At 41.1% G+C, this 46,229-nt stretch carries 46 protein-coding genes (1 of these 46 running past the window's edge); 22 read left to right on the top strand and 24 right to left on the bottom strand.

The window, feature by feature from the left end:
- Window positions 1–497 precede the first annotated feature (497 nt).
- From gmk to trmH, 5 genes are all read left to right on the top strand, one after another.
- A complete protein-coding gene (gmk, locus tag HR060_RS03630) occupies window positions 498–1,121 on the top strand; it encodes a guanylate kinase (protein WP_174198911.1) in 624 nt (207 codons plus the stop codon).
- An 87-nt stretch (window positions 1,122–1,208) separates the two neighbouring features.
- Window positions 1,209–1,487 (top strand): DNA-directed RNA polymerase subunit omega, encoded by a 279-nt coding sequence (gene rpoZ / locus HR060_RS03625; RefSeq protein WP_174198910.1) that lies wholly within the window; start codon window positions 1,209–1,211, stop codon window positions 1,485–1,487.
- Between the two features lie 146 nt (window positions 1,488–1,633).
- Complete coding sequence (gene spoT, locus HR060_RS03620) at window positions 1,634–3,736, top strand: bifunctional GTP diphosphokinase/guanosine-3',5'-bis pyrophosphate 3'-pyrophosphohydrolase (RefSeq protein WP_174198909.1); 2,103 nt, start codon at window positions 1,634–1,636, stop codon at window positions 3,734–3,736.
- A 24-nt stretch (window positions 3,737–3,760) separates the two neighbouring features.
- A complete protein-coding gene (locus tag HR060_RS03615; RefSeq protein WP_174198908.1) occupies window positions 3,761–4,153 on the top strand; it encodes a RidA family protein in 393 nt (130 codons plus the stop codon).
- Window positions 4,154–4,228: 75 nt separating this feature from the next.
- Window positions 4,229–4,912 carry a tRNA (guanosine(18)-2'-O)-methyltransferase TrmH gene (gene trmH / locus HR060_RS03610; protein WP_174198907.1) on the top strand — a complete coding sequence of 228 codons (684 nt, stop codon included), beginning with the start codon at window positions 4,229–4,231 and terminating at the stop codon, window positions 4,910–4,912.
- A 51-nt stretch (window positions 4,913–4,963) separates the two neighbouring features.
- On the opposite strand, the gene HR060_RS03605 is transcribed toward trmH, so the two are convergent.
- Window positions 4,964–5,116, bottom strand: coding sequence for a hypothetical protein (locus HR060_RS03605; RefSeq protein ID WP_174198906.1), 153 nt, complete (start codon window positions 5,114–5,116; stop codon window positions 4,964–4,966).
- Between the two features lie 247 nt (window positions 5,117–5,363).
- On the opposite strand from HR060_RS03605, the gene HR060_RS03600 reads away from it, so the two are divergent.
- The gene (locus HR060_RS03600) at window positions 5,364–7,091 is read left to right on the top strand and encodes a glycosyltransferase family 39 protein (RefSeq protein WP_174198905.1); all 1,728 of its coding nucleotides are present in this window, start codon (window positions 5,364–5,366) and stop codon (window positions 7,089–7,091) included.
- Between the two features lie 68 nt (window positions 7,092–7,159).
- On the opposite strand, the gene HR060_RS03595 is transcribed toward HR060_RS03600, so the two are convergent.
- The 3 genes from HR060_RS03595 to HR060_RS03585 are packed head-to-tail and all read right to left on the bottom strand — an operon-like array spanning window position 7,160 to window position 9,473.
- Window positions 7,160–8,119: a lysylphosphatidylglycerol synthase transmembrane domain-containing protein gene (locus tag HR060_RS03595; RefSeq protein WP_174198904.1), complete on the bottom strand. Its 960-nt coding sequence runs from the start codon at window positions 8,117–8,119 to the stop codon at window positions 7,160–7,162.
- 33 nt (window positions 8,120–8,152) lie between these two features.
- Complete coding sequence (locus HR060_RS03590) at window positions 8,153–8,572, bottom strand: divergent PAP2 family protein (protein ID WP_174198903.1); 420 nt, start codon at window positions 8,570–8,572, stop codon at window positions 8,153–8,155.
- Between the two features lie 22 nt (window positions 8,573–8,594).
- Window positions 8,595–9,473, bottom strand: coding sequence for a decaprenyl-phosphate phosphoribosyltransferase (locus HR060_RS03585; protein ID WP_174198902.1), 879 nt, complete (start codon window positions 9,471–9,473; stop codon window positions 8,595–8,597).
- A gap of 36 nt (window positions 9,474–9,509) precedes the next feature.
- Between HR060_RS03585 and HR060_RS03580 the strand changes: the two genes are divergently transcribed.
- The 5 genes from HR060_RS03580 to HR060_RS03560 all read left to right on the top strand — a co-directional run bounded on the left by HR060_RS03580 (window position 9,510) and on the right by HR060_RS03560 (window position 16,415).
- Window positions 9,510–9,911: a GtrA family protein gene (locus HR060_RS03580; RefSeq protein WP_174198901.1), complete on the top strand. Its 402-nt coding sequence runs from the start codon at window positions 9,510–9,512 to the stop codon at window positions 9,909–9,911.
- Window positions 9,912–11,216 (top strand): FAD-binding oxidoreductase, encoded by a 1,305-nt coding sequence (locus HR060_RS03575; protein WP_174198900.1) that lies wholly within the window; start codon window positions 9,912–9,914, stop codon window positions 11,214–11,216.
- 42 nt (window positions 11,217–11,258) lie between these two features.
- Window positions 11,259–11,999 (top strand): SDR family oxidoreductase, encoded by a 741-nt coding sequence (locus HR060_RS03570; protein WP_174198899.1) that lies wholly within the window; start codon window positions 11,259–11,261, stop codon window positions 11,997–11,999.
- Between the two features lie 142 nt (window positions 12,000–12,141).
- Window positions 12,142–14,160 carry a DNA helicase Rep gene (gene rep / locus HR060_RS03565; protein ID WP_174198898.1) on the top strand — a complete coding sequence of 673 codons (2,019 nt, stop codon included), beginning with the start codon at window positions 12,142–12,144 and terminating at the stop codon, window positions 14,158–14,160.
- 179 nt (window positions 14,161–14,339) lie between these two features.
- A complete protein-coding gene (locus tag HR060_RS03560) occupies window positions 14,340–16,415 on the top strand; it encodes a M13 family metallopeptidase (RefSeq protein ID WP_174198897.1) in 2,076 nt (691 codons plus the stop codon).
- 116 nt (window positions 16,416–16,531) lie between these two features.
- Here the strand turns inward: HR060_RS03560 and HR060_RS03555 are convergent, their stop codons facing one another.
- The 7 genes from HR060_RS03555 to HR060_RS03525 all read right to left on the bottom strand — a co-directional run bounded on the left by HR060_RS03555 (window position 16,532) and on the right by HR060_RS03525 (window position 21,506).
- Window positions 16,532–16,927, bottom strand: a complete 396-nt coding sequence (locus HR060_RS03555; protein WP_343044148.1) for a c-type cytochrome — start codon at window positions 16,925–16,927, stop codon at window positions 16,532–16,534.
- A gap of 81 nt (window positions 16,928–17,008) precedes the next feature.
- Window positions 17,009–18,289 carry a lipid IV(A) 3-deoxy-D-manno-octulosonic acid transferase gene (gene waaA, locus HR060_RS03550; protein ID WP_281362566.1) on the bottom strand — a complete coding sequence of 427 codons (1,281 nt, stop codon included), beginning with the start codon at window positions 18,287–18,289 and terminating at the stop codon, window positions 17,009–17,011.
- Between the two features lie 55 nt (window positions 18,290–18,344).
- Complete coding sequence (locus tag HR060_RS03545; protein ID WP_174198895.1) at window positions 18,345–19,169, bottom strand: hypothetical protein; 825 nt, start codon at window positions 19,167–19,169, stop codon at window positions 18,345–18,347.
- Between the two features lie 16 nt (window positions 19,170–19,185).
- On the bottom strand, window positions 19,186–19,527 hold the full coding sequence (locus HR060_RS03540; protein WP_174198894.1) for a hypothetical protein: 342 nt from the start codon (window positions 19,525–19,527) through the stop codon (window positions 19,186–19,188).
- Between the two features lie 11 nt (window positions 19,528–19,538).
- Entirely contained in the window at window positions 19,539–20,177 is a 639-nt protein-coding gene (locus tag HR060_RS03535; RefSeq protein WP_174198893.1) for a hypothetical protein, read from the bottom strand.
- A gap of 216 nt (window positions 20,178–20,393) precedes the next feature.
- Entirely contained in the window at window positions 20,394–21,077 is a 684-nt protein-coding gene (locus HR060_RS03530) for a PspA/IM30 family protein (RefSeq protein WP_174198892.1), read from the bottom strand.
- A 15-nt stretch (window positions 21,078–21,092) separates the two neighbouring features.
- Window positions 21,093–21,506, bottom strand: a complete 414-nt coding sequence (locus tag HR060_RS03525; RefSeq protein ID WP_174198891.1) for a YjfI family protein — start codon at window positions 21,504–21,506, stop codon at window positions 21,093–21,095.
- Between the two features lie 288 nt (window positions 21,507–21,794).
- Between HR060_RS03525 and HR060_RS03520 the strand changes: the two genes are divergently transcribed.
- The 5 genes from HR060_RS03520 (at window position 21,795) to HR060_RS03500 (ending at window position 25,983) form a co-directional block, all read left to right on the top strand.
- The gene (locus HR060_RS03520; protein WP_174198890.1) at window positions 21,795–23,198 is read left to right on the top strand and encodes a di-heme oxidoredictase family protein; all 1,404 of its coding nucleotides are present in this window, start codon (window positions 21,795–21,797) and stop codon (window positions 23,196–23,198) included.
- Between the two features lie 111 nt (window positions 23,199–23,309).
- Window positions 23,310–23,726: a hypothetical protein gene (locus HR060_RS03515; RefSeq protein WP_174198889.1), complete on the top strand. Its 417-nt coding sequence runs from the start codon at window positions 23,310–23,312 to the stop codon at window positions 23,724–23,726.
- 60 nt (window positions 23,727–23,786) lie between these two features.
- Window positions 23,787–24,980 carry a cytochrome-c peroxidase gene (locus tag HR060_RS03510; RefSeq protein WP_174198888.1) on the top strand — a complete coding sequence of 398 codons (1,194 nt, stop codon included), beginning with the start codon at window positions 23,787–23,789 and terminating at the stop codon, window positions 24,978–24,980.
- A 10-nt stretch (window positions 24,981–24,990) separates the two neighbouring features.
- Window positions 24,991–25,545: a hypothetical protein gene (locus HR060_RS03505; RefSeq protein WP_174198887.1), complete on the top strand. Its 555-nt coding sequence runs from the start codon at window positions 24,991–24,993 to the stop codon at window positions 25,543–25,545.
- Between the two features lie 6 nt (window positions 25,546–25,551).
- Window positions 25,552–25,983, top strand: a complete 432-nt coding sequence (locus tag HR060_RS03500) for a DoxX family membrane protein (protein ID WP_174198886.1) — start codon at window positions 25,552–25,554, stop codon at window positions 25,981–25,983.
- Here the strand turns inward: HR060_RS03500 and HR060_RS03495 are convergent.
- The 3 genes from HR060_RS03495 to HR060_RS03485 all read right to left on the bottom strand — a co-directional run bounded on the left by HR060_RS03495 (window position 25,980) and on the right by HR060_RS03485 (window position 29,656).
- Window positions 25,980–27,671, bottom strand: coding sequence for a polyamine aminopropyltransferase (locus HR060_RS03495; RefSeq protein WP_174198885.1), 1,692 nt, complete (start codon window positions 27,669–27,671; stop codon window positions 25,980–25,982). The genes HR060_RS03500 and HR060_RS03495 overlap by 4 nt on opposite strands.
- Before the next feature lie 77 nt (window positions 27,672–27,748).
- Window positions 27,749–28,651, bottom strand: a complete 903-nt coding sequence (locus tag HR060_RS03490; protein ID WP_174198884.1) for a DUF350 domain-containing protein — start codon at window positions 28,649–28,651, stop codon at window positions 27,749–27,751.
- A gap of 24 nt (window positions 28,652–28,675) precedes the next feature.
- Complete coding sequence (locus HR060_RS03485) at window positions 28,676–29,656, bottom strand: hypothetical protein (RefSeq protein WP_343044147.1); 981 nt, start codon at window positions 29,654–29,656, stop codon at window positions 28,676–28,678.
- A 49-nt stretch (window positions 29,657–29,705) separates the two neighbouring features.
- Between HR060_RS03485 and glnE the strand changes: the two genes are divergently transcribed.
- From glnE to chrA, 3 genes are all read left to right on the top strand, one after another.
- Complete coding sequence (gene glnE / locus HR060_RS03480) at window positions 29,706–32,639, top strand: bifunctional [glutamate--ammonia ligase]-adenylyl-L-tyrosine phosphorylase/[glutamate--ammonia-ligase] adenylyltransferase (RefSeq protein ID WP_174198883.1); 2,934 nt, start codon at window positions 29,706–29,708, stop codon at window positions 32,637–32,639.
- A 98-nt stretch (window positions 32,640–32,737) separates the two neighbouring features.
- Entirely contained in the window at window positions 32,738–34,810 is a 2,073-nt protein-coding gene (locus HR060_RS03475) for an alpha-amylase family glycosyl hydrolase (RefSeq protein ID WP_174198882.1), read from the top strand.
- Between the two features lie 82 nt (window positions 34,811–34,892).
- Window positions 34,893–36,062, top strand: a complete 1,170-nt coding sequence (chrA, locus tag HR060_RS03470; protein WP_174198881.1) for a chromate efflux transporter — start codon at window positions 34,893–34,895, stop codon at window positions 36,060–36,062.
- A gap of 5 nt (window positions 36,063–36,067) precedes the next feature.
- Here the strand turns inward: chrA and HR060_RS03465 are convergent, their stop codons facing one another.
- Both HR060_RS03465 and gorA read right to left on the bottom strand, forming a co-directional pair.
- Window positions 36,068–36,589 (bottom strand): fasciclin domain-containing protein, encoded by a 522-nt coding sequence (locus HR060_RS03465; RefSeq protein ID WP_174198880.1) that lies wholly within the window; start codon window positions 36,587–36,589, stop codon window positions 36,068–36,070.
- Window positions 36,590–36,773: 184 nt separating this feature from the next.
- Window positions 36,774–38,126, bottom strand: coding sequence for a glutathione-disulfide reductase (gene gorA / locus HR060_RS03460; protein WP_174198879.1), 1,353 nt, complete (start codon window positions 38,124–38,126; stop codon window positions 36,774–36,776).
- 147 nt (window positions 38,127–38,273) lie between these two features.
- Here gorA and HR060_RS03455 point away from each other — a divergent pair, with 147 nt between their 5' ends.
- On the top strand, window positions 38,274–38,636 hold the full coding sequence (locus tag HR060_RS03455; protein ID WP_174198878.1) for a histidine triad nucleotide-binding protein: 363 nt from the start codon (window positions 38,274–38,276) through the stop codon (window positions 38,634–38,636).
- 46 nt (window positions 38,637–38,682) lie between these two features.
- On the opposite strand, the gene HR060_RS03450 is transcribed toward HR060_RS03455, so the two are convergent.
- The 8 genes from HR060_RS03450 to zapE form a co-directional block, all read right to left on the bottom strand.
- Window positions 38,683–39,183 carry a ClpXP protease specificity-enhancing factor gene (locus HR060_RS03450; protein WP_246283066.1) on the bottom strand — a complete coding sequence of 167 codons (501 nt, stop codon included), beginning with the start codon at window positions 39,181–39,183 and terminating at the stop codon, window positions 38,683–38,685.
- Between the two features lie 5 nt (window positions 39,184–39,188).
- Window positions 39,189–39,815, bottom strand: coding sequence for a stringent starvation protein SspA (gene sspA, locus HR060_RS03445; RefSeq protein ID WP_174198877.1), 627 nt, complete (start codon window positions 39,813–39,815; stop codon window positions 39,189–39,191).
- A gap of 118 nt (window positions 39,816–39,933) precedes the next feature.
- On the bottom strand, window positions 39,934–40,671 hold the full coding sequence (locus HR060_RS03440; RefSeq protein WP_174198876.1) for a cytochrome c1: 738 nt from the start codon (window positions 40,669–40,671) through the stop codon (window positions 39,934–39,936).
- A complete protein-coding gene (locus tag HR060_RS03435) occupies window positions 40,668–41,933 on the bottom strand; it encodes a cytochrome b (protein ID WP_174198875.1) in 1,266 nt (421 codons plus the stop codon). The genes HR060_RS03440 and HR060_RS03435 overlap by 4 nt, the downstream gene beginning before the upstream one ends.
- 1 nt (window position 41,934) lies before the next feature.
- Window positions 41,935–42,531 (bottom strand): ubiquinol-cytochrome c reductase iron-sulfur subunit, encoded by a 597-nt coding sequence (gene petA, locus HR060_RS03430; RefSeq protein ID WP_174198874.1) that lies wholly within the window; start codon window positions 42,529–42,531, stop codon window positions 41,935–41,937.
- Window positions 42,532–42,846: 315 nt separating this feature from the next.
- Entirely contained in the window at window positions 42,847–43,239 is a 393-nt protein-coding gene (gene rpsI / locus HR060_RS03425; protein ID WP_174198873.1) for a 30S ribosomal protein S9, read from the bottom strand.
- Window positions 43,240–43,254: 15 nt separating this feature from the next.
- On the bottom strand, window positions 43,255–43,683 hold the full coding sequence (rplM, locus tag HR060_RS03420) for a 50S ribosomal protein L13 (protein WP_174198872.1): 429 nt from the start codon (window positions 43,681–43,683) through the stop codon (window positions 43,255–43,257).
- A 226-nt stretch (window positions 43,684–43,909) separates the two neighbouring features.
- Window positions 43,910–45,004, bottom strand: a complete 1,095-nt coding sequence (gene zapE / locus HR060_RS03415) for a cell division protein ZapE (RefSeq protein ID WP_174198871.1) — start codon at window positions 45,002–45,004, stop codon at window positions 43,910–43,912.
- 84 nt (window positions 45,005–45,088) lie between these two features.
- Here zapE and HR060_RS03410 point away from each other — a divergent pair, with 84 nt between their 5' ends.
- Together HR060_RS03410 and HR060_RS03405 are read left to right on the top strand one after the other, a co-directional pair.
- Window positions 45,089–45,526: a ZapG family protein gene (locus HR060_RS03410; protein WP_174198870.1), complete on the top strand. Its 438-nt coding sequence runs from the start codon at window positions 45,089–45,091 to the stop codon at window positions 45,524–45,526.
- Between the two features lie 239 nt (window positions 45,527–45,765).
- Window positions 45,766–46,229, top strand: the 5' end (the start) of a protein-coding gene (locus tag HR060_RS03405; RefSeq protein ID WP_425487445.1) for a DegQ family serine endoprotease. The gene runs 901 nt beyond the window's last position; 464 of the gene's 1,365 nt are visible here — the first part of the coding sequence; its start codon is at window positions 45,766–45,768; its stop codon lies off the right edge, out of view.

The raw sequence follows: 46,229 nt of genomic DNA, 5'->3' as shown, positions 1-46,229 counted from the left end.
TACCAAATTGTTAAAGAACGTTGCTTTTGATTCAGCGCTAGGCCGTGTCTCAAGCGGGATGCGAATAATACGCCTCCCAGTTTTGAAGTCAACGTTTAATTTCAATTTTTTCAAATTAATTTCAACTTATTTTAACTTCATACTCAGCGTTACTTTGAAAGTTGGAAACTTGATAAAAACATTATCTCGTTGCCTCGCTGCGTTGTGGGGGCGCATTATAGAGATCTAACTTCACCCGTCAACGCTTTTTTTGAAGTTTTTTAATAAAAATATGATCTTTTTTGTTTTTGTTCAAAAAACACTCAACCCCTTGTGCTAATTGGTTATTATTGAATCAATCTTAACTACACATACTATATTTTCAGCGTCTAGGTACACTTTGAGGCTATAAAGCACGGATAAACTAACTTATATATGTGTATATAAGCCTTAATAGCTCATACAGTACATTTATGACACAATAGTACCCAGTTAACATTATTAATTGGATTTACACCATGTCAGCATTAGGTACTTTATATGTTGTGTCCGCTCCGAGTGGAGCCGGAAAATCTAGCTTGATTAAAGCTTACCTTGACCAAGAACAAAACGATCTGGCGCAAGTTTCTGTTTCTCATACCACTCGCGCTCCTCGTCCAGGTGAAGAAAATACTATTCATTACCACTTTGTATCTGAAGATGATTTCAAGGCAATGATCAAACAGGGTGACTTTTTTGAATGGGCAGAGGTATTCGGCAACTATTATGGGACGTCAAAAAAAGCCATCGAAGATACTTTAGCCCAAGGTAAAGATGTATTTTTAGATATCGATTGGCAGGGTGCTAGACAGGTTGTTGAATTGATGCCAACGGCCAAACGCATCTTTATATTGCCGCCATCAAAGCAAGAACTCGAATCACGTCTTAATAATAGAGGACAAGACTCAGCAGAAGTTATCGCTGATCGAATGGCACAAGCACAAAGCGAAATGTCACACTACAATGAATACGACTACATCGTTATCAACGACGACTTCGATACTGCGTTAGCAGACTTTACTGCGATATTAAGAGCACAAAGAACGAGTCAAAGTATTCAAACAAAAAAACACCAGAACTTGCTCTCTGATCTATTGGCGTAATGCTTTTGATCATATAGAATGTCACGTTCGATTAAAAATTAACTTGCTGTCTGTTTAATTACAGACTCATACATAGCGGAGATATAAATGGCTCGCGTAACAGTTGAAGGTGCTGTAGAACAATCAGGCAACCGTTTCGATTTAATTTTAACAGCTGCACGTCGTGCTCGTCAGATTGCTACTGAAGGTAAAGATCCTTTAGTTGAAGCAGGTAATGACAAGCCAACAGTCGTTGCATTACGTGAGATCGAAGAAGGTCTTATCAGCAATGAAATCATGGATGCTCAAGAGCGCCAAGAAACAGCTCAGCAAGAAGCAGCAGAATTAGCGGCAGTAGCAGCAATTGCAGGTTCAAGCCAAGAGTAATTGACTTCCCTATTTATTCTTTAAAAATCGAGCTTTTATAACTGTACTTAACAGTTATTGGCTCGATTTTTTATTTCTATACTGCCAAACTTACATAAAGGCGCCAGCCTACTTACCTGTTAACCAGAAATTCTTACGGAGTGGATGTGGAGCTGTTTGAGGATCTACAAGACCAAGTTGCTAGTTTTTTAAATGCTGATCATGTAGCGATGATCCGCGATGCCTATATCGTTGCGCGAGACGCACACGAGGGGCAATATCGATCGAGTGGTGAGCCTTATATTACCCACCCTGTTGCAGTAACGCGTATCTTGGCCAATATGCATTTAGATCACGAAACTTTATGTGCAGCCCTACTCCATGACACGATAGAAGACACAGATGTAACTAAAGACGATTTGGCTGAACGATTTGGCCATACTGTTGCGGATTTAGTTGAAGGTGTAAGTAAGCTCGATAAAATTCACTTTCGTTCAAAGCAAGAAGCACAAGCGGAAAACTTCCGAAAAATGATGATGGCAATGGTGCAAGACATCCGTGTTATCTTAATTAAACTTGCAGACAGAACTCACAATATGCGCACGCTAGGCTCGTTAAGACCAGATAAACGTCGCAGAATTGCATTAGAAACACTCGAGATTTACAGCCCTATCGCACACCGTTTAGGTATTCATGACATCAAAAATGAGTTAGAGAACTTAGGTTTTGCTGCCATGCACCCAATGCGTCATCGCGCACTGTCTGCTGCTGTCAAACAAGCACGTGGCAACCGCAAAGAAGTCATTGAAAAAATCAAAAATGAAATCACAGAGCGCATTCGCGAAGTAGGTATTGAATGCCAGATTTTAGGCCGAGAGAAACATCTTTATAGTCTTTATCGCAAGATGAAAAATAAAGAGCTGATGTTCAATGATGTAATGGATATCTATGCCTTTCGGGTGATCGTTAAAGATGTCGATACCTGCTATCGCACATTAGGCGTGGTACATAATTTATTTAAACCTATTAACCAAAGGTTTAAAGATTACATCGCTATCCCTCGTATCAACGGCTATCAATCATTACACACAAGTTTAATTGGCCCACACGGTATCCCGCTTGAAATTCAAATTCGCACGCACGATATGGAAATGATGGCCGATAAAGGTGTTGCGGCTCACTGGTTATATAAAGGTACAGACAGCTCAGGAACAACAGCGCAGGTTCGTGCTCGCCGTTGGATGCAAAGCCTGGTAGAGCTACAGCAAAGTGTAGGTAGCTCTTATGAATTTATCGACAATGTTAAATCTGATTTATTCCCAGAAGAAATTTATCTATTCACCCCAGATGGCAATATTATCGAATTACCGCAAGGCGCGACTCCAGTTGATTTTGCTTATGCCGTGCATACCGATGTCGGTCAAACTTGTATTGGTGCAAAGGTCAACCGTAGGCCTCATCCACTAAATCAGCCGCTAGCAACTGGCCAGACAGTAGAAATCATTACTTCGCCAGGTGCACGACCAAACGCTAACTGGCTAAACTTTGTCATTACAGCAAAAGCTCGATTAAGTATTCGTAACTATCTGAAAAAACTGAAAAGTGAAGAGTCGGTAGAGCTTGGTAAACGCTTGTTAAAAGTCGCATTGCACGGGGTAGAAATTAATGACATCCCAGAAGATACATTGCAAAGAGTATTAGATGAAGCCAAGTTACAAACACTACATCAGCTTCTCGCTGAGATAGGCCTAGGTAACTTAATGGCGGTAGTCATTGCTCAAAAATTACTAGGTGACCTTGATGACAACGCGAATTTAACACCTCAGCAAAAAGTATCAATAAAAGGTGCAGGTGGTATGTTGGTCAGTTTTGGTAAGTGTTGTCGACCGATTCCGGGCGATCACATCATTGCTCATGTAAGCCCAGGTAAAGGTTTAGTTGTTCACCAAGCATCGTGTAAAAATGTTCGTTCAGCAAAAGAAGAGCCGTCTAAATACACTGAAGTTAGCTGGGATAATGCACCTGACGAAGAGTTTTCATGCTATTTGCGCATTGAAATGCACAATATCCAAGGTTCATTAGCAAAACTTACGACGGCGATTGCTCGATGTGATTCAAATATCCAAAGTATGAACTCTGAGGATAAAGATAATTACTTATATACGGTCGATCTAGTCACAACAGTTAAAGATCGAGTACATTTAGCGCAAATCATTAAAAAAGTTCGTCATTTAGACGAAGTAAGAAAAATTGTTCGCCATAAAAAATAAGCGAATTAAAAGAAGGAATTCATTATGTCAAAGCAAATTATTTCTACTGAAAATGCGCCAGCGGCAATCGGTACTTATAGCCAAGCAGTAAAGGTAGGTACAACAGTCTACTTATCAGGTCAGATCCCACTTGTACCAGAAACAATGGAATTAAATAGCGAAGACTTTGCTGAACAAGCTGACCAAGTTTTCAAAAACTTAAGTGCAGTGTGTGAAGCGGCTGGTGGTTCTTTAAATGACATGGTTAAAGTGAATATCTTCTTATTAGATTTAGCTAACTTTGCCACTGTAAACGAGATCATGGCGAAGTACTTTGAACAGCCGTACCCTGCTCGTGCTGCAATTGGTATTGGTCAATTACCACGTGGTGCCCAAATTGAAATTGATGGTGTTTTAGAGTTACCTAGCACTAACTAATTGGCACTATTGGCTTATTAGGAAAGTCGAGCTTGTCTCGGCTTTTTTGTTTGTAGAAAAAGAAGTAGTTTGATTATGAGTCCAGAACGTTTTGCTAAAATGCAAAAGATTTTGAGTCAGCGACAACCTGATTTAACCGTTTGCATGGAGCAAGTTCACAAAAGGCATAATTTTTCAGCCATAGCTAGAACAGCTGATGCAGTAGGTTGCCATGATGTCCATGCGGTTTGGCCAGAGGACAGACGTTCACTTGGTGGAGGAACTGCTGGTGGAAGTCAAAACTGGTTAAATATTCATATGTACGATCATATTGATCAAGCATTTGATCAGTTCAAATCTCAAGGCATGCAGGTGCTTGCAACTCACCTTGCTGCTGACTCCGTTGATTTTAGAGAGATTGATTACACTAAACCAACATGTGTGCTTATGGGTACGGAGCGTGATGGTATTACTGAATATGCATTATCAAAAGCAGATCACAACATAGTTGTTCCTATGATGGGCATGGTGCAATCGCTTAATGTATCTGTTGCTTGCTCACTCATTTTATATGAAGCGCAAAGACAAAGACAAAATGCCAATATGTATGGCCCAAGGAAAATTTCAGATGAAGAATACCATCGAATTATCTTTGAAAATGGCCATCCAGTATATGCTAAGCATTGTAAGAGAAAAGGTTTAGCCTATCCCGAGTTAGATGAACAAGGGCAGATTGTTGCACCAGACGACTGGTGGGATGCACTCAGAAAAGCTGACTAAGCTTGGTATTAATACGAGTAAAGAAAAGGCAGCCAATTGGCTGCCTTTTCTTTATGGTTGGATGTGAAACTTCTTCTCAGACAATAAACCGATTATTTCTTTACTGCCTCTAGGATATTTAAGCACGCGTTTGCACAAAGCATATAAACCGGCTGATGTGAATAGGTAAACGGCCAATACGCTTAAAATAAAAATAGTTAACATGAAAATCCTTCCTCATAACCTCCTGATTTTATGGACAAATTATGATTGAAGGGCAAACCAAATAACAGAACCTAATCAAAGTGATATATAACAATTTCTGCCATTTTTTAAGCAATAAATTTAACTTAACAATTATTTAACACTTATATTTTTAGCGGTTTTGTGGCTTAATACGTGGGAATAGCGAGCACACTCGCCAAAAAAAATAACAGGCACATTATCTATTGAAGTGCTGATGGAGCAATTAATGGCTAATCATTTTTCTTTTATAAATAACAAACCCATTATTCAACATGCTTTAGCTGGTTTGTTTGCCGTACTTATCTTTGCTTGGTTAGGTTGGACTTTACTTGATGAAGCCGTCCTCAGAACCAGCTTTGTTCACGGCAGTTACCTAATTATCTTAACGCTTTTGGCAACTTGGGCATTTACATTTAGCTACTACCTCAAACGCAGTGATTTTCAAATCAAAGAATACTGGCAAGAGCACAAAGTCGGAATCCTCTTTGTTCTAGCTCTAGTCGCATTTGTTTTCTTATCGGTTACCGCCAAACTCAGGGTCTTCAGTGATGAATCCAACTTGGCTTCTATCGCTATGTCGATGGCCTTTGAAAACACCGTCTATAACTCGACAATGGGCCTTTGGTACTACGACGCTTATCACGCGGTGACCAATCTGATACCTAAACGACCACTCGTATTCCCCACACTGGTTTCTGTTGTCCATACCTTGACGGGTTATCGCGTTGAAAACGCCTTTATTGTCAATGGCATTGCGCTAACTGCACTACTTTGGTTAGTTTATTTGGTAACAGCGCGTCGCCTAGGAAAAATTGCAGGTTACTGTGCTTGCTTGTTTGTACTGACACAACCGGTTGTTTCGATTACTGCAACATCTGGCGGCTTTGATATTCTATCGACGTGTTTTGCTCTTATTACGGCTATTGCTTTTGCCCGCTACGTTGATAAGCCAAGCGCATTAACGCTTGCCCTCTTGTGGATTACCTTTTTAGTATTTGCCAACATCCGCTACGAATCTTTGGTCTACGCTGGTGTGATGGCTGTAGCCTTACTGATATTTCGCAAAATTCGCTGGCAAGATGTTAAAGCCAATTTAGTGTTAATTGGTCCAAGTTTACTTTGGCTTTTACCCACTATTTGGCAGCGAATTCTTTCACAAGGCAAATATGAAAACCCTGATGATCGCGGCGTTTTGAGCTTAGAGGCAATGGGTGAGCATTTCGAGGAATTAATCGAAGCGCAAACGATGTGGGATTTTGTTTTACCTTACGCACCTGTCTTGACCTATTTTGCCATTGCCGTCGCTATATTTTGGCTTGGTTACTGGGCAATGAACAAACCCAGTTTTAAAGGTAATGATTTAGCTAAATTCTCAACATTATTTGTTTGTTTAGCCATTAATTTATCCATCTTCTTAGCGCACCATAATGGCTATTTCCACGGTCCAACGTCCGTTAGATTCTATTTAATATTCTCAATTGCATTGGCCTGGTTGCCTGTTACTTTATTTACGTTGCCATCAGAGAGATTGAAAAAAGGTTTATTAGGTTTAGCGGGGGTATTGTTCCTGACTTATCACAGTGCCGCTATGACAGACAAAACAACTAAAAAATTACTCTCTGGTCGTAATGTCGCTTTAGTTAATCAAGTCATTGCTGAACAACCAACTAAGAACTTTTTGTTGATTACGTCTCACCCTGGTCGCCATACTATTCAAAATATTGGTGCGGTTAATTTCTCTCATGCCAGAAGAAAAGAACGAACCGTATTACGTGACTTTAAAAACTACCTACACGAAGACATTATCGTGGCCCAGCGTATTGATCAGGCAACAGGAAAACCAATAGACAGCGACAAGCTACCTGAGAGCTTCAAGCTTGAGCCTTATCGTGGAATGAAGTTTAGATCCAATCAATACTTACTCATTTCAAAAGTAGTAAGAGAGACTGAATAAACACAGGTTTTATTGCAGATAAATAAAAAGCCAGTACTTATTTGTACTGGCTTTTTTAATTTCAAAACTTAATTGTTGGTTTCGGTTTTAGTGAATAATAACCAATGAAAAAGTGCAATTAAGCCAATTCCTATAGCTAACCATAAAGTACATAATCTGAATATCAAGCTGACTGCTACCGCTATTTCCGCATCAACACCTTGACTGATTAATAACAAAGAAAGGCTCGCTTCTGTTGCACCTAACCCAGCAGGCACAAAAGAAAGTGCACCGAGTAAAGTACTTAATCCATATATTCCCACCACAATATACCAAGGCCAATCAGTACCGACATCAAAAGCACTCAGTACAAAGTGCAGCACAGCTACCTGCGATAACCAACCGAATAAAGTCAAAGGCACGGTTTTAGGTAGGTAAGACAGGGATAAGAATGATTTTAAGCAGACAAAAAAGTCATCTAAATCGAATAAAAAATGTTGCTTACTCATTTTAATACGCAGCTTTTTGCTGAGCCATGCCATCAAGCTCAATAGCAACTGATGTGGCGTATTAGATGATAGCAGCAGAAAGACGAATAAAATGAGTGAAGCTGCCATGATAAAAAACAACGAATACTCTGGCATCAAACTCAGCGCCACAGCAGCAAGTAGTAGCACAACCAATAAATCCTGCAGGCGCTCGGCAAAAAAAGCAGCCAAACTAGGTGCGTAATCGATACCTATTCGCTTTAAAAAAACTGAACGCAAGGTTTCCCCAATTTTGGCTGGCGTCGCACTCAGTACAAACCCCAATAAGTATATTTGGTGCAAATGGATAACTTTAGCTCTGAGCGGCAGATAATCTCGCATTAGAACATGCCAGCGCGCTAAACGAGCTAAATAACTTAGACATGCAAAACAGACAAAGACAGCATAGTCATGTACTTCTAGCCGCTTTATTTGCTGCCACACCAAAGTAAGATCAACAAAACTAAAAAGCCCAATAAAAAAAGCGGCGACCAGTAAAACACTGAGCACCGCTGTCATCATTTTTTTTGTTGGCTTAAACCCTGCCATATAGCGTTAAAGTGTTGGGTTAACAAGAAAAACTAAGTAAGCCGTTATTACACCAACAATTGCGCCAGCGAAGATTTCGACTTTAGTATGCCCCATTCGCTCTCGAAGAGGCTTATGCTCGCTGCCTTTAGTCAACTCATTGATGCGTTGTGCCTGCAAACCCACTTTGATGCGTAAGCTGTTAGCATCCAACATCACGATATAACAAAGTGCCACAGCAACACCAAAAGCAGGATGGCCGATACCTTCGCGTAAAGCGACTAACGCAGCAGCACTAGTAACAATCGCAGAGTGATTACTCGGCAAGCCGCCATAGCCAATTAAATCAAAGGCCAACCGCTTTTCTCTTATGCAATTGATGGCAAATTTACTGCAACCGGCAATAAGCCAAGCGATAAAAGGGGTAATTAAGTAAGCTAAATCCATATTATTATATTCTTTTCAGTACTTATACTGGCCAAATAGACCACGCACAAGCAGCCCCCCACAACACAACAGTTACCAGTAACTGCCAATCAGAAAGTAATGCATCAGTTGGCGATTCACCGCCATCAAGCTTTTCAACAACATACCAATATCTGAATAAGCCAAACAATACAAACGGAATGGTTATCACCAAGTCGGTACGAGCTGTCATCACAAACAAGCTATAGAAAAGTAACGCACCCGTTGCCGACATTTCAGCATAACGGTCAACCAGAGAAACACTGTAATGTTGTAATACGCTTCGGCCTGACTTACCACTTTGGGTCAATTCTTGACGGCGTTTAACCGCAGCGAGATAAAGCGCTAAACATAATGTTGTAACAAACATCCAAGAAGAAACGGGTACATCAAGTGCCATAGCACCGGCAAATACCCTGATCACAAACCCAATAGCAATCGTAAATATGTCTACTACCGGTTGGTGTTTTAACCACAAGGTATAAGCGACATTGATAATTAAATATACCGAAATCACCATGATGACTTTAGGCATAACAAAAAACGCAGCGATTAATAGTCCGTATAAAACGACTAGTAAGCCAATAGCATGAGGGATTTTAACTTGTCCGGAAGCTAGCGGGCGCTTTTTAGATTTAGTTGGGTGTAACCTATCTTTTTCAATGTCTTTCATGTCATTGATAATGTAGGTTGCAGATGAAGCGATACAGAAAAGTACCACAGCCATTAACACTTGGTTAACAGCATTTATATCGAGAAATTGACCGGAAAATATCAGTGGCGCAACCACGAATGCGTTCTTGACCCATTGCTTAGGGCGCATTAATTTAAGCAATCCGAGAAAAACTGAGTTATTATGGGCGCTTTCAGTAATAGCTGTCATAAAGTGCAGTTCCTTTTTAATTGTTAATATTTTGTTATGAACAAACCACTAATTTACACTATGTTTGCTGTCATAGCTACTATAGCTAACATCGCAAGCCAAGACTTAACCACACGTGTTTATACAGGACCGTACGATCTCTTTGTAGCTATTATTGTCGGTACAGGTGTCGGTTTAGTGATCAAATACTACCTAGATAAAAAATATATCTTTGATTTTCAGACTAAAAATATCAAGGACGACGGTAAAACATTTGGTTTATACAGTCTAATGGGTCTGGTGACCACATTCATCTTTTGGGGTATGGAGTTTACCTTTGATGCTATTTTCCAAACTAAAGCAATGCGCTATACAGGTGGTGTAATTGGCTTAGCCATTGGCTACTACATTAAATACCAATTAGATAAGCGTTATGTTTTTGTCACTAAAGAGGCATAAATGGAATTAACAAGTTGGGGGCAATACCCTCGTGCGAACAGTGAGCTTTTCTCACCGAGTAATCAACTGAGCTTAACTAACGCACTAATAGAACAAACAGAAGCAAGTAGCATAGCAAGAGGCTTAGGACGAAGTTACGGTGATAGTGCATTAGCCAACAAAGTTATTCGCTCAAATCAGTTTACCCACTTTATAGATTTTGATGTTGAAAAAGGTATCTTAACCTGTGGATCAGGCGTTTCACTGGCCGATATTTTAGCGACGTTTGTGCCTAAAGGTTGGTTTGTACAAGTGACGCCAGGTACAAAATTTGTCACTGTTGGCGGCGCAATTGCAAGTGATGTTCACGGCAAAAACCATCACCTAGATGGCTGCTTTAGTCAACACGTTTTGGGTTTCAAAATGGCATTGGCATCAGGAGAAGTGGTTCACTGCTCTCGTCAGTCGCATCCTGAACTATTTTTTGCGACTTGTGGCGGAATGGGTTTAACGGGTGTAATTGTTGAAGTTGAGCTGCAATTGCTACCTATTAGCTCTAGCTATATCAATCAAACAACTATCAAAGCGGAAAACTTAGAACAAGCACTGACGCTGTTTGAACAGCACTACGATACGACTTACTCTGTTGCTTGGATTGATTGTTTGGCAACTGGCGACAGCCTAGGCCGTTCGTTATTGATGTTTGGTGAGCACGATAGCGATGGCGCATTAGAAGCAGGAAGCGAAGGTAAGCTCGCTGTGCCATTTAATATGCCGAGCTTTTTACTGAACAAATACTCAATTCAAGCGTTTAATAGCTTATATTACGCCCGCGTTCGAGAAAGTGAATCGCAGCAATATATCCACTACGAACCTTTCTTCTATCCATTAGATGGTATCCACAATTGGAATCGCATGTACGGTAAAAACGGTTTTACCCAGTACCAATTTGCGATCCCAAAAGAAAATGGTTTAGCAGGTATGACTGAGATCTTAACCCGTATCAGTGATTCAAAAAGGGGCTCATTCTTAGCAGTATTAAAAGCTTTTGGACAAGCCAATGACAATTACCTGTCATTTCCTATTGAAGGTTACACCTTAGCACTCGACTTTAAACTTGAGCCGGGTTTATTTGAGCTACTTGAAGAGTTGGACCAAATTGTTTTAGCCTATGGCGGTCGTTTATATCTGACCAAAGATGCGCGTATGTCTGAACAGACATTCAAACAGAGCTATCCACTTTGGACTGAATTTGATCGAGTGCGAAAAGAGTACGGTGCTGATAAACTGTTTAATTCGCACCAATCTAAAAGATTAGGCTTATAAAAAACCGTAAGGTATAACCTTGTGTAAAGGTTAATAAAAACTATGAAGAATATTTTAATAATTGGCGCTAATTCTGCAATGGCACAAGCAGTAGCAAAACAATATGCTAATCGTGCTTGTTCGTTTTTTCTTGTTGCTAGAGATGGTGAAAAACTCGATACCTTAGCCAAAGATTTAACCATTAGAGGCGCTCATTCGGTGACTACTGCTGAGCTCGATGTGACGAACTTTATGGCTCACGCCCCTATCATTGAAGATGTCTTTGACCAGTTTGATCAACTTGACTTAGCTTTAATTGCTCACGGAACGTTACCCGACCAAACGGCTTGTCAAACAGATGTCGAACTGGCACTTAAAGAAATTCGCATCAATGCAACAAGCTCTATCGCATTGATGACGGATATCGCTAACCGTATGGAGCAACAAAAATCAGGCACAATCGCTTGTATTACATCAGTTGCAGGTGATCGCGGTCGACAGTCGAACTACCTCTATGGCAGTGCAAAAGCTATGGTTTCTACTTTCTTGCAAGGATTGCGAAACCGCTTAGATAAATCTGGCGTAAAGGTGATTGATATCAAACCAGGCTTTGTCGATACCCCAATGACAGCTGACTTTAAAAAAGGCGCGCTTTGGGCGACACCAGAAAAAGTAGCTAAAGACATCAGTAATGCCGTTGATAAAGGTAAAAGTAAAACACTATACACCCCAGGTTTTTGGGCGTTGATTATGTTAATCATCCGCAACATTCCTGAATTTATTTTCAAGAAGCTATCACTGTAGTCTCTATTTTCTGGCCATAACCTCGTTATGGCCTACTCTCCTAAAAGTAAACTTCTAAAAAATAGCGTCCCTGCACTATTAGTTTTTTACATCGGTTTTGTTAAAATGCGCGCCCTTTATTTATTTAGCTCAGGTTGCCCCAATGAAACTCAATCCAGCCCAACAAGAAGCGGTCGAATATGTCACTGGCCCATGTCTGGTATTAGCTGGAGCAGGTTCAGGTAAAACGAGAGTAATCACAAATAAAATCGCCCATATGATTTTGAACTGTGGTTACGATGCTAAAAATATTGCAGCTGTAACCTTTACCAACAAAGCAGCAAAAGAGATGAAAGAAAGGGTTGCACAAACCCTACCTAAAGGGAAAGGTCGCGGCTTAATTGTCTCAACATTCCACACCTTAGGTTTGGAAATCATCAAAAAAGAATTTAAAACCTTGGGCATTAAATCAGGCTTTTCTCTGTTTGATGATCAAGACAGTATGTCTTTGCTCAAAGAACTAACAGAAAAAGTGTTAGAGGGTGATAAAGATAAACTGAGATTATTGCAAAGTACCATTTCAAACTGGAAAAACGACCTCGTTTTACCCAAGCAAGCTCAAGCTAGAGCCCAAACACCAGATGAAGTCTACTTTTCGCAATGCTATGAGCAATACAACAAACTGCTGCAAGCTTATAACGCATTTGACTTTGATGACTTGATCTTAGTGCCCACGATGCTCTTTAAAAACAATGAAGAAGCTCAACAGAGATGGCAACGCCGTATTCGCTATTTGCTAGTAGATGAATATCAAGACACCAACTCAAGCCAGTATGAGTTAGTTAAGTTACTAGTGGGGCGTCGTGGCTTATTTACCGTAGTAGGAGATGATGACCAATCCATCTACAGTTGGCGTGGCGCAAAACCACAAAACTTGGTGTTGCTAAAAGAAGATTTCCCGCGCTTAAGGCTAATTAAACTAGAAGATAACTACCGTTCATACGGACGCATCTTACACGCAGCCAATATTTTAATTGCCAATAACCCCCACGTTTACGACAAAAAGCTAAAAGCCAACTTACAATATGGTGAGCCGCTAAGAGTACTGACAGCTAAAAACGAAGAGAATGAAGCAGAGCGCGTGATTGCCGAGATTATTTCTCAGCGCTTTATGAAAAAAACCAGCTATAAAGACTACGCTATTCTATACCGCGGTAATCATCAATCTCGAGTATTTGAAAAGGCTTTGATGACCAACCGTATTCCCTACAAAATTAGTGGTGGTCAGTCGTTTTTCTCCCGTGCTGAAATCAAAGATATCATGGCTTACTTAAAAGTCTTGGTCAATCCAGATGACGATAACTCTTTTATTCGTATTGTTAATACACCGCGACGCGAGATTGGACCAGCCACCCTAGAGAAACTAGGCGAGCTGGCTAATCAAAAGCACATCAGTATGTTTGCAGCAAGCTTTGAACCAGAAATAGCTAATGTGCTTTCTGGTAAACGCTTAGAAACATTACAAGCCTTTACTCGCTGGCTAGTCGAGCTGGATGATCAAGCAGAGCGCGGCGAGCCCATTCACGCAGTACGCGATATGATCAAAGGCGCACGTTATGAAGAGTGGTTATACGAAACCTCTCCAAGTGCAAAAGCAGCGGAAATGCGAATGAAAAATGTCAGCCAATTGTTTGGTTGGATCACTCAAATGCTAGAAGGTGATGCCAACAACGATGCGATGACATTAAAAGAAGTCGTGACGCGTTTAACCCTTAGAGACATGATGGAACGCGGTGAAGATGAAGACGAAGCCGATCAAGTACAGCTGATGACACTGCACGCATCTAAAGGTCTAGAGTTTCCTTATGTCTTTATGGTTGGTATGGAAGAGGGTTTATTACCTCACCAAGTGAGTATTGATGAAGACAACGAAGAAGAAGAGCGTCGTTTAGCCTATGTGGGTATTACACGGGCCCAACAAGAATTAACCTTTACCTTAGTTAAAGAGCGTCGCCAATTTGGTGAGCTGGTTCGCCCAGAACCGAGCCGTTTTTTACACGAGCTTCCGCAAAATGATTTAGAGTGGCAACTGGGTAAACGCAAGCAAACTGAAGAACAGCGAAAAGAAAAAGGTGCAACCGCCATCGCAAACTTAAGAGATATCTTAAAGCAGAATAGTTAACCCCTATTCTGCTTTTAAAAGTGGCGAATTATTTACGAAATGTCGATAAATCGCTAACAAAAACTTCCCTTCAAAAACCTCGTCAACAAACCATTGACGTAAAATCAGCATAAAAACGTGTTACGGCGGATATATTGTCCTGCTTGCTACATCAAAAAAATTTCAGCTAAGAGTCGTTTATGAACAAAATCAGTTACTTATCAGCCAGCATTGTACTGGCGCTAGGGTTAACCGCTTGTAATGCCAACAACAGTACAACATCCACTCAAACCAATGCTAACCAAATAACGCCTGTCGCAAACTATGTATCAGGTATAGAACTGGCAAATATGGACTTATCCGTTAAGCCACAAGATGACTTCTATCGCTTTGTAAATGGTCAATGGCTAGCAAATACAAAAATTCCTGCGGATAAATCTAACTATGGTTCATTTACAGGCCTTTATGAAGATTCTCAACAAGCGATGAAAGCTATCATCGAAAAAGCAGCAGCAGAGCCTGCAGCAAAAGGTTCAGATAGCCAAAAACTCGGTGACTTTTACCGTGCTTATATGAACCAAGCATTAGCCGAAGAATTAGGCATTAGCCCTATTGCGGATGATCTAGCGCAAATTGCACAAATTTCTTCTAAGCCAGAACTCATTGCAACTATGGCTAAATTTGATACCAAAGGCGTGCATACACCGCTGGGCTGGTTTGTAAATAACGATGCTAAACAATCTGAAATCAACGCCCTTTATTTCACTCAGTCAGGCTTGGGTTTACCCGATCGCGACTACTACCTCAAAACAGAAGAGAAATTTGTTAATTTCCGCAACGAATACACGGCCTACATAGCAGATATGCTAAAAGCGGTGGGGCATAAAAACCCAACACAAGCAGCAAAAAACGTATTAGCGCTAGAGACGCAACTTGCAGAGTCGCAATGGACTCGAACAGAAAGCCGTGATGCCAACAAAGTTTATAACAAGATGAGTACGGCTGAGTTCGATGCTTTGTTAGGTAAAGATATCCACTGGGCCGAGATCTCACGAGGCATTGGCTTTGATAAAGCACAAGACGTGATCGTTAGACAACCTTCATTTTTTGAAGGACTAGGTAAAGCGGTATCAAACAATGATGTGCAGGTATGGAAAGACTATTTAAGCTTTCACTATGTTGATGGTAAAGCTTCATTGTTGAATAAGGCTTTAGTTGATCGCCGATTTGCTTTTCGCTCAACAACTCTCAGCGGTATTACTGAGCAGAAACCCCGCTGGAAAAAAGCCGTTGATAATGCCAATGGTATCATAGGTGAGATTTTAGGTCGCTTATACGTCAAAGAACATTTCAAGCCAGAAGCCAAAGCGAGAATGAAACAGCTTGTCGATAACTTAATCCAAGCTTACAGCCAAGCAATTGATGAGCTTGAGTGGATGTCTGATGAAACGAAAAAAGCAGCGCAAGCTAAGCTAGCCGCATTTACCCCTAAAATAGGTTATCCAGATAAATGGAAAGACTATTCAGCACTTGAGATTAAAGCGGATGATTTAGTGGGTAACTACAAACGTTACTATGCTTGGTTAACACAAGAATACACATCGCGAATTGGCCAACCCGTTGATCGCAGTGAGTGGTACATGACTCCACAAACCGTCAATGCTTACTACAACCCTGTAAATAATGAAATTGTATTCCCTGCAGCTATTTTACAACCACCATTTTTCAATATGGAAGCTGAAGATGCGGTTAACTACGGTGGGATTGGCGCAGTTATCGGCCATGAGCTGGGCCACGGTTTTGACGACCAAGGTGCAAAATATGATGGCAACGGTAATTTAAACAACTGGTGGCAAGAATCAGATTTAGTTGAATTTAAAAAACGCGGTGACCAGTTAGCCGCTCAATTCGATGCCTACCAACCATTTGAAGATGCGAATGTGAATGGTCAATTCACCCTAGGTGAAAATATAGGTGATTTAGGTGGTCTTTCGGTTGCTTATCGCGCCTACCAAATTTCACTTCAAGGCCAACCGTCACCTGTTATGGATGGCTATACTGGCGAACAGCGCTTCTTTATGGGCTGGGCACAGATATGGCGTCGTTTATATCGCGATGAAGAGCTACGTCGTCGTTTAATGACAGATCCACACTCACCAAGTGAATATCGTGTAATTGGCATCATTGGTAATATGCCTGCGTTCTACCAAGCATTTGATGTGCAAGAAGGCGATAATATGTATATCGCACCAGAGGAGCGTGTAAAAATCTGGTAGACATAGATGAAAAAAGCTAGCACTCGCTAGCTTTTGCTGCATTTTAGCAACAAAAAAGCCGTGTGAAGATAATTCACACGGCTTTTTTAATCAGGTCATTGAGTAAGTAAAAACGATTACTTACCTAACATGTGTTCGATTGCAGCTTTGATTTCATCGTCTGAACAATCCATACAACCACCCTTCGCAGGCATCATACCAATACCTGAGATAGCGCTTTTAAGGATAGTATCTAAACCTTTTTCTACACGTGGAGCCCATGCTGCTTCATCAAAAGCTTTAGGCGCATTCATCACGCCAGAACCGTGACAAGCCATACAATAAGTGTTGTAAACATCTGAACCTGAACGCGCTGCTGCGTTAGCAGGTGCAGCACCCGCTACGTGTACAGAGCCAATTGGCATAGTACGTTCTTTAACGGCTTTTTGGCTTAAATCATTATCAGAAGCCATAACACTGGCACTGAATAAGGCAGCTAATGCTGCAGATAATACGAATTTAGACTGACTCACTGCATTCTCCGTGGATCTTATTTTTTAAGGCACTAAACGCCTTTCAATTTTTAAAAATTTTAAAATTGCTGTGATTATAACCTAATTTGATTCAGGTTCTAAGTATTTACTTAATAATGACAAGGTTTTATCTGTCGCTCCACCTAATTGGGCTAAAAGCAGATGACTAGCACGACCTAAATCATCTCGTTGGTTCTGGTTTTGGTTAAGTTGAATCACTTTTTCGGCTAAATCTTCGCTGCTTTTACACATTAACGCCCCGTTAACCGCCACTAACTGCTCAAAGATATGTTCAAAATTAAACACGTGGGGGCCAGACAATATGGGCTTTTTCAGTGCAGCTGGCTCTAATGGGTTATGACCGCCGTGTTCTACTAGGCTACCACCGACAAATGCTAAATCAGCAACCTGATAATAAGCCATCATCTCCCCCATAGAATCACCAATAATCACTTGGCAATCTTGAACAGTCTGTTCTGTTGAACGCTTGATCGTTGCAAAACGTTTAGCTGAGAGCTGAAAAACAGACTCAAAACGCTCAGGGTGGCGTGGAACTAAAATCAAAACAGCATTGGGATCAACTTTTAATAAAGCTTGATGGGCAGCTAAAATTTTCTCATCTTCTCCTTTATGAGTGCTGGCTGCTAACCAAATAAAGCGCTCAGCTGTTTGCCAAACTTGATTCAAGGTTCGCGCTTTGTGCAGCCATTCATCTTTCACTTTGATATCGAACTTTAAGCTACCTGCGATTTGCAGCTTAGCTTTATCTAAACCTAACTCGATAAAACGATTGCCATCAGCTTCGTATTGGGCTGAAACGAAACTAATTTGTGCCATCATTTTTGCGCTTAATGTGACGAGTTTTTGATAGCCCTTTAACGAGCGTTCAGACAGCCTTGCATTCATCAGCACAGTTGGAATTTGGTACTTATCGGCATAATGCAGCGTATTCGGCCAAAGTTCAGTTTCCATTAAGACAATTAAATCTGGCGCTAACTGTTTTAACAAACGTCTTTGTGCAAACGCATAATCAAAAGGCAAATAGTAATTTTGCACCTTATCACCAAATGCAGCCTTGACTCTATCTGAGCCCGTTGGCGTGGTAGAGGTAATAATAATTTCATAATCAGGGTACTTTTTGATAAAAGCCTGAACGATATCAATAGCAGCTAAAGTTTCTCCGACAGAAACGAGGTGAAACAATGCGCGGGGTTGATTGGTTTTTACAGGGTAATTGACGAATGCAAAACGCTCAGCAATACGTTGTCTGTAAGCTGGGTTTTTGCGCGATCTTAAGAAAAGTTTTAACAGCAAAAATGGCGTTAACAAAAACCATAAAAGGCTATAAAGCAAGCGATGCATAGATAGTTGAGCAATCTGATAAATTTAAAGGCGAAATAATAACACTAAGGCAAAGTTAAATCTGAGGATTTTTCCAAACCAAAAAACCATGGCGCAAATACCAAGGGTGGCAATCAATATGATATCCCTGTGCTTTCAAAGCTTTGGCAATCCCTACAAACCACTGCCTATGGCCCCAAGTTTTTAAATGCGCATTGAGCTGAGCTTGGTTTTTCCACTCGGAAAAAAAATCATTAATTGGCTGCCCAGGAACCATTTTGTGGATCAAGTTTTTAGGTAGTACCGTTTGAAAATCAATAGGGTCGAAGGGGGTTTTGAACCTGTATGCAAATACCATTGCTTCAATATGCCATAATTTACCTTGGCTATTTGGCTTAGCTAAGCGTCTGACCATATTTGTCACACTGTATTGGCCAAACGGGTTACATGTCCCTTCCACTAATAAACCTTGTGGTAGGATCCGCTCACTCATCGCATCATAAGCATCAATAACAGCTTGCTCTTCGTATTGCCTCAATACGTTGTAAGCGCGAATAGCGCGAATTTTTTCTTTTGGTAGCAAGGAGAAGTTAAACCCTCCCACCCGAAATGAAGTGTACTGGTCGGCAAACTGTGATGCTAAAGCCACACGGTCAGGATCAATTTCAATCCCAAGCACAGGTAAATTCGCTCGGCGCTGGCGAAAGCGAGCTGCACTTTCAAGCGTAGTGACTGGCTCGGCTCCGTATCCTAAATCGCACCATTTGGCTTGGTTGAATAGACCATCTTGGCGAGTAATGACGTTAGCGTCATATCTAAGCGTTAATACATCGATTTGTCGGAGGCGATTACGCGCAGTTTTACCACGCGTGTGTTGACCTTGAATCTTGTTAGAAAGCAAAATAGAAAAGGGCTATTTAATATTTATCTACCTGATCAGTTGCGTAATCAACCAACTCTGCCATTACTCTTTTTTTAATTTCGAGTTGGTCTTCTGCATCAATACCATAGCGTTCTGCCAGTGTATTGTAATCATCAGGTGATAAAGACACCGTCAAACGTGGACGTTTTGGGCGTTTGTTCTGAGGTAAAGCTAAAATAGTACGAATTTGATCGGTTGGACCAACACCAGCATCAATCGCTTCTCGGCGGATAACGTATTGCAGTTTTTCGTCCATATCAAATGCAACTTGTACTGCTTTAAGCGCCTTGGTGTTACTGGCCCATTTAGAAGCGAGTTTAGATTTACTCTCTGTCATGATTCATTACCTTAAATAGTGCCCGGATAAAGATCACTGATATCGGTTACTGGTCGGTGCATGGTCAATACAACATCTGTCTCGCCATTTTCCCAAACATCAATATCAATTGAAAATTTTTCATCGGCGCTGGTTAAACCATAGTAGTTTACTGGCTCAGCTTCATCATCCTCGTGCACTGGAGGTTTACCAGGACGAAAATCTTTTCGATAGAAATAACCGGATACAGCCTGCGCATGCTGAAAATATACAGGGGCTAACCAGCTAGCAAAGTCTGTGTTTTCAGTTTGAAGTGCAAGCTCTGTTGGCGTTTCGCCATCGAAGATATCGATAAAGTTATCGATATCAAACAGTGTTTCAACTTGATCACGGGTAATTTTAACCGATATGTTCAACCAAGTTTCATCATCTTCTTCAACCGACAAAAAAACTTGTAATTGAGTATTGCCTTGAAGAACAAACTCAAGCTGAGTTTGACGTTGGTATTGATAAGTATTGACTTCAGCAACCGTGAAATTTTGCTTTCTCAGTTGTTCTGGCAGTGCAAACGAATCAGAAAAACCAATCGCATCACCCTGCTTTAAATCTTGTACACGAGTTAAATGTCTTGGCTGTTCTTTTTTGCCAAAAATAGATTTAAAAAAGCTCATACATATCCACCTTATTTCTGCGCGCATGATAAGCGCATTTTTCCTATCCGTAAAACAAAAAAAGCCTCAACTCTAAGATGAGTGAGGCTCAAAGTGCAATGCTATCGATTTGAGAGCAAAAGATACCGATCCAACCAACACACTGCAGGAATCATAGTGCTATTGCTAGCTGAACCGGTATATTGCACGGGAACGTGTTCGTTACACTGTTAACGCTTACTTATTTTTTAAGCGCTCTAAAATGCTGTTTGCACTTGATTCTTGTGCGCCAATACCTGCTGCCTTTAACTTATCTTCAAGTGACTTATCACCCGATTCAGCTTCAAGCTGCTCAGCGGCATTTAATTTGTCGTCAAATGCCTGTTGCTTGGCTTTAATACGCTCTAAAGAGTCTTTAGCATTTAATAACTTGCCATTACCTGACACAAAGTTATCAGTAATTGCTGCTGTTGCTTTTTGCACGCTATCAGTAGTCTTAACCATGCTTAATTGACGCTTGTAATCAGAAACTTGGCGCTCAGATTTCTTGATTAAGTCTTTCAAACGCTCAACATTACCAATAAATTGGTCATGTGCTGTTTGCTGCTCTGCTAATTCAGCTTCTAAGCTAGCGATTTTCTCAGCAACTTCTAATGCTAATGCCTCGTTACCTTTACTTAACGCTTGTGTCGCATAACCTTCGTGTTCAGCAATTTCGCGTTTTAAACGGTCAACTTCACGTGCAGTTGCCATTTGCTTGGCCATTACTTCAGTTAAATCGCGTTTAGCTTTAGTTAAGTGATTTTCTGCATCGCGAATTTCTTGTTCAAAAATGCGTGTCGAATTGGCATCAACAATTGCTTCGCCAACTTCAGTTGCACCGCCACGTACAGCGGTTAAAATTTTCTTAAAAATACTCATTGTCATTGACTCCGCTTAGCTTAAATATTCACACATATCATCGATAACATCGACAGCGTTATCGCTTAGGACAACCAACTCGTGTTCAATGTCATCCATACTTGAGTGAATGGTTAATGCGCCAAATACCACATATTTGTTGTCTACTTTTGCAAATGAAGAAAGAGGCATTGGAATATTCATTTCCAACATAGCTTCAAGCATTTCACCACGCTTTTCACTGATCACTTCTTCTTCACCCCAAAGGTAGGTGATACATAAAATTTGATCATCTGTTACCGATACGAAGATGGGTAACTCTTCACGTCCTTCAATTGTTACTTGCAATACATCGACTTCACCCGCGATAGGTTGGCAATCGAATTTATAACCTGTGCTAGCTTGGTCACCTAAATCATTTAAGTACTGCGCTATGTTGTGAATGTTCATAATCTTCCTCTATTGGATTAAGACATATTATGTCTTGGTGTTAAAGTTAGCACTCCGACATAATATGTCAACAATAAATTTAATAATTTTCTTCAATTAAACCCGTGAATTTATAATAGGGACAGAATATGTAATTTAAAGTTTCATAAGCCGCGCAATTAAACATTTGTTTACTTTTCTATCTATTTACCCCATTGCAGTTTTGTCCGGGCTCTGACAAATTGCATAAAAAGTCTTTGCTTACAGAGACTAAGGTATTTAGCTGTTACCTTAATGTCAGGGATTTCAATGCATTTCAGCGCTTTCGTTCGTTATTCTTCTCTTCTCGCTTGTGGTGTCGTCACGCTCATCGCTTGTGATAGCTTGCGCGTGGAGTCCGCCAGTGATGCTGAATTTTCACCAGGTGGAGACCTCTCTGCCCCACCTGCATGGAAACAAGTCAAATTAGAGTCAGGTGGCGTGCTTGATGATTCACAGCTGCAAAATTTTGAGCTGGGCAAAGCAGCCTTTCAAAAAACATGGCCAACCGATGATAAAAGTCCGTTAGGCCCTCTGTATAACGCTAACTCTTGTAACGCCTGCCACTTTCAAACGAGACGAGGTAAAGAGGCAGAAGAAGGTGTGACACGCCCAACTGCATTGGTCATTCAACTAGGTCCAAACGATCACTTTGCCGATGATTACGACATTAAATACGGCAGCCAAATTCAAACGCACTCGACAGATGAAACCAAGCACCCTATCGAGTCAGAAGTATTGCTTGAATATAAAGTCATAAATGGCCGTTATGACGACGGGCAAAAATTTGAATTAAGAGACCCACAGTTTAGATTACTTAACTTTAACTACGGCCCGTTAAATCAAGAAACCGGTATTTCACCTCGATTAGCACCGAACCTAACAGGGTTAGGGTTAATTGATGCGATTAAAGACAGTGATTTACTCGACTTAGAGGACGTTGACGATAACGATGGCGATGGTATATCAGGTAAGTACAACTGGGTCACGGATATTGAAACGGGTAAATTAGATATAGGTAAATTCGGTTATAAAGCTGAGCACCCCAGCTTAAAGCAACATATTGCAGCTGAATACGCTGCTAATATGGGACTCACTAACCCAATTTACCGCCAGCTTGACTGCACGGGTCGTGAACACGCTTGCCAACCCAATCCAGAAATGAGCTCTATTTCAGTTACCTCTTCTAGCAAACTTGAAGTCGATGAAGCTAATTTAGAGCAAATTACTGCTTTTCTAAGCTTCTTAACGGTGCCAGAAACACGCTTACTCAACAAACCGAGCACGTTAAGAGGCCGTAAGCTATTTCGACAAGTTGGCTGTGATAAATGCCACACCCCAAGCTTTACTACAGATGAAAACTATCCAATCAAAGCACTTGCAGGCCAAACAATCTGGCCCTATAGCGATTTTGCGCTGCACGATATGGGCGATGGTTTAGCTGACCACACACATGAAAACTACGCCAACGGTAGAGAGTGGCGCACACCTCCTTTATGGGCCATTGGTATTGAACGCAGCACTGAAAGCCGCTTCCTACACGATGGTCGCGCTCGAACTATAGAAGAAGCGATTATGTGGCACGGCGGTGAAGCAGAAGCAAGTCGCAAGGCATTTGCCGATTTATCTCGCTCAGATAGAATCGCCATTATAGACTTTATTATGTCAATTTAGTGAAACTGACAAGCAAGATGCGCTAAACCGAGCTTTCTACGATAGGCTATAGCACCATTTGTTAAACTTTTGTTAAATTAAGTTCATTAGGAATCATAATCAATCGTATTTATGAAAAGGATAACCCTCACACTCTGCTTAATTTGGCTTTGTGCTTTTGCATCTTCAGCGTTCAGCCAAGAAAAAAATGATAAAAAAACTCACACTTTAAAATGGCTGACATCTTCAGAAGCTAAGCTGAACCAGTTTTCAACCTTGGACTTTCAATTGATTGACGTATCAGGTCAATTGTTAAAGGGTGCGGATTTTACAATAACAGGGGCAATTCCAGCGCATGCCCACGGATTTATAACCGAGCCAAAACTAATGGAAGTCAGTGCAGGTCATTATCAAATTCAAGGCTTAAAGTTTCATATGTACGGATACTGGTTACTCGAGTTAAAAACGCAAGATCACTCTTTTTCTTATTCATTTTACTTAAAGCCTGAATCTAAGGCACAGTTACACACTTTACTTAACGCACGGTAAAGCGTGATGCCTAAGGTGCGTAATCTGGCATTAATAGCTCTATGCTTAGCCTTAGTGGTTATGACATTATTTATTGCTAGTGAGCTTGTCTCTAAACCAGAGCATAAATGGAGTCAAACTGAAGAGGCAATGTTGGCGACGTTAGCCCTCTCGGATGAATACCAACAGGTACCAGAGAAATCACCACTCATTACTTTTGGCCAAGCGCTCTTTTTTGATAAAGGCCTGAGTATAAATGGTCAAGTGGCTTGTGCATCGTGCCACCAACCAGCGCTCTTTTTCACAGATGGTGAACCGTTGGCAACCAATGGTTTATTGCCAACGCCAAGGCATACGCCTAGTGTAGCCTTGCTCAATGATGCTGACTTTTTATTTTGGGACGGTAGAAAAGATAGCCTTTGGGCACAAGCGCTCGAGCCACTTGAGTCGCTCCTTGAACACGGCGCTTCACGCACGTTTTATCTGCACTACATCAAACGAAATTACCCCGAAACATATCAAGCCGTTTTTGCTGACGAGGTTAGTTTAGCCATAGCAGACGAACTACCTGCACAAGCATCCCCTGTAGCTTATCAAGACTGGCAAACAAACTGGCAGCAAATGACAGATAGACAACAGCAAGCCGTTAACCAAGTATTTAGCAACCTAGGTAAGGCACTTGCTGCTTATCAAAACAGTATTAAACTCAAACCGTCGAAATTTGATTTATATGTGCATTCACTTAAGGGTGACTCAGACACAAAAATACTCGATGAGCATGAAATTAATGGCCTCAAACTCTTTATTAGCGAAAAAACACAATGTACCCACTGTCATAACGGGGCAGCACTCACTAATCACACTTTTCAAGCAACCGCAGTACCCAAAAGCAACAATGACTTAGGTCGAATTAATGCTATTAATCAATTAGATAACGACATATTCAATTGTTACGGCCAGTTTTCAAATAAAGATAACTGCTTTCACCTCGACTATTTAAAGCGAGAGGGGATAGATTTAATCAAAGCTTTTAAGGTCCCCACACTTCGCAATATCGCCAAAACCACGCCATATATGCACAAAGGGCAGTTTGCTCAATTAAACCAAGTACTCGATTACTACAATAAGGCGAATAGACCAATACAAGAACACAGCGAAATTGTGCCTTTGGGTTTATATCCTTATCAACTTAAACAACTCGAAGCGTTTTTACTTACCCTTTCTAGTGATTATGCCAATGATGACAGTTGGTTTACTCCACTCGATTTACCTTAGGTGATCAGAAATGAAGATATTAGTTTTACTACTCAGCTTTTTCAGTTTTTCATCATCTGCACATGTTCGGTGGTTTATCGACTCAAGCCAGGTGCCCGACATGCAATTTCCCATTGATATTTGGACGGTATTTATTTCGCTCGGCGCGTTTTGTTATTTTAATGTTTGTCTCTGGTTGCAAAATAAATCGGTCGCGACACCGTTAAATTTTCAACAAAATATGCACTTAAAAACGAACCAGTTACCTTGGTTGCTATTAGTCGCCCTTCTCAACTTGCTGCTCATTTTAGGGATTTCGAAAGGCGAATTTTTTGCACCTAATCTAGGCTTACCTGTCGAGTTAATGCAAATAGGTATGGCGCTGCAACTTGCCATCGTATTTGCCACTACATTTTCTATTATCATCGCAGCTGCCCTACTGCTACTATCGACGATAGTCATGGCACAGATCTTCCCATTTATTGTGCTGATGGATTATGTATTTGAGTTAGCCGCATTAATCATTGCATTAACGCTTATTGCACCACACCTAAATAGCCGAGATGCTTGGTTAGGCGAAAAATAAAAAATAATGTCGGCAAAGCGATATGCACTTCCTGTATTAGCGACAGGGTTTGGTTTACAACTGATGAGCTTAGGCTTTAGAAATAAGCTGTTTGAGCCAGGTGCTACTATGTTGTTTTTAGAGCAGCACCCATATTACAACTTTGTGCAGCTCATGGGGTTTACTAGTTTCGAGCATATTCACTTTGTCTATTCGACGGGGTTATTTGAAGTCGTTTTTGGTCTAGCTTTAGTACTCGGGCTCGCTACTCGATTTGTCTGTGCCACTCTTTGGTCAGTATTTATAGCCGCCTCTTTAGTCTCTGGTCTAGAAGAAGTCATAGGTCATTTACCCATTTTTGGCATTTTAGTTTTATTGACCTTTAACCCACCTCAGCCGCTATACAAACTACTGATGTCTAAGTATCGTCAGCCAATCGCCACTGAGGTAAAAGCTTAATCAAATACCGTACCTTTTTGTTCTCGCCAGGCTTGGTGGTGATACTGATAAATAACATGGCTACCTAAGTCGTTAATTTTGATATCAGCAAGATTGCGGTAATAGTGTTTAGGGAACACAAATGCTGCTTGTAAAGTTGCGTCATCAAGCCAGCGCGTTTCAAACGGTAAATTCAATCCAGCGAGACGCTCTGCTAACGAGACAGGTGATTTTGAAGCCAATGTCCAACCCCATTGACCAAAGCTTGGAACATTTTGTTGATATTGCTCGACTCGAGTAAAGCCAGAGGCATTAACCGTTTTACCAATAGCGACAAATGCATTTTTAGCGTGATAAGGCGAGGTTGATTGCACCGCCATCACCCCGTCTGCTGATAACAACTGATTTAATCGCAAATAAAAATGACGAGTGTAGAGCTTGTTTAAATCAGGGTGATTAGGGTCTGGTAAATCAACAATAATTACATCGAAATACTCACCTTGGCGCAGTAGGTTATCCACCTCATTGAAGGCATCAGCATACCTTAAATCGACATTTTCGTGATTCAGTGCATTTTGACCAAGTGCTTGCATTTGCTCGGCTAGTGCCCCAGGTAAATACGTCTCTGGGTGTTGAAATAGCTCAATTAAGCTTTGGTCTAAATCAACCAAAGTGACTTTTTCAGGCTGCCATTTCAATACTTCTCTTAAGCCCAAGCCATCACCGCCGCCAATAATCAACACTTTGTGCTGACGTGCAGCAGCAGCCATTGCCGGGTGCACTAACATTTCGTGATAAATAAACTCATCTTGAGAAGAAAACTGTAATCGACCATTGAGGAAAAACTGGTGAATCGGTGCTTGTTCAGGGCCAAGAGATCGCTCAGTAAAAATAAGCTGTTGATATTGAGTCTGCTGCTGATACACCACTTTATCTTGATACAAAACATCGGTTAGCTTTTGCATCCAATGTTCGCCTTTATAACCAATGGCTATAATCAGCCCTACTACTAATAAATGGCTAGCAATAATAAGGGTTTTAAATTTGATATGGCGCCAAAATAAAAACAAGAATATGGTGCCAGCGATAACATTAACACTCGCAGTCCAAGCTGCCGCACTGCTGAGTTCAGTGCGCATTAAAATAGCTACCCAGATAGCAGCGCCGGCACCCGCGCCTATGTAATCAGCACCGTAGATAGTGCCAGCATTATGTTGTAAATGTTGACCATATAAATGCTCGCGGACACGGGCTATTAAAGGAATTTCCATGCCAATAAACAGCCCTAAAAAGATACCAACAATATAAGGCAAGTTGAGTGAAAACTGGTGGAATGTTTTAAGCCACCCTCCTTCAGGCAAAGCATCAAACGGAATGTTATACGTATCAGCTAAGATCTGAGGCAAATCGTAGGTCAAGCTAATAACCAAAGCGATGAATAAAATGGAGCTTGCTCCTAAAATCGCGATAACAACTTCTAAAATCACAAAGCCGTTAAACGCATCTTTGATTTTACGTGCGGCAAATGCCCCTAACCCCATAGATACGATCATGATGCCTATCATGGTATAAATCGCGCTCTCTACAGCGCCTAAAACGCGACCCGCATAGTGGGAAAGTAAATACTCATAAACTAAGCCACAACCGGCCAATAAAGCCATCACCAAAATAAGTAAAGCATCTTTAATAAACAGCGGGGTTATTTTCATTGGGAATAATCAGGGAAAAGTAAAGCAGAGAAGTAAGCTCAGCTTCTAACAAAAGTTAGAAGCTGAAAGATTGAGCGTTACGCCATTAGCGCAGTAAGTACGAAAGCAATAGCAATGACTAAAGCCATTTCTACCGCAGCTAAGCCAATGTTATCTTGTTGGTCAATTTCTTCAGCGACATTGATACCCGCTAAAATAAGCTTTTTCGCTATTTTAGTTAATAACCACATCAACAATGCCATCACAACAGAGATCGCAAACCAGCCGACTAAATTAGCCACAATAGCAGTTGGCTCGTAACTTAAGAAATAGCTCGCTGCCGTGACCGCCATTGCTGTCCCGATTAAATGCCCTGCATGACGGAGCGCTACTGCAATTTGACCGCCTTGTAATGCAGCTTGTAGCGAGTCACCTTGATTACATTTTGCGTAATGGCTTTCGCGTAGTCGCGTCACTAAGACCAACATCACTTGAGCAACAAAGAAACCAGATAACACAGCAATGCCCGTGTAAATATCTAAACCTTCAGCCCAAATCAATACCGAGCGAACAATAATAGCTGTTGCAATACTAGCCGCTGCATCAACAATAGCGACGGCAATGTTTTCTTGTTGGATTTCTTTTACTTTGCTGATTTCATTAAGCGCGATTTTGTCGTGTAAAATACGACCTAGCTTAATGAAGATGATACCAATGGCACCATAGGTGAATACACCAATGGCCTCGACCACATAACTGGTTGCCGCTTCACCTGTTACCGCGCCCGTTAATACAATACCAGCAGCAGCAATGCTACCTGCCATACTAATACCAAAGGCAAAGTTATCGCGTTTAGCGAGTTCATCTTTGGTGTTAACACCGATTAATAAGCCCGTCAAAAAACGCAGTGCACATAACAAAGCAATCGCGATAGACAAGTCAATGGCTAATAATGAAAGCAGCTCAGGGCTGATATATAAGAAGGGGTTAAAACTATTCATATTTTTTATCAATCCTTTTACTTATTATTTACCGCCAAAGCCGCCGCGTGAGCTGCCGCCTTTATTGCTTCTGAAACTAGAGTTATTGGAATAGTTCGACTTAAACGTAGACGAGCCTGTTCTTGAGTAATTAGAGCTAAATTGCTTGCTAGCTGCCTGAGAAGTACGACTGGCAGCCGACATTTTTGAACCACCGGTGCGCGTTTTACTATAGGCACTGGTAAACGAACCTGAACCAAACTGCTTTTTAACCCGAGATTCTGTTTTATATTGATTCTTTAACTGTGTAGGCGAAGAGTAGCGGACACGCCCATAGTCGTGGTAGTAACTATAACTGCGGCCACGTGACCAATTGTGATAATAGGTGGGACGACGTTTGCGATCGATCATATCATCGACAATGTCTATCATGGCAAAGATAGCGTACCACTCCCAAAACGATAACCCATCGTTACCCGTCTGCCAGCTGCCGTAAGCAGGGTTACCAATTAACTGTTCACCAACACCAAAGTCACTTGCACCATTGGCTGCAATTGCGGCCTCTCTTGAAATACTATTAACACGTGATAGTGCCCCTTGGCTCATATCAGCCAACACATTTACAGGGTCAGATAACGCATCATTAAATAGGCTGGTTTGGCTCGCCATATATAAATTATCGAGCTCATCTAACCTCTCTTGAGAATCGACAAAAGCATTGGGGTTAGATTTAGCCACCACAAAACGATCAACTAAGCCTTTGTACATAGAGCCATTAACCGTTGCCTCTTGTGCTAATGCTTGAGCAATGGGCTTGAGCTTAGGTTGATCTTCGACAAGGTAATCAGCATATTCTTGTAATAAAGTTGCGTTTCGGACTTGTCCTTTTTCTAGGGCTTGCTGTAAGTTAGTTAACTGATCTGAAACACGTTGTGTTCGCACATCGATATGCGCTTGTAGTGGATCACCACAAGCCGATATCAGCATAATACTGACGAACAAAATAAATAAACGTACTATCGGCACACCAATCTCCTTTATGGTTGAGTGCTTATTGTCGCTAAGGAAGCTTGCTATGTCTAATCAAGATCTTGGACAAATCTTACCTCTATCTCAATCTTGGCAAAATGTTCCCGAATTGCTTACCGAACAAGCTGAGTTTAATTGGTCTAAATTAATTCAACAAGATGAACGTTTTACAACGCTCTCGGCTGCGCTCCAAGATAAAATCAAATGGCAATTTGCTGCTAGTGACTTCATTGCCAGATCCTGTTTGCAAGATACTGATTATTTATACGAGCTTGTTACACAAGACAATATTGCCAGTAATCGCATCGAAAACATAGAAAAAACGCTTGCTGAGCGAATCGCTGCGATTAATAGCGAAGATGAACTGAACCGTTTCTTGCGTATTTTTAGACGTCAGCAAATGATGTTAATCGCATGGCGCGACTTAATAGGTGAAGCGTCGATGGATGAATCGTTTCGTCATATTTCAGCACTCGCCGACTTAAGTATCAGCTACGCCCTAACTTGGTTATCAAAACACTATCAAGCGCAATGGGGCACGCCCCTAGATTGCGATGGCAATGAGCAACCTTTACTTATATTAGGCATGGGTAAATTAGGCGGCGGAGAACTTAATTTCTCATCAGATATCGACTTAATATTTTGCTATCCAGAACGCGGCGAAACCCAAGGCGGCCGCAAAAGTTTAGATAACCAAGAGTACTTTATACGATTGGGGCGAAAGCTGATCAACAGCTTAAATAACATCACCGCCGATGGCTATGTTTATCGCGTCGATATGCGTTTGCGTCCGTATGGCGATTCAGGCCCAATGGCCATGAGTTTTGCCATGTTAGAAGATTATTACCAAACACAAGGGCGTGATTGGGAGCGTTACGCAATGCTGAAGGCTAAGGTGATCACCGCACCTGAGCACCGTCAACACGCTGCTGTTAATGAGCTTTATCAACTATTTAGGCCTTTTGTTTATCGCAAATACATCGACTTCTCTGCTTTAGAGTCGTTTAGGAAAATGAAAAAGTTGATCAGCCAAGAAGTAAAACGCAAAGGGCTGAAAAATAACATTAAGCTCGGTGCCGGCGGGATAAGAGAAGTTGAGTTTATCACCCAAACGTTTCAGCTTATTCGCGGCGGGCGAGAACAAAGGTTACGTCTGCGCTCGACTCGAGAAGCGATGACGCAGTTAAACATATTGGCTGAGTTTAGCCACGATACTTACCAAGATTTACGACACGCTTATCTATTTTTGCGCAAAGTAGAGCACATACTGCAAGAAATCAACGACGAGCAAACACAAACGCTACCCGATAACGAAATCAACCAAACACGTCTGGCGTTTTTGATGGGTTATCAAGATTGGTCGAGCTTTTATCAGGCACTGCAAGATTGGCATCACAAAGTGCATTTAGCTTTTGGCGAGTTAATTAGCCTGCCAGAAGAGCAAGCCGCAAGCGAACTCAAGTTTGATTACTGGCTAGATGGCTTAACGAGTGAAGCCATTATTGAACACATCGAAATGGAGCACCCAGAGCTTGATGCCGTGTTCATTGAGCAACAAATTAGCCAATTTAAGTTTGAGCTAACCAAACGTCGCGTCGGCCCACGGGGGCAAGAGGTCTTAACCAAGTTAATGCCAATGCTGATTGATGCCCTCTTGAATCAGCCTCAAGCACAGTTACTAATCCAACGTGTTACCGAGTTAATTGCCAAAATTGCTAGCCGCACTGCCTATCTTGAATTGCTACAAGAAAATGCAGCAGCTCGCGAACAACTGCTGACACTATTATCGTCGAGCCCTTGGATCCATCAACAGCTTTGTACTTACCCTATGCTGTTGGATGAGCTTATCGACCCCAATCAGCTTTATCGCATTTATCCCAAGGCGCAATACGCCGATGAATTAAGGCAGCGTTTGTTACGCGTTGATGAAGAAGACTTAGAAACGCAAATGGAGATTTTGCGACAATTTAAAAATGCCCAACAACTTAGGATTGCTGCAGGTGATATCACTGGTGCATTGCCTGTAATGAAAGTAAGTGATCACTTAACTTGGCTAGCAGAAGCCATACTAGAGCAAGTTGTGAATATTGCTTGGCATCAGGTCACCAATAAACACGGTGTACCTCAAGGCTTAGTGGATAGTAACGACAAAGGCTTTGCTATTTTAGGTTATGGCAAGTTAGGTGGCTGGGAACTGGGCTACGGCAGTGATTTAGATATGGTGTTTGTTCACAACCAAGATATCAATGGAATGACGGTTGCGTGTGGACAAAGCAGAGTTAAACAAAGAGAAATTGCCACTCAACAATTTTATATGCGTTTTGCCCAACGCATTATCCACATCTTTGAAACCAGAATGCACTCGGGTACGTTATACGAAGTGGATACGCGTTTACGGCCATCAGGTAATTCAGGGTTAATGGTCGCATCACTCAATGGCTTTGCCGAGTATCAAGCGAAAGAAGCCTGGACATGGGAACACCAGGCACTCGTTAGGGCTAGAGCTATCTTAGGTGATCGCGACTTGATTGCTGAATTGAACAAAGTCCGACACAATATTTTAAGTACTGCACGTGATCGCGAAGTACTGCAAAAAGATGTACGTGAAATGCGTGAAAAAATGCGTCAACATCTGGCCAAAGGCAATGAAGAAATTTTTGATATCAAGCAAGATGCTGGTGGTATTGCCGATATTGAGTTTATAACTCAGTTCCTCGTACTGGCTTATAGCGCAAAACATCCAGAACTAACAGAGTGGTCTGATAATGTGCGCATTCTCGAAACGCTCGTAGCACGTAATATTATCGAAGCCTCTACGTTGCAAAAGCTCATTGATGCCTACTTGAAGTACAGAAACCGAGGCCACCGTTTAGTACTTGCAGGAGAATCTGTGATGACACAAGCCGATGATTTCACTGAGTTGCGCTCTGCTATCAGTGCACTTTGGCATGAGTTATTAGTCGAATCACCCCAGCAGTAAAGTAGAAAATTTTATTGCATACGTTTGCATGAGAAGGCTTAGTTTGGTGAATTTGGTTATAGTTAAAACGTAATCAAATTCATAGAGTTGAGCCAATCATGCTAAAACAATTAATGGTCGCTAGCTTAGCTGCATTTGTGTCGCTAGCTTGTACATCACAACAGCCCATTAACTCTGAATCTACCTCCGTTGATAGCCAATACGATAATAACTACCTCACTCGAGACGTCCGTGATGACGTATTTTATTTTGTTATGCCCGATCGCTTTTACAATGGCGATACCAGCAATGATTTAGGCAACCCAGCTAAGCCTGAATCTTACGGTGGGTTTGACCCGAGTAAAAAAAGCCACTTTCACGGTGGTGATATGAAAGGCCTTGAAGCAAAGCTCGATTATTTGGAAGGCATGGGCGTCACTGCAATTTGGATGACCCCCATTTTAAGAAACCAAGCGGTACAAGGTGAGATCACAGGTTATCATGGATACTGGGTATTAGACTTTACCGAAATTGACCCTCACCTAGGTAGCAATCAAGATTTAAAAGATTTAATTTCAGCGGCACATACTCGAGGGATTAAAGTCTATTTTGATATCATCACCAATCACACCGCTGATGTGATCAAATTTAAAGAATGCCATGGGGCAGATGGCAGTAAATGGTCATTAGACAGTGGCAACTGCCCTTATCGTAGCCGCGCTGAAGTACGTACAAATCCATATACCGTAGTTATCCCTAAACACGCCAAAGCTATCAAAGTACCCGCTTGGCTGAATGACCCTAAGTATTATCACAACCAAGGTGACTCAACTTGGAGTGGAGAAAATTCACTTTATGGTGACTTTGCCGGATTAGATGATATCGATACCGACAACCCTAAAGTTGTTAAAGAGATGATTGATATTTTCAGTAATATCATCACCGAGTTTAAACCCGATGGCTTTCGTGTGGATACCGTCAAACACGTTAACACAGAATTTTGGGCAGCTTTTACCCCTGCGATTATGGCTCATGCAAAAGCCCAAGGCATACCAAACTTCCATGTCTTTGGCGAAGTATACAGTGGAGATGTAGAAGTACTGAGCCATTACACGACTGAGGGAAATATGCCTGCTGTCTTAGATTTTGGCTTTCAAGGCACAACCTCTGAAGTATTAGTCAAAAACAAAGGCACCAACAAACTCAGTCAACTATTTGATAACGACGATTATTACAATGATGGTGATAGTCGAGCAGATATGAACTTAAACTTTGTTGGCAATCACGACATGGGGCGTTTTAGCTACTTTCTCACTCAAAGCACTAGCGCTTTAAGCGAACAAACCGCACTTGCTAAAATTAAGCTCGCCCACGCACTTATGTATTTTAGCCGTGGTATTCCAGTGATTTATTACGGCGATGAACAAGGCTTTGTTGGCACTGGAGGCGATATGGCATCACGCCAAGATATGATGCCTTCTAAGGTACCAAGTTATAACAACCAAAGCTTATTGGGTACTCAAAAAACAACAGCCGACGATAACTTCGATAGAGAGCACCCTTTGTATCAAGCATTCGCTAACCTGAGTAACACTTTTAAACAGCACAAGGCGCTTAGAAGAGGTGTTCATATCAATCGATTGGATACCGAAGAAGAAGCTGGGGTTTATGCTTTTTCTCGTGTCGACTTAACCGATAAAGTTGAATACTTAGTATTGTTTAATACCTCTGAACAAATCATCCAACCTGAATTAGCTGCTACAGCAAATACTTATGTCGATATCGCTAATAATGAAGAGTTCAACACCAATGTAAGGAACCAAATCAGCGCTCACGTGCCGCCTCTGAGTTATCGCATTTTAAAAGCAACATCAGTAATAAAGCCCCTTCGAGTCAATCAGTTCAAACTCACTAGTCATAACAACAACGATGAATTGAGCGGTGAAGTGATATTCCAATATCAAATGACCGCCCAAATACCTACACAAGTCCCTATTTTTGAAATGACTTCATACTTGAGTGTTAATGGTCAGTTATTTGAAAAAATTGCCTTTGATAATACCCTGCCATTAACTACACACATAGATGTTAGCCAATATCCCGCAGGCACTGTGTTAAAACTTAAGACCCAGCTCAGTAATTTAGCTGGTGATGTTACTACTCAGATACATGATTTCACTGTAGTGAAATAAATAATCACGTAAAGTCAGTTAAAATGACGTCTTTATAAACTCTGCTTATAATGGCGTCATTGTTTTAGCCAATGGCTTTATCGTGAAAAATTTATTTAGTATTTTTAATCAGTTCTTTTTACTGGGTTTAATTAGTTTTGGTGGTCCAGCAGCCCATTTAGGGTATTTTCAGCGCACGTTTGTAGAAAAACTCAACTGGCTAAGTGCCAAAGAATACGCCCAGCTTGTTGCTTTAAGCCAATTCCTACCAGGCCCTGCATCTAGTCAAACAGGCTTTGCTATCGGTTTAAAACGCGGTGGTTTACTCGGTGCCATTATTGCTTTTGTCGCCTTTACCCTGCCCTCATTTTTGCTCATGCTGGCTTTAGTTTTATTTAGTCATCAGATATCGGAATCTTTATTTCTGAGCCTGGCATCAGGTTTAACTTTATTTGCCATAGTGGTTATTGCTGATGCAGTACTCACCATGAGTAAGAGCTTTTGTCAGCAGATGATCAGTAAAGTTATTCTATTTATCACTGTGCTGGCATTAATAACCATGCCAAGCTTAATGATGCAACTTGGATTATTGGTATTTGCCGCGATCATGGGTGCAGCTTTTCTTAATAAATCCCCCAGACAAGAAGCTGCTCAATCTAATGCACTTAAACAAATAAATAGCGTCTATTTACTTGCCTTTGCACTACTGCTTTTAGTTGTGTCTTGGTTATCGAACCAATCAACAGAGCTGGCTTTATTTAACCAGTTTTTCCAAGCCGGTAGTTTAGTTTTTGGTGGAGGCCATGTTGTACTACCTATGTTGGCTCCAACGGTTATTCCTGTTATTGGTCAAGAGACTTTCATGACAGGATACGCAGCAGCGCAAGCTGTACCTGGGCCAATGTTCACAATGGCAACTTATATCGGTGCGCAAATGACTCAAGCGCCTTTTACAGGTGCTTTTATTGCTACAATAGCGGTATTTTTGCCTGGTTTTTTATTGATTTTGGCTTTTTACAATAGCTGGCAAAGTTTAATGGCTAAACCTAAATTATCTGCAGCAATAGCAGGCGTCAATTCAGCGGTAGTGGGTTTATTACTTGCGACGTTAATCGGCTCAGTTATTCCGCACGCAATCACTTCTGTGCAAACGCAAATAATGGATATTCTAATGGTCATTTCAGGCTTGTTAGTCTTACGTGTTTATAAAGCGCCAGTGTTATTGCTAATAGCGGTTTTTACTGCCTATAGCTTACTACCAGCGCTAATATGAAGCGGTTAGAATTGTGGTAGTAGCACACTGCCAATTATCCAAACAATGCCATTTGTGGTTTTTACCGCTTGGCAATTAATCATCGATTGATTGACGTGAGGCTTGCGGTCAATTTGAGTTAAGAACAACTTTTGCTCCGCTAGCGTCTCGATTTTTTTAGGAAAATAAGAGCGACGCGCATCTACTTTGCCATCGACCACATGGTAAAGTAACACTGCTGTCAGAATATCCGTATCAGCTAAGATTTCATTGAGAATACTTGGCGGTATTGCATTAAAAGCATCATTAGTCGGTGCAAACACAGTCAGATTACCTTCACCATTTACCGCATCGACTAAATTAGCAGTACTTAATGCCGTAACTAGTGTACTGAGTTCAGGTGTGGCGATGGCCGCTTCTGCTATCGTGCCATCAAACTCTGTGGCTTTAGTCTTTAAACACTGAAACTTATTCCCCCAATTAGCACTGGCGGAGATAGAAAACGTGATGAGTAGTAAAGTGATTAACACGCGGGTTAATGTATTCATAAGTAGCTCCTGAATAAACAACATACAATTGTTATCAGAACCTAAAGCTGCTTAGTTCTGCCTTAGCAATTAGGTCATTGCTAACTATTACTACGCTAAATGAATTGAATCGATCATTAAAAAACCCGACGACCAGTATATGATCCATCGGGTTTGAAATTGGCTTTTTATTGCTCAGTGAAGCTTAAGTCATAGTGACAAATTCTTCAGCCGATGTTGGGTGAATCGCTACAGTATTGTCAAAGTCAGCTTTTGTTGCGCCCATTTTCATTGCAACCGCAAAACCTTGTAGTAGCTCATCTGAGCCAAAGCCAATGGAGTGAATACCCACAATTTTTTCTTCACTGCCTACGCAGACAAGTTTCATTCGTGTTGGTTGCCTGTGCTCAGTCATCGCTTGATAAAGTGCCGTAAATTGTGAGTTGTAAATAGTGACTTCACTGTCACCGTATTTATCTTTTGCTTCTTGTTCTGTTAAGCCAACTGTGCCTATTGCAGGGTGGCTAAACACGACAGTCGCCACGTTTTCATAATCGAGTTTCAATTCAGTTTTACCGTTGAATAAGCGCTCGCATAAACGACGACCAGCAGCAACAGCCACAGGTGTTAATGCCACTCGTCCGGTGTTATCACCTACTGCGTAAATACCCGGTACTTGAGTATTTTGATATTCGTCAGTTGGGATAAAACCCTTTTCATCTAATTCGATACCCGTTTCGGCTAAATTGATGTTATCTGTGGCAGGTTCACGACCAATTGCCCACAATAAACAATCGACAGGCTCCAATTGACGCCCATCTTCTAAATGCACAACTAATGAACCATCGGCTAACTTTTCTACCCTTTTTGGCTTAGCATGATTAACTAGGTTTGGCCCTTCTTTTTCCATCACCTCAACTAAGGTATCTGAAAGTACAGGGTCGAAGTTTCTAAGCGGCTTTTCTTTTCTTACCAATAAGTGTGTCTCGCTACCAAGCGCATTGAAAACGCCCGCAATTTCGACAGCAATATAACCCGCACCAACAACGGCTACGCGTTTGGGTTGTTCCGTTAGTGCGAAGAAACCGTCAGATGTTATACCGTATTGTGCACCTTCTATATCTGGTACACTCGGGCGACCACCCGTTGCAATCACAATGTGATCAGCCGTGTATTGTTGTCCGTTAACTTCTACAGTGTTTTTATCAATAAATTTGGCAAAGCCATTGATCAAGGTCACGCCATTCGCTTCAAAACCACGGCCATAAGAAGCATGAATGCGCTTAATATAAGCTTCTCTGCTATCGACGAGTTTTTGCCAATCGAGCTTATGCACTGTTGTATCAAAACCGTAATCAGCACCGTATTTAATAGCATCTGCAATCTGACCTGCGTACCACATGGCTTTTTTCGGTACACAACCCACATTCACGCAAGTTCCACCTACGTATTGGGCTTCAATAACAGCTGCTTTTTTACCTAATTTAGCTGCTCGGTTAGCACTAGCAATACCGCCACTACCGCCGCCGATTGCTAGAAAATCAAAATGAGTTTGCATACCTTTTTATACCTTGTCAGTTCATCGCTTTAACATTTGCTAAAGTATCGATATTAATAGACCGATTTACCAATAATTTAATTCAATTAAGTTAATCGATTTTTTATCTAAGTTGCTTATACTGTTGAAAAATATAAGGAGCGTCTCATGGCTGAAACCATATTTGATAAAATCATTAATAAAGAAATACCCGCAGATATTGTCTATGAAGATGATATGGCACTCGCCTTTAAAGATATCAACCCTCAAGCGCCAACTCATTTATTGATTATCCCTAAAACACAAATTGCGACGATCAACGATGTATCCACTGATAATGCGCATTTAGTCGGTCATTTGTATGTTGTGGCAGCTAAAATTGCCAAAGAACAAGGCTTTGCTGATGATGGTTATCGTGTAGTGATGAACTGTAATGAACACGGTGGGCAAACGGTTTACCATATCCATTTGCATTTGTTAGCAGGAAAGCCATTGGGCTGGCCACCTTATACAGAAACGTTAAAGGTATAGCTTCATAGAAGCAGACACAAAAAAGCCGAGCATAAGCTCGGCTTTTTTATTTAATCACTTTTAAATGATTTCGCGATTTTTTATCTTTCGGCTTATCCGAAGAAGGTTTTGCAGTTTCAGATGCTTCAACAGGACTTAAGCTTGGCTTTTTGGCTTCACTTACTGTTGTAGTTGGCTCTAAATCAACGAGCTCTTCACTGTCTAACGGTTCTTCCGTCACTTCTGGATGTTGCTCTGGTGGGAATGGCATGCCTTCCCCAGTCTCTTTAGAGTAGATAAAAAGCACAGCTTCAATAGGAATAATTAAATGACGAGCCTGACCACCAAATCGAGCATTAAACTCAATTTCATCATCACCAATGACAAAGTTACCTGTTGATTGTGGTGCAACATTGAGCACGATTTGCCCCTGTTTCACATACTCTCTAGGTACTTGTACCATAGGGTATTCCGCATCAACTAGGATGTAAGGTGTACATTGGTTATCTAAAATCCAATCGTATAACGCACGGACAAGATAAGGTTTACAAGATGTCATTTTATCCATTGAAACTACACTCGCATATCGCGTTCAGCGTCAGTTAATGAAGCTTGGAATGATTCACGTTCAAATACACGTGTCATGTATGCTTTAACTTCTTTACTACCTTGGCCTGTTAAATCAATACCTAGTTTAGGTAGACGCCATAATAGTGGAGCAAGTACACAGTCAACTAAGCTGAATTCTTCACTCATGAAGTACGGTGTTTCATTGAAAATAGGTGCAATAGCAAGAATGCTCTCACGTAGTTCAGCACGAGCGACCGCTGTATCTTCAGAATTAGATTCGATTTTCTCTACCAGTGTGTACCAGTCTTGCTCGATTCGCTCAATCATTAAACGAGATTGACCACGTGCAACTGGGTATACTGCCATCAATGGTGGGTGTGGAAAACGCTCATCAAGATATTCCATAATAATGCGTGAAGTGTATAAAACTAACTCACGATCCAATAACGTAGGAACAGAACCGTATGGGTTTAACTCCCATAACTCTTCTGGCTTGTTATTTTTGTCAACTAATTTGATGTCAACACTTACACCTTTTTCAGCAAGTACGATACGTACTTGATGGCTATGCATATCCGTATCATCGGCGTATAGACTCATTACAGAACGTTTGTTGGCGGCTACAGCCATGCGTTTTCTCCAATTGTTTCAGCTTAATTTGATATCTAATCTGTGATATCAAAATCACAGCAATATAAACACTAAAGGGGGCTACCGCCCCCAATCGAATTTAGTTTAGTTTCCGGCGTTACTTCTTAATGTCACGCCAGTATTCTTTCTTCAATAAGTAAGTGAATACTAAGAATACTAATAAGAAACCGATTACCCAAGTACCCAAGCGTTCAGATGCTAAGCGAGTTGGTTCACCTGTGTATTCTAAGTAGTTTACTAAGTCGCGAATTACTGCGTCGTACTCTTCGGCAGATAAAGTACCTGAACCGTCAGTTACGATTTTAGAACCTACTACTTTTTGTTCACCATCAACTTGAGCAACAACGTCTTCTTTAGTTGGAATACCTTGTAATGTTTGTAAAACATGCGGCATACCGACGTTAGGGAATACAGTGTTGTTAACGCCAAATGGGCGAGACGGATCAACGTAGAAAGAACGTAAGTAAGTGTATAACCACTCTGGACCACGAACACGAGCAACCATAGTTAAGTCTGGTGGTAAGCTACCGAACCATTTCTTAGCACCATCAGCTGGCATCGCATTTTTCATGTGATCACCCACTTTCTCGCCAGTGAACATTAAGTTTTCTTTTAAAACGTCAACACCAATACCTAAGTCTTTAGCGCTACGCTCGTATCTTTGGTATTCAGCTTGGTGACAACCTAAACAGTAGTTAACAAACGTTGTCATACCACGTTGTAAAGAAGCCTTATCTGTTAAATCAATATCAACAGAATCTAAAGGCACGCTAGGACCAGCAGCTAAAGCTAGTGAAGGAACTAACGCAAACAGTGCAATAATTAGTTTTTTCATTTCGTGATCCTCTCTGGTAATGGCTTACATTTCTCGTTCTTACTGTACAACCAAAGTGCACCGAAGAATAAGAAGTAAGTGAATGAGAAGAACTGAGACATGTAAGTGTAAATAACAGTCGCTGGCTTAACACCTAAGTAACCTAAGATTACGAAACTTACTGCGAATTGAGCTAAGTTCAACTTGTGTAATGTGCTTCTGTAACGAACAGAGCGAACTTTACAACGGTCTAACCAAGGTAATAACGCTAACATCACAATCGCAGCAAACATTAAGATTACACCACCTAATTTATCAGGTACGGCACGTAAAATTGCATAGAAAGGAGTGAAGTACCATACAGGCGCAATGTGCTCTGGTGTCTTCATAGGGTTAGCTGTTTCAAAGTTTGGTGGCTCAAGGAAGAAACCGCCCATCTCTGGCATAAAGAATAATACGTAAGCAAAACCAATACAGAAGATGGCAAATGCGACTAAATCTTTAAGTACGATGTGTGGGAAGAAAGGTACCACGTCATCAAGAATATCTTTCTTGTTTGTGTAGTATTCATGGATCTTGAATTTAGTTTTTTCATCTTCTGAAAGAGAACCTTTAGGACGCTTAACATCAATACCATCTGGGTTGTTTGAACCCACTTCGTGTAAAGCAACGATGTGAAGGAAAACTAAGATTACGATAACTAATGGTAATGCAATAACGTGTAATGCGAAAAAGCGGTTTAGCGTCGCACCAGAGATTACGTAGTCACCACGAATCCATAAAGTGATGTCATCACCAATAACAGGGATAGCACCAAATAATGAAATAATTACCTGAGCACCCCAGTATGACATCTGACCCCATGGTAATAAGTAACCCATGAAAGCTTCAGCCATAAGTGCTAAGTAGATAAACATACCAAATACCCATAACAATTCACGCGGCTTTTGGTACGAGCCGTACATCATACCGCGCATCATGTGCAGGTAGACAACGACGAAGAATGCAGAAGCACCTGTTGAGTGCATATAACGCAGTAACCAACCGTAATCTACATCACGCATGATGTATTCTACTGAAGCGAAAGCGCCTTCTGATGTTGGTACATAGTTCATTGTTAACCAGATACCAGTAACGATTTGGTTAACTAAAACAATTGTTGCTAAGAAACCGAAAACATACCAGATGTTCATGTTCTTAGGCGCTGGGTATTGCAATGCGTGCATGTTCGCAACACGCATCATTGGAATACGCGCTTCGATCCAATCAAGTAAATCTTTCATCTTATGCAACCTCTGACGCTGAGTTCAGACCGACTAAGATAGTGTCATCGTCGATGTAATAATGAGGTGGAATTTCTAAGTTTGAAGGTGCAGGTACGCTTTGGAATACACGACCAGCTGCATCAAATTTAGAACCGTGACATGGACAGAAGAAACCTGTAGGTACACCCTCAACCTGCTCGCCAAAGTTATCTGACAAGTACTGAGGAGAACAACCAAGGTGGGTACAGATACCAACCGCTACAAAGTACTCTGCTTTACGTGAACGTTCACGGTTTTTCGCATACTCTGGTTGCTGTTCAACTTCTGAATTAGCATCACGTAATTGATCTTCATGCTTAGCAAGCTGAGCAATCATATCTTCACTACGTCTTACAACCCAAACCGGTTTACCACGCCATTCAACGCGGATCATTTGACCTGGCTCGAGTTTGCTGATATTGACTTCCACAGGTGCACCAGCGGCTTTCGCTCTAGCACTAGGATTCCAGGAAGCAATGAAAGGCACAGCCGCACCGGCAACACCCACACCACCAACTACCGAAGTAGCGATAGTAAGGAATCGACGACGACCGTTATCTACAGGCGCATTACTCATCCAATATTCTCCGAGACTCTTATATTTTTTAAGTTGGTTTTAGCCCGCTCAGAAACAACGAAATAATGCGCTGAATGCAAGACGGACAAAATTAGCTAAATGATATAAAAAAAGCCGTATTTTTAATAGGGAAAACTGAAAAAAAGCATGAAATTACACCGCTTTATTTCGCTTTTTTTGATTTAAACGGGGTTGATGGTTTTTTTGCTCAATAAAACACCACTCAAAGCCGTGATTTTTGAGACTGTGCAGCCTGATGAACAGGCAAAAAAAAACCCGGTAAAAACCGGGTTTTTTGAATTCTGAGAAAACGAATTAACGTTTTGAGAATTGTGGACGCTTACGTGCTTTCTTAAGACCAACTTTCTTACGTTCAACGCGACGTGCGTCACGAGTAACGAAGCCAGCTTGGCGAAGAGCAGGACGTAAAGTTTCGTCGAATTCCATTAATGCGCGAGTGATACCGTGACGGATAGCACCTGCTTGACCAGTGTTACCACCACCAGCAACAGTTACATTGATGTCAAACTTGTCTGCCATTTCAACTAACTCTAACGGCTGACGAACAACCATTCGAGAAGTTTCACGACCAAAGTATTCATCTAATGGACGTTTGTTAACTGTGATGTTGCCGCTACCAGCTTGAACGAATACGCGAGCTGTAGAGCTTTTACGACGGCCTGTACCGTAATATTGATTTGCTGCCATTTTATTCGCTTCCTATTAGATATCTAATACTTGAGGCTGTTGAGCCTGATGATTATGCTCTGTGCCAGCGTAAACTTTAAGCTTACGGAACATAGCACGACCTAATGGACCTTTTGGCAACATACCTTTAACCGCACTTTCGATGATCATTTCAGGCTTTTTAGCTTGTAACTTGTCGAAAGAAATCGATTTTAATCCACCTGGGTATCCAGAGTGAGCGTGGTACATTTTGTCTGTGAACTTAGCACCAGTAACAGCTACTTTTTCAGCATTTACAACGATGATGTAATCACCAGTGTCAACGTGAGGAGTGTACTCAGCTTTATGCTTACCACGTAAACGACGTGCGATTTCAGTAGCCATACGGCCTAATGTTTTGCCTTCAGCGTCGATAACAAACCAATCGCGCTGTACAGATTCAGGCTTAGCAGTAAAAGTTTTCATTATTAAATGAACCCTATACAAAAATTCTAAATTTTGAAGCTTTCGCTTCCCCATACATTTTATGCCAGTAAACCCCTTCGAGAATGCTTGGCAAAGGCCAATAAACACGACCTGTTTTGGGCTGGGGCGCGAATTATATAGAAAGGTTAAAAAAAGATCACTAAAAATCTGCCATTAAAACTGATTTTTCTATGCTTTTTATCCGACCTAACGTCATTTAATCGAATTATGGGATATGCGGCTCTGCTAAATAGTCGTGTGACTGCATTTCTTGCAAGCGACTGATACAGCGCTTAAATTCGAAACTCAGCAAGCCATCAGTGTATAAATCTAAAAGCGGCACTTCAGATGATATAATCAGTTTTACTTTACGCTCATAGAACTCATCGACAAGGGCAATAAAACGTCTTGCTGTATCATCTTTACCAGTTCCCATTTGCTTCACATTACTCATCAGCACAGAGTGATAAATACGGCTAATTTCCATATAGTCAGTTTGACTTCTCGGCCCTTCACACAAAGCCTCAAAATCAAAAAACGCCACGCCATCGCATTCTGCGCGGCACGGGATCATACGATTTTCAATCTCTACTTCGAGGTCGTAACTAACGGGCTCAACCGACAACTGCTTAAAATACGTTTGTAGGTTTGTATCAGCATCAGCATCAAGTGGAGAATGGAAAATTTCAGCTTGCTCAAGTGTTCGCAAGCGGTAATCAATACCGTGATCGACATTGACGATTTCACAGTTAGCGTTAATTAAATCAATCGCCGGCAAAAAACGGGCTCTTTGTAACCCATTGCGATACAGCTCATCAGGAATGATATTTGACGTTGCGACAAGTACTACATTGTGGCTGAATAGCTTTTCGAATAAGCCACCAAGTAACATAGCATCAGTTATATCCGAAACAAAAAACTCATCGAAACAAATGATTTTTGCTTCTTTGGCTATCTTTTCAGCAATAGTATCGAGCGGATTAGCAACGGCTTTTAGTAATTTAAGTTCATCGTGAACACGGTGCATAAATCGGTGAAAGTGCACCCGCATTTTATTTTCAAACGGCAAACAATCGAAGAAGGTATCAACTAAATAGGTCTTACCTCGACCAACCCCACCCCAAAAATACAAACCTCTAACCGATTGCTCAGTTTTTTTAGCAAATAATTTGCTAAAAAAAGTCTGCTTTGGCTGTTGATCCTGAGCGATTAAATCATCATATAGACGTTGTAGATGCTTGATTGCATTTTCTTGTGCTGGATCATGATGAAAGTCTTCACGTTTTAAATCGTTTTGATATCTTTGTAGTGGTGTTGTCATTTGTTAATCGAGCAATAGTCTAAAGCCTTTGTGCGTGCTATAAATGCTAACACGCAGTGGTATTTTTATATAGAGGATGATGTTATGAGTTGGATTATTGGTTTTGCCCTTTTTGTCGTTGGTATTGTGGTAGGTATCATTGCGAGTCGATTTATTCCTGCCTTAGGTGGCGATAAAGCAGAGTTATCAGCAGAGCTAGAGCAAAGCCAGCAAGCGCAAGAATCGTTAAAACAAGAATTAACAGATTATATTGGTTCAGTGCAAAAGACATTTGAACAAGTTGCGCAACAAGCTGAAAAGGCAGCACTTGCAGCACAAACTTACAACGATAAAATTCAATCTAGCGATAAAATCGATGAAGAGCTGTTTCCATTTTTTGGCGTAGAAACGAGCCAAGAAATCCGTCAGGCTGTGCGTAAAAAATCATTGAGCGATAGCCTTGAAAAGACAGATAAAGAAAATGCACCTAAAGATTATTCAGAAGGTAGCTCTGGGCTTTTAGAGGCAGAATCGGCTAAATAAAAAGCGTTTAGTTGTTAATTCACCGCAGTTTTTGAACTTTAAAAATAATCTCAGGTCAGTTAGCTAAACAGACACGATTTATTACAAACATTAAAAAAGTCGTGTCTGATTTAATTTTGGCGCGTTACTTTTTACGATTTCAAAACAATAAAACTTGAAGTCATAAATCAAGACCCGTTTAGAGTGCTGATTTAATCACGTAAAAGTAATGTACCCTTTTATTAGTTGAAGGAGAGTTTATGTTTAATATGTTTAAGGCAAATACGCCTAAGCTTATTTTATTATCTTTATTTTTAATTTTATCCCCAGCAAGCTTTGCTAATCTTCCTTGGTTCGATAACGACCAACCGCCAACACTGGCCCCTATGCTTGAAAAAACGACGCCAGCTGTCGTTAATATCTCTGCTGCAGGCACTAAGACTAACCAACAACAGTTACCTGACGCGCTTCGTTATTTTTTTGGTAACCGCGCACCTCAAGCTCAAGAGCGCCCTTTCAAGTCAGTCGGCTCTGGTGTCATCATCAATGCAGATAAAGGTTATGTCGTGACCAATCACCACGTGATCGACGATGCAGATAAAATCGCCATCACGCTAAAAGATGGTCGTCAGTTTGATGCCAAGCTTTTGGGCTCTGATGCTGACTCTGATATTGCGCTACTGCAAATTGATGCTGAAAACTTAACAGATGTGAAAGTAGCCGA

This window comes from Marinifaba aquimaris, assembly GCF_013328345.1.
Taxonomy (GTDB): Bacteria; Pseudomonadota; Gammaproteobacteria; order Enterobacterales; family Alteromonadaceae; genus Marinifaba; species Marinifaba aquimaris.
The sequence above is the reverse complement of the archived record's forward strand: the minus strand, read 5'-3'. Positions and strand labels throughout refer to the sequence as shown.

Coding starts and splice junctions, on each gene's coding strand:
- petA (WP_174198874.1), bottom strand. CDS start 42,531: ATGAGTAATGCGCCTGTAGATAACGGTCGTCGTCGATTCCTTACTATC.
- waaA (WP_281362566.1), bottom strand. CDS start 18,289: ATGCATCGCTTGCTTTATAGCCTTTTATGGTTTTTGTTAACGCCATTT.
- HR060_RS03525 (WP_174198891.1), bottom strand. CDS start 21,506: ATGAACATTCACAACATAGCGCAGTACTTAAATGATTTAGGTGACCAA.
- HR060_RS03595 (WP_174198904.1), bottom strand. CDS start 8,119: ATGATGACAGCGGTGCTCAGTGTTTTACTGGTCGCCGCTTTTTTTATT.
- trmH (WP_174198907.1), top strand. CDS start 4,229: ATGAGTCCAGAACGTTTTGCTAAAATGCAAAAGATTTTGAGTCAGCGA.
- HR060_RS03605 (WP_174198906.1), bottom strand. CDS start 5,116: ATGTTAACTATTTTTATTTTAAGCGTATTGGCCGTTTACCTATTCACA.
- HR060_RS03520 (WP_174198890.1), top strand. CDS start 21,795: ATGCATTTCAGCGCTTTCGTTCGTTATTCTTCTCTTCTCGCTTGTGGT.
- HR060_RS03540 (WP_174198894.1), bottom strand. CDS start 19,527: ATGACAGAGAGTAAATCTAAACTCGCTTCTAAATGGGCCAGTAACACC.
- HR060_RS03435 (WP_174198875.1), bottom strand. CDS start 41,933: ATGAAAGATTTACTTGATTGGATCGAAGCGCGTATTCCAATGATGCGT.
- rpoZ (WP_174198910.1), top strand. CDS start 1,209: ATGGCTCGCGTAACAGTTGAAGGTGCTGTAGAACAATCAGGCAACCGT.
- HR060_RS03410 (WP_174198870.1), top strand. CDS start 45,089: ATGAGTTGGATTATTGGTTTTGCCCTTTTTGTCGTTGGTATTGTGGTA.
- gorA (WP_174198879.1), bottom strand. CDS start 38,126: ATGCAAACTCATTTTGATTTTCTAGCAATCGGCGGCGGTAGTGGCGGT.
- HR060_RS03560 (WP_174198897.1), top strand. CDS start 14,340: ATGAACAAAATCAGTTACTTATCAGCCAGCATTGTACTGGCGCTAGGG.
- HR060_RS03590 (WP_174198903.1), bottom strand. CDS start 8,572: ATGGATTTAGCTTACTTAATTACCCCTTTTATCGCTTGGCTTATTGCC.
- HR060_RS03600 (WP_174198905.1), top strand. CDS start 5,364: ATGGCTAATCATTTTTCTTTTATAAATAACAAACCCATTATTCAACAT.
- HR060_RS03575 (WP_174198900.1), top strand. CDS start 9,912: ATGGAATTAACAAGTTGGGGGCAATACCCTCGTGCGAACAGTGAGCTT.
- HR060_RS03515 (WP_174198889.1), top strand. CDS start 23,310: ATGAAAAGGATAACCCTCACACTCTGCTTAATTTGGCTTTGTGCTTTT.
- HR060_RS03490 (WP_174198884.1), bottom strand. CDS start 28,651: ATGAATAGTTTTAACCCCTTCTTATATATCAGCCCTGAGCTGCTTTCA.
- HR060_RS03510 (WP_174198888.1), top strand. CDS start 23,787: ATGACATTATTTATTGCTAGTGAGCTTGTCTCTAAACCAGAGCATAAA.
- gmk (WP_174198911.1), top strand. CDS start 498: ATGTCAGCATTAGGTACTTTATATGTTGTGTCCGCTCCGAGTGGAGCC.
- rplM (WP_174198872.1), bottom strand. CDS start 43,683: ATGAAAACTTTTACTGCTAAGCCTGAATCTGTACAGCGCGATTGGTTT.
- HR060_RS03615 (WP_174198908.1), top strand. CDS start 3,761: ATGTCAAAGCAAATTATTTCTACTGAAAATGCGCCAGCGGCAATCGGT.
- HR060_RS03440 (WP_174198876.1), bottom strand. CDS start 40,671: ATGAAAAAACTAATTATTGCACTGTTTGCGTTAGTTCCTTCACTAGCT.
- HR060_RS03475 (WP_174198882.1), top strand. CDS start 32,738: ATGCTAAAACAATTAATGGTCGCTAGCTTAGCTGCATTTGTGTCGCTA.
- glnE (WP_174198883.1), top strand. CDS start 29,706: ATGTCTAATCAAGATCTTGGACAAATCTTACCTCTATCTCAATCTTGG.
- HR060_RS03450 (WP_246283066.1), bottom strand. CDS start 39,183: ATGGATAAAATGACATCTTGTAAACCTTATCTTGTCCGTGCGTTATAC.
- HR060_RS03500 (WP_174198886.1), top strand. CDS start 25,552: ATGTCGGCAAAGCGATATGCACTTCCTGTATTAGCGACAGGGTTTGGT.
- rep (WP_174198898.1), top strand. CDS start 12,142: ATGAAACTCAATCCAGCCCAACAAGAAGCGGTCGAATATGTCACTGGC.
- HR060_RS03535 (WP_174198893.1), bottom strand. CDS start 20,177: ATGAGCTTTTTTAAATCTATTTTTGGCAAAAAAGAACAGCCAAGACAT.
- HR060_RS03495 (WP_174198885.1), bottom strand. CDS start 27,671: ATGAAAATAACCCCGCTGTTTATTAAAGATGCTTTACTTATTTTGGTG.
- HR060_RS03465 (WP_174198880.1), bottom strand. CDS start 36,589: ATGAATACATTAACCCGCGTGTTAATCACTTTACTACTCATCACGTTT.
- HR060_RS03530 (WP_174198892.1), bottom strand. CDS start 21,077: ATGAGTATTTTTAAGAAAATTTTAACCGCTGTACGTGGCGGTGCAACT.
- HR060_RS03455 (WP_174198878.1), top strand. CDS start 38,274: ATGGCTGAAACCATATTTGATAAAATCATTAATAAAGAAATACCCGCA.
- zapE (WP_174198871.1), bottom strand. CDS start 45,004: ATGACAACACCACTACAAAGATATCAAAACGATTTAAAACGTGAAGAC.
- HR060_RS03580 (WP_174198901.1), top strand. CDS start 9,510: ATGAACAAACCACTAATTTACACTATGTTTGCTGTCATAGCTACTATA.
- HR060_RS03570 (WP_174198899.1), top strand. CDS start 11,259: ATGAAGAATATTTTAATAATTGGCGCTAATTCTGCAATGGCACAAGCA.
- HR060_RS03505 (WP_174198887.1), top strand. CDS start 24,991: ATGAAGATATTAGTTTTACTACTCAGCTTTTTCAGTTTTTCATCATCT.
- rpsI (WP_174198873.1), bottom strand. CDS start 43,239: ATGGCAGCAAATCAATATTACGGTACAGGCCGTCGTAAAAGCTCTACA.
- sspA (WP_174198877.1), bottom strand. CDS start 39,815: ATGGCTGTAGCCGCCAACAAACGTTCTGTAATGAGTCTATACGCCGAT.
- HR060_RS03585 (WP_174198902.1), bottom strand. CDS start 9,473: ATGACAGCTATTACTGAAAGCGCCCATAATAACTCAGTTTTTCTCGGA.